This window comes from Mesorhizobium sp. M7A.F.Ca.MR.148.00.0.0 (genome assembly GCF_003997735.1).
Lineage (GTDB): Bacteria > Pseudomonadota > Alphaproteobacteria > Rhizobiales > Rhizobiaceae > Mesorhizobium.
Window position 1 is genome coordinate 1 of record NZ_RZTB01000046.1, and the last position, 45325, is coordinate 45325.

A 45325-nucleotide genomic window follows, 5' to 3' on the forward strand; every position below is an offset into this window, starting at 1 on the left:
CTTCTCCCCGTCACTATACGGGGAGAAGGTGCCGGCAGGCGGATGAGGGGCGGCGCCAACGTTGGCAAGATCAACGAACGACGGGAGAGAGACATGGTCACCGACAGTCTGCTAAAAACCTATGCCGAGTCCGACGCACTCGACCTTGCGGCACTTGTGAAGCGGGGCGACGTTTCACCGGCGGAACTGGTCGAGGCGGCGATCACGCTGGTCGAGCGGCTCAACCCGGCGCTCAATGCGGTCATCCATCGCCTCTACGACATGGCGCGGGCGCAGGCCGAGACGGTCGACACATCAGCGCCCTTCGCCGGCGTGCCGTTCCTGCTCAAGGAGCTGGCCTCGTCCTGGACCGGGGCACCGAACACCAACTCCTCATTCTACCTCAGGGATGTCGTTGCCGATTTCGACACCGAGGTCGTTCGCCGCATGAAGGCGGCCGGGCTGGTGCTGGTCGGCAAGTCGAACGCGCCGGAGAATGGCTGGTCGATCACCACCGAGCCGAAACTCTATGGTGTGACCAAGAACCCATGGAAGGAAGGCATCACCCCCGGCGGCTCGAGCGGCGGCGCTGCCGCGGCCATCGCTTCGCGCATGGTGCCGATCGCCGAGGCCAGCGATGGCGCCGGCTCGATCCGCATCCCGGCCTCCTGCTGCGGTATCGTCGGCCTGAAGCCGTCGCGCGGCCGCGTCAGCCTCGCGCCGTTCGGCGACTATTGGTATGGCGGCGCGTACTTCCTGTGCTGCTCGCGCACCGTGCGCGACACGGCGGCCTATCTCGACGCGGTTGCCGGCGCGCTGCCGGGCGACCCCTATACGCCGCCGGTGCCCGATGGTTCTTGGCTCAGCCTGTCGGCACGGGCGCCAAAGAAGCTGCGCATCGGCTTTTCCGTCACGCCACCCAACGGCACGGCGATCGATGCGGAGGTGAAGGCGGCGGTGCTGGCAACCGTGGCTGCGCTCGAGCGGCTCGGCCACGACGTCGAGGAGCACGATATGCCGCTCGACGCGAACGCTGTGTGGAAGACCTACACCAACATGACCTGCGTGCAGACGGCGGCGACGTTCGACTACCTTGAGACGGTGATCGGCCGGCCGGTGACGCCAGGCGATGTCGAGGCGGTGACTTGGGCAATCATCGAGCGCGGCCGCTCGACCAGCGGCACCAGGCACATCTCCGATGTCGAGCAGCTCAGGCAGGTCGGCCGCGACATCGTCGGCGACCTCGGCGCCTACGATCTCTTCATCACCCCGACCCTGACGCAGCTGCCGCGTCCGTTCGGCTACTACGACATGTCGGAAACCGATATCGACCGCTACAACGCCAAATGGGCGGACTCGGTGTTTGCCTTCCCCTTCAACATCTCCGGCCAGCCGGCGATCTCGCTGCCGCTCGGCTGGTCGAAAGACGGCGTGCCGATCGGCGTGCAACTGGTCGGCCGCTACGGCGACGAGGCAACGGTGCTGGCCGCATCGGCGCAACTGGAGCAGGAGATGCCGTGGAGAGGGAAAAGGCCGGCGGTGAGTGGTTAGGTGCTGGGCACCGCGTGCGGCTTCGAGATTGGCCAAATCGCCCATCGCTTCGTCATCCTCGGGTCTCCGCGACGGAGCTTCGCTCCTGCTCCGCCCGTGGATGACGAAGGTGGGGAGGCTTCGGCCAATCTCCAGCGTGCAGACTCAAAGCCGGCTATCCAATCCTCTCCAGCCGCCTCGGCAGGCGGTTCATCGGCTTGGGCCCGTCCGGTGTGATCAGGAACTGGTCCTCGAGATTGAAGCTGGCGAGGCCGTCTATGTAGAGCGGGATCTCGAAGGCCAGCACCATGCCGGCTTCGATGACGACATCGCTATCGGCGGCGATGAACGGCCATTGCTCCGAGAAGACCGACTGGCCGACGCCATGGCCGAAATGACCGCGGCGGTAGGTGCGCAGCCCTTGCCGCGCTAGGCTGTCGGTGGCGACGCGATGCACGTGGGCGAGCGTGGCTCCCGGAACAAGCGCGGCCAGCCCGTCGTCAAAGGCCCGCTCGGCGATCGCGTGCAGTTCGGCCTGCTCGGCGGATGGCGATCCGAAGGTGAAATTGCGCGACATGTCGGAGGCGTAGCCGCCGACCGTGCAGACCATGTCGCACTTCAGCGGATCGCCAGGCATGGCTTTCGCATCGGTGCTTTTGAGCCGGGCGCCCAGCGTCACATATTCGGCTGTGGCGACCGGATCGGACAGGCCTGACGCGGCCGTGGCGACGCCTTGCCGATAGAGGGCAATGAGATCGCCCTGACGCATGCCGGCCATCGCATCGACCTGCAGCCGCTCCAGCCCAGCTTCCGACAGGATGATGCCTTGCTGGAGCAGATCGATCTCGCGCGGCGACTTGATGGCCCGCAACCTGTCGAGCACGGCCGAGCCGTCGACCATCGTGCAGCCCGGCAGCAGCGCCTGGATGACCGAGAGATCGGCGGCGGGAATAAAATCGAGATCGACGCCGATCCTTGCGCGCTCAAGTCCGAACCCGCTCAGGATCTCCTTCAGTTCGCGGACGGAACGGGCAAGTTCGAATGTTGCCGGCCGGGAAAAGCCAGGCGCCCGGCCAGACGAGGCAAGGCCGGCCTCGACGCGTTGCGCCAGCCCTTGCCCTGCGGTCGAGGCGTCAAGCGTGGCGGTTTCGATCCAGATCGGGTGGCTGCGGATGACGGCATCCGACAGAGCCAGTTGCAGCTGTCCGGCATTGAAATCCGCCACCACGACGCCCATCGGCAGGTCTCGGCCAGCCGGGATGACGACGAAGCCGGCGCCGGCGCGCCGGAACAGTCCCGACGGCCCGATCGAGGCTCCGGTCGAATAGTGGAAGGCCTCAGGCGCGCACAGCACCAGCGCCGCGATGCCGGCGCGGTCCATCAGTTGCGCCGCGCGCTGGCGATCGACAAAGCCTGTCATGGGTTTCTCCACTGTCCGAAGCGGCAACGGAGCATTCCGGGTGCGCACAATCAAGCCGCTGACAGCAGCTACTTGATCGATTCCAGCTTGGCCACGGCGGCGGTGAAGCCGGCCAGCGACACCGGGATGGTGACCGGCTTGCGGGTGACCGATTCCATGCCGATGTTCAGATTGGTCCCGGACTTCATGGCCTTGATGAGATCCGCCGACAGCGGCGTGGCGGCATAGGCGCCGTTCTGGTCGCTGGTCTGGATGGCAATCGTCGTCTTCTGGCCCTGGTCGATCTGGAAGGAGGCGCCGGACGGCAGGAACAGGCCGTGCGGCAGGGCAAGCAGCATGGCGAGGCTGCCATTGCCATTGTCGCGGCGCACGGTCACGGTCAGCACGCGCTGCCCGGTCTTGGCCTCGGTCAGGTTCTGCGACACCTGGCACTGAAGCTCGGTGGTCGCCGAACCGGAGGAGCAGTTCACTGCCCACGGATTGGCATCGGCCGGTTTTGCATTGGTTTCAGCCGGCTTTGGCTGGGCCGGCTTGGCATCTTCGGCAAGGGCTGGGCCGGCGGCCAGACCAAGCCACAGGGCGGCCAGCCCCGCGGCCACGCCAAGTAAATTAGATCGAGCTAAAGTAAGTGCCATGTTGTTTTGCCGGATGCCTTGCATGTTTCCTCGCCGCGCCCGGTATTCTCCCGAGCATGGCTTGATACAACACTCGCGACTGTTCCGAAAGCCGAGCCGGAGGCAAGCAAGCCGGCGAAATTACTGTGACCTTTCGGATACATCGGACAATTTTGCAGGAAGCCCTCAGAAATCGAAGCGCCAGAGACTCGCTATACAATAGAATTCGAGTAAGAGTTTGCACGGGGCGCGTGTAGTCCCCGAAGGACTCGCCAGGGATGGGAACTACCGAGACTTCTCGGCAAGTTGGTGAGATAGCGGCGCGTGGGGAGGATTTCCACGTTCGCGCTGGCTATCGCCGTTCGCAAATCGCCAGGCATCTTTGGAAGACGACGGCGCTGACGACGCTGGCGCTCGGTCTTTCCGGTCTGACCGCCCATGCCGATCCGAACGGCCTGTGGCAGCCGCAGATCCGCGCCATCATTGGCGCCGACAACAATGGCGGCAACGCCGCGCTCGAAGGTTTCATCCCGCTCAAGCAGACGGCTGAATCCGTGCTGTTCCTGGATGTCCGGGCCAAGCACGATTTCAAGGATGGTTCCGGCCAGGATGTCGGCCTCGGCATTCGCCGCATCGTCAACCCTGACCTGATGATCGGCGGCTACGCCTATCTCAACATCGAGAACTACAACTCCACCCAGTTCACCGCCGCCACGCTGGGCGCCGAGGCGATCACGCCACATTTCGATGCGCATGTGAACGTCTATCTGCCGATCAAGGGCGATTCGACGGATCACTCGACCAGTTCGACCCTGTCGATGGTCAGCAACCAGCTGATCGAGCAGATCTCGGTCCTCGACGACCGCGACTACGCGGCGTGGGGCATCGAGGGCGAGATCGGTGCGCAGGTGCCGGTCGCCCTGCCCGACAAGCATTCGCTGCGGCTCGACATCGGCGGCTATCATTTCGAGGATCCGCATGGCGACGACGGCAGCGTCACAGGCGCCAAGGCCGGGTTCGAGTATACGATCGGCGATGTCTTCGGCAGCAACACGGAACTGGTCTTCGCCGGCGAGGTCCGCAACGACAATCGCGACGACACCCAGTTCGCCGGCAGCGTGCGGCTGAACATCCCGTTCAATCCCGGCAGCGGCTCGGCCAATGGGGCCGACAGCGGGCCGGAGCCGGTCTATCCGGTCAGCGAAGGCCTGCGCAAGCGCGTCAACGAACGCGTGCGTGGCGATATCGGGGTCCGCGTCCAGTCGCAGACGCTGACCGGCGGCTCGACGACGCGTGTCGCGATCAACGCCGCCACCAATGCCGCCTTCGGCAAGTTCTATTTCGCCGATGGCGGCCTCGCCGGCGCCGGCACGCTGGCCGACCCGACGACTCTGGACGACGCCGTGACCAAGTCGGGAGCGAACGGCTTTGTCGTCGCGCTTGGCGGCAACGGCAATCTGACGACCGGCGGCGTGACGCTTGCCAATGGACAGACCGTCATCGGCGGCGGCGAAAGCGTCACCGCCAGGCTTTTCGGCGGCGGCACCAGCACCTTCAACCTGGGCGGCAGCGACGGCACGATACACGGCACCAACGTCGCCAACCCGGTCATCACGCTGGGCAACGGCAACACGCTCAACGGCATCACCATCACCGGCGGCGCCGACGGCATTTTCGGCAACAACATCACCGGCGCGACGCTGACCAACGTGACGGTCACCGGTGCGGGCGGCAACGGCGCCGACTTCACCGGCAGCTCGACCGGCATCACCGGCTCCAATTTCACCGCCACCGGCAACGGCCTCGACGGTCTGCATATCGATGGCGACGGCACCTACAATTTCACCGGCACGACGCTGCTGCAGGGTAATCTCGACGACGGTCTCGATATCACCGGCAAGGGCACCTACACCTTCGCTACCGTCGATGCGCAGGACAATACCGACCGCGGCATCACCGTGCAGGGCACGTCGACCGGCGGGACGTTCACAACCACCGGCGGCACCGTATCGGGCAATGGCGGCACCGCCATCTTCATCGATCCGATCACCGCTCATGTGGTGCTGGACTCGATCAGCCAGAGCGGCGGCACGTCGGGTGTCGTGCTCGAGAATGTCGCGGGCAGCTTCACCGTCAACGGTGCGACGACGATCTCCGACACGACCGGACCGGCGATCGCCATTTCGGCTTCGCCGGCGGCGATCCGCTTCGGCGACATCAACATCACCAATCCCGGCGCCGACGGCATCTCGTTTGCCGGCGTCAATGCGGCGGTGGTCGCCGGCAACATCGTCATCTCCGGACTGGGTGTCGGCACCGGCCTCGACTTCTCCGGATCCAAGACCAGTTTCACCGCCCAGTCGCTCAACATAACCGGCACCGGTGCTGCCGGCCCGATCGGCATCGACCTGACCTCGCCGAGCGTCGGCGGCGCGGTGATCACCATCACCGATGGCGGCGTTATCACCAATGTCGATACCGGCGTGCGGCTGGGCATTGCCGGCACGCCGGGCGCCACGGCCAACGCCGAGTTTACCTTCGGCGGCGGTTCCAGCTCCATCTCCGGCATCACCGCCTCGCTCGATGCGCGCGGGCTCAATGAGGGCAGCGGCCACTACGCCTTCGGCACGACGCAGTTTACCGGCCCGCAACTCTACGACCTGCGCAATTACATCTTCGTCGCGGCCGGGGCTTCGGGCGGCGGCACGTCCATCACCGATCTCGCCTCGATCGATTATGCCGACAGCATTACCGCCAGCGACGCCATCATTGTCCTGGTCAACCGTGGGACGATCGACGACGCCACCGGCTTCTCGCTGAGCGACGGACAGGAACTTGCGTCGTTCGGCAACGGCCGTGAGTTTTCGCTCGGCGGGGTGCCGTTGAATGTCACCGGCACCAACGTCCATCATGACGAATCCATCTCGGATTCCGCGGGCGCGGCAACGCTGACCAGTTCCGGCGGCGGCGATGTCGTGACGCTGGGCAACGGCAACACATTGCTCGATTTCAATATTTCCGGGGGCGGCGCCGCCGGCATCCACGGCCTGGGCATCAATGGCCTGACCGTCCAGGGCGTGACGGTCAGCAATGTCGCAACCGGCCTCTTACTCGATGGAGTGACCGGTACGGTCTCGGTCGACGACCTGACCATCCAGACCGCATCTGAAATCGGCATCGTGCTTGTCGGTTCGAGCGCGACCGTCAATTTCACCGGCAACACCAAGATCACCAACGCCACCAGTGCGGCGCTGTCCGCCAACAATTTCGACGGCATCGCCACCTTCGACGATCTCGACATCACCGGCGGCGGCGTAGGCATAGGCATCGTCGGCAGCTCCAGCGGAACCTTGACCTTCGGGGTCGGGAGTTCCATCGCCAACACGAGCAGCAACGCCTTCTCCATCAGCAACTCGACGCCCAACGTCACCTACAACGGCACCATCAACCAGACAGCTGCTACCAGCGCGGTGTCGATCTCCGGCATGAGCGGCGGCAGCGCCACGTTCGGTGGAGCGATCACCGCCAGCACCGCCACCGCCTTTGCGATTAACCTGAGCGGCAACACCGGCGGCACAATCAAATTCACCGGCGGGCTGGATCTGACCACGACGACCGGCACCGGCTTCAGCGCCACCGGGGGCGGCACGATCACGGTCGCGGCCGCAGGCACGGAGCAGATCACCACCGGCACCGGCCACGCGATCAATCTCGACGGCGTCACCATCGGCACTGGCGGCATGGCGTTCGACAGCATCACGACAGGCGTTGCGCAAGCCACGGCGCTCAATTTCAATGCCGTCTCGGGCGGCCAGTTCCTGGGTGGCAATGTCACCATCGGCGGCACCGGTGGCGGCATCGACGGCCTTGCAATCAACGCTTCGTCATCGACCTTCACCATCACCAATCTGGTGACGACCAATGTCGCGGGCACCGATGTCAGCCTGACCAACAACACGGGCTCGATCACGATCCTCGGTGGCACCATCGCCAATTCGGGCGCTGGCGACGGTGTCGTCGTTTCCGGCGGCAGCGCGACAATCGGTGTGGCGGCCAACATCTCCAGCTCGGCAACCGTGCCAGGCATAGCGGTCAAGGTCGACGGCACCACCGGCGGCTCGGTGACCTTCAGCGGCAGCGTCACCTCGACCGGCACCGGCAATCTTTTCGCGATCGGCTCGACGCTGCCCCCGGTCGGCGGCGCGATCAGCTTCATCGGCTCGACGCTGTCTGCGACGGGCGGCGGTGGCGCCGTCGTCACCGGCCTTGCCGGAACCGCGACGCTGAACGTCACAGCTCCGCTGTCGATCACCGGCGCCACTGCCACCGGCCTGGCCGTCGCCAATGTCGCCAGCACCGCATCGGCGACCTTCGGGGCGGTGACCGTGTCGGGCGCCACGGGCAATGGCATCGACATCACCAACAATGCCGGCGCCGTCACCTTCGGCACCACCAGCGTGACGATGGGTTCGACCGTCGGTCCAGCCGGCATCAACTTCGCCCTGACCAATGCCGATGTCACATTTGGAACAACCAATGTGACGATGGGCTCCGGCGCCAACCAGACCGGCATCGACTTCAGCGGTTCATCGACCACGGCCGATTTCGGCGTGACGACGATCACCGGCACCGGCGACCTCACCTCGCGCGGCATCGACCTGTCATCGACGACGGGCAACAAGACCATCACCTTCCTGCGCGGCTCCAGCATTTCCAATGCTGGTGTCGGCGTCGAACTGTCGTCGGGCGGCACGACGGCGACGTCGGCCAACGCCAACTTCACCTTCGGCGACGGCGACGCGACTGTGCTGCAATCCTCGATCACAGCGGCCAGTGGCGGCTACACGGTCAACACGGGCGGGCTCGATCCGACGCTCGGCAATTATGATTTCGACGATGTCGCCTTCACCGGCAGCGCCAATCTGGCCAGCGCGGTCGGCGGGGTCGTCATGATTTCCCAGGACGGTGGCATCGTCCACGCCAACACCGACGGGCTCAGCGCCGACGTGACCACGGTCACGGCTGCCGAAGCCGATGCCATGACCGGCACACTGACCTTCGCCTTTGTCGGCACGGTCGATCTGAGCGCCACGCCGTTCACGCTCGATTCGGGCCAGTCGATCACCGGCTTCGGCAACGGCAGTTCGATCATCACCTCCGGCACCATCCAGCCGATCAATGTCCAGGGCAATCTCGGCGCCACCGGCGGCAACGTCACCGGCAATGAGGGCGTGGTCAAGAGCACGGGCGGCGATACGTTGCAGCTGCTCGGCAGCAACCAGGTGCGCGACACCGCGTTCGACTTCACCGGCGGCAGCGGTTCGGTCTTCACCATCGACCAGAATGCCGGCGGCTTCAGCAATGTCGGCGGCATCGTCATCCAGGGCGTCACGGTCAGCAATGTCGCCACCGGCCAGACGGCGTTCAAGGTCGCCGGCCTCGACAGCAATTTGTCGATCACGGACAACAACGTCAACGTCGCCGGCACGCTGCTCGACGTCGATGGCGGCGCCGGCAACATCACGGTCACGCGCGGCACCTTGCCCAACAGCGGACCGGCGGGCACGCTGACCGGCGGCGGCATCTCGATCGCCAACCGCACCGGCGGCACGATCAACTTCACCGACAAGGTGACAGTCAACGGCAATGGTGCCTCGCTTACCGGCAATGCCGGCTCAACTGTCACCTTCGCCGATCTGGACATCACCACATCGGGCGCGACGGCGTTCAGCGCCAGCGGCGGCGGCACGGTCAATGTCGTGACCGGCACGATCAACGCCACCAACGCGCAGGCGGTGGCGCTCGACGGCATCACGGCCGGTATCAACTTCGCCTCGACAAGTGCGACTTTCGCTTCCGGCAGCGGCATCGACCTGCAGAACCTGGCCGGCACGGCAAGCTTCGGCACCGGTACGCTGACCAACACCGGTTCGGGCACGTCGTTCAATGTCGGCTCGGCGATCGCCGGCAGCGGTGGCAACGCGACGATTTCCTATGGCGGCACGATTGCCAGCAACGGAACGGGCGCTGCGGCGTCGATCCAGAGCATGACCGGTGGCTCGGTGACGCTGTCGGGTAATCTGACCGATACCAATGCGGCCGCCGGCGGCAACATCGTCGTTGCCGGTAACGACGCAGCCGCGATCACGTTCTCGGGCGCGACCAAGCAGATCAATTCGGGCGCGACGGACGGCGTGAGCTTGGGCATCATTGGCAATTACGGCTCAGGCGCCCCGGCACTCAATACCAACAGCACGATCGACTTCACCCATGGCGGCCTTGATATATCGACAATGGCCGGGGCGGGCTTCGTCGCAATTGGCGATTTAGGCCCGGCTGGCGCAACCTCCACCATTATTACCGTCACCGGCGCGGGCAACAAGATCAATGCCGGCAGCGACGGGCTTGCTGTGTATGGTGCCAATGTCGGCAGCGTCGGCATTACCTTCGACAGCATCTCGGCGGACTCCACGATTCCCCTTCCCGGCGACCCCGGCGGTGCCGGCGTGACGCTGTTGGGCGCCAATCTCGTCGGGGATGTCAACATCGGCGGCCTGAGGGATACTGGATACACCGGCGCCTGGCTGTACGCCCTGAGTGGCACCGGAGAGGTCAATTTCACCGGGACGATCGATCTCGACGTCCAGTATGCCGGGTTCAATATCGGCGGTCCCGAGGTTGGTACCGTCAACATCGCCAATGTCGCCGGATCCACCCTGACCATCGATGGCGGCCAGTTCGGCATCATACAGAGCTCGCAGGGCGGGACCGTCAACGTCGGCATCAACGGCAGCGCCAGCATCACGAACACCACCCTCTCGGCTATCAGCCTCGGCGGCGGCAATGACCTGGCCTTCACCACGCTGACCTACAAAGGTTCGATCACGGTCGGTGTGGGCGCGGTGTTAAGCGCCACGGGCGATGCGACCCGTCTGAACATGAGCGGTTCCGTCGTTTCCACCACGTCATCGACGGCCTTCGACTTCTTTGGCCATGCCGAAGGCATATACGATATTTCGAGCACCATCGATCACAGCGGTGGCGTGGGTGTCGCCATCGGCGGCTCGGCCAACGGCACGGTCACCTTCTCTGGTACGTCGAAGATATTCAACACCGGCGCCAACGATGCCATCGTCAAGGCACCGTCGTACGTGATGGACCCGCAGACCAAGGGCACTCTCGCCTTCACCAATGGCGGCCTTGTCATCACCACCAGCAGCGGCGCCGGCTTCACCGCCAGCACCTTCGGTTCGGGAACAGTCAGCGTCACCGGCGCCGGCAACACCATCACGACCACGAACGGCGGCACGGCGCTGAAGCTTGGCGACGCGACGGCGGTCGTCGCCGGGGCGAAAGGCGCGACGGTCGGCGCCGGTGGTATCAAGTTCGATACGATTTCGGTCAATGGCGCGGCGACCGGCATATCGCTCAACAATGTCAGCGGCGGCATAATCGATCTCGGCACGGTCAACCTGCTAGGCATCACCGGTGCCAATGCGCGCGGTGTCGACATTTCCGACACGCTCGGCTCGACGTTGAATTTCGCCAGCCTGAACATCGGGCTTGGCGCGGCGAACACGATCGGTCTCGACCTCAACGGCGCGTCGCTCGGCGCGAGCAACATCACCGCTGGCGATTTCGACGTCGACGGCGGCGGTTTTGCCGGCACGATCGGCATCGACATGGCCGACACGACCGGCACCGGCACGATCCAGCTCGGCGACACGGTCAACAACAATCCGGCGGGACAGACCTCCAAGATCGAAAATGTAGGCTATGGGGTCCAGTTCTCCAGCGCCACCAACGCCCAGCTCGTGTTCGGCGACGGCGCCGGCCCGGCCGAATCGTCGATCAAGACCACAGGCGGCCAGGTCATCCACGCCACCGACACTTTGCCGACCAACGGCGACTACAATTTCAGCGACGTCAATTTCGATGGCGACATTTCGAACCTGTCCTCCTACAAGGTCTACTATGTCACGGCCGATGCCACCGCCCTTGGCGACGGCAGTCTGCTCAATCCAGGCACCTACGCCAACGCCCAGACGTCTTCGGCCAATGTCATTGTGCTGATCGACAAGACCGTCGACGGCGGCCAGGCGACGATCGACCTCGGCGCGACGTCGTTCCAACTCGATGACGGACAGGTGCTGCTCGCCTTCAAGAGCAACGACGCGGCGATCGATGTCTCGCAGCTCGGGGTCGACACCAGCGCCGGCGCGTCGCCGGCGTTCCACTTCACCACGGTGCAGAATTCGCCCATCATCGCGGCGCCGGCGGGCATCGACACGCTGCGGCCGGTCCTGCAGAGCAACAACGCCACGCAGGTCATCAATCTGGCGACATCAGGCAGCGGCATCTTCACGGGCGGCATCCAGAACCTGATCGTCAGCAATCTCGGTTCCGGTGCGGGCGTTGCCGCCAACGCGACCGGCGCCTCCAGTTTCTTCGTCAGGAACAACACCATCACCGCCGGCGGCAACGCGCTCGATTTCTCCACCACGGGAGCTCCGGCCAATACGCTTCTGCTTTCGATCGACGGCAACACGCTCAGGTCGACCGCGTCCGGCTTGGCTGCGTCGTTCACCGGCCAGAACATCGATGCCGACCTGAACTCGATCGCGATCAGGTCGTTTGCCGGCAATGCGGTGACCGGGGGCGCCGGCAGTGGCGGCATCGCCTTCAGCGATGTCCGCTTCGATTCCGACGGCGCCGGCGGCACCGTCAGCGCCGGCACGCTCGGCATCGGTAACCCAGGCGCTCGCGTCCAGGGCAATGGCCTCAGTTTCACCAACACCAGCGGTACCCTTAATCTAGGCACGCTCAGCCTTGCCAACAATGGCGGCACCGGTGTCATCGCCAACACCAAAACCACCACCTTCACGCTGAACAACACCGGTGGCGTGGTCACCACCACCAACGGCGCGGCGTTCGATCTCGATCCGCTGACCGTCAACATGACGTTTGCCACCGTAAACGCCGGTGGCGGCGCGAGCGGCATCATCTTCGACGGCGTCGCCGGCACCTTCACCGTCACCGGCGCGACGACCATCGGCAACACGACTGGCTTTGGCATCGATGCCGTCAATACCAACACCGGCACCTTCAACTTCAACACGGTGACGGTGAACAATGCCACCGTCCCCAACACAGGCGGCGGCATCCGAGTCCAGACCGGCACGCTCAACGTCACCGGCCTCGCCAACATCGACACGACCAGCGGCGTTGGCCTCTCGCAGGCCGGCGGCACAACCAGCTTCACCAACGGCGTCACCATCGACACCACCGCCGGCACCGGCATTCTCGCCACCGGCGGCACGATGGGCATCACCGCTACGGCTGCCGCCCAGACGGTGAACGCAACCGGCGGCACAGCGATCAATCTCTCCGGTGTCGCCGCCACCATCGCGCTCGATTCGACCTCGTCGGCCGGTGGCATCAACAATGTCAGCCTGACCGATGTCACGGGCATTGTTGGACTTGGAACTGGTGCGCTGAGCGGCGCAACGGGCGCGTCGTTCAATGTCGTCGGCGGCACGGCTGCCGTGAGCTATTCGGGCACGGTCAACAATTCGGGCGCATTCAGTCCGGCGCTGAATGTCCAGAGCCGGCTTGCCGGCGCCGGCCTCGTCGCCCTGAGTGGTAATCTGACGGCCAGCGGGCTGGGCGTATCGCTGAATAACAATGCAGGCGGCACGGTGACGGTGTCCGGCGCCTCGAACAGCTTTACCGGCGGGGGCACCGGCATATCGATCACCGCCAACACCGGCGGCACCTACAACATCAGCGGCGCCAGCTATGCCATCGGCATGAGCGGCGGCGGGCTTGGCGTCAACATTGCCGGCAACAGCGCCCCGGTGACGGTCAATTTCAACGGCGGCGGGCTGGCGATCGTGACCTCGGCGGGCGCCGGCTTCAATGCCACGGGCTCCGGCACGGTCAGCGTCACCGGCGTGGGCAACTCCATCGCCACGGGCACCGGTGTGGCGATGAACCTGAGCGGCGTCACCGTCGCGGCCACCGGCATGAATTTTTCCTCGACCAGCAACGGCGCCGGCGGCAACAGCGCCGTCGTCCTCACCAACGTGATCGGGTTGGGGACGATCAATCTCGGCGCCGGCACGCTGGTCGGCGGCAGCGCGGCAACCATCGCTGTCAGCGGCGGCACCGCCAACCTCAATTATACCGGCAATGTCAGCCAGTCGAACAATGCCACCCTGGTCAGCGTCACGGGCGGGCACAGCGGCTCGCTCAACTTCGCTACCGGTACGCTGTCGGCGACGAACGGTACCGGCCTGCAGTTCGACAATGCGGACGGCATCTACAGTTTCGTCGGCACGACGACGCTGAATGGCGGCAATGCCAGCGTCGACATCCTCAACGGCTCGGGCGGCACGTTCAATTTCGGCACCGGCACCTCGATCATCAGCCCCAGCGGCACGGCGTTCAACGTCAATGGCGGCACCGCCACCGTCACCTATGCCGGCACGATCACGCAAGCCGCCGCCGGCGAGCGCATGATCGTCGTCGCCGACACCGCCGGCGGTTCGGTGAATTTCACCACTGCCGTGGCGAACGGGCTCAATGACACCGGCGGCACCGGCATTGTGATCGACGGCGCGGCGGGCAGCGTCACCGTCAACAACGCCAGCCTGACGGGCACGGCCGGCATCACCATTCTCGGCGATTCGACCAACAATGCGACCGGCACCTATACCTTCAACAATGTCGCCATCCAGACCGACGCGGGGGCTGCGAACAATGCCTTCGTCGTCGATGGCGACCAGGGCACGCCAGGCAATGACGACGTCAGCGCGGTCGTCAACCTGAACAATGTCGACATCACCAACCCTGGCGGCAATGTCGCCAACATCCGCGGCATGGCCGGCGGCTCGGTCAATTTCGACAGCGCCAGCACGATCACTCGCAACGACGGCGGGCTGGGCATTGCCGTGCTCAGCAACGCCGGCGGCATCATCAACTTCGGCGGCGCGATCAAGACGCTCTCGACCGGCGTCAACGCCGCCGTCATCCTGACCAGCAACCCCGGCGCGACCATCAACTTCACCAATGGCGGGCTGGTTATCAACACAACGAGCGGCGGCGGCTTCAGCGCCACGGGCGGCGGCACGGTGACGGTGCAGGGCACCGGCAACACGATCACCTCCGGCACAGGCACGGCGCTCAACGTCGTCAACACGACGATCGGCGCCAGCGGGCTGAATTTCCAGAGCATTACGTCCACAGGATCGAGCGGCAACGCAGGCATCGTCCTCGACAACACCGGCTCAGGCGGCGGGCTGACCGTCACAGGAACGGGCTCGGCAGGCTCCGGCGGCACGATCGCGAACAAGACCGGCGGCGATATCCTCAACGGCAACACCGCAGTCGGGAACACCACGTCCGGCACAGGCGGCACCGGCATCTTCCTGCGCAGCACGGCGAACGTGTCGCTGACCAACATGCAGCTCAACGACTTCTCCAACTTCGCTATCTACGGCAAGACGGTTACCGGCTTCACGATGACCGGCACGACCATCAGCGGCGTGAACGGCTCCAACAACGCCGGCAATATCGAAGAAAGTGCCATTCGCTTCGACAATCTGCTCGGCAGCGCCTCGATCACCGGTTCCAGCATCAGCGGCGGCGCTTACGGCAACCTCGCCGTCTGGAACACCAGCGGCACGCTGAATCGGCTGACCATGAGCGGCAACACGTTCGGCCTGATCAGTTCGACCCTCGGCAACGATAATGTCAGCTTCACCGTCTACAACGGCGCAACCGCGAATGTGACGTTGGATAGCAACACGTTCTCCGGCACGCGCTCCGACTTCTTCGAGGCGGTCGCCAACAACAATGCGACCATGGATGTGGTCGCTACCAGCAATATTTTTCACAATGGCCAGACGATCATACCGGGCGGCGGCACCGCAATTTCGGTGCGCAGCGGCTCTGCCGGCAACACGTCCGCCGCGACGACGACCTTCAACATCTCGAACAACGTCAACAGCGATGGTGGGGCCAACGCCTTCGACACGGTCGGCATCTTCGTCGCCAAGGGCCAGGACCTCGGCACGATGACCGGCAAAATCGTCGGCAACACGCTGGTTGCCAAAACGGGCTCGAATTCCGATGGCATCTTCGTCCGTGCGGCAGGCGCGTCCGGTTCACTGACCACGCTTATCCAGAACAACACCATCACCGGCTGGGGCTTTGCCGGTATCCACCTGCAGAACAATGATGGTGGCGCGACGATGAACGCGTCTGTATTCGGCAACAGCGTGACGGCAACGGGTAGTGCATTCCCATTTGCCGCGTTGTTTGCCGACAATGGCGCCACTGCGACGGATACAAGTACGATGAACCTCGTGCTTGGCGGTGCTGGTACGCAGCAAAACACCTTCGTCGGCGGGCCAAATGCAGTGGTGGACGTCAGCTTAAGCAACTTCAATGCCAGCACCGACTTTAACCTGTCTCGCAATGGCTCGGCTGCAGGTGCAGCTGCAGGCGTCGTACAGGACGACAATGTCGGTACACCGACAGTCGACACGTCGGGCGGCGCGGGGGTAATCGATCTTGTTGGCACGCTGCCGCCGACCCCACCCTGATCAAAGTCGCCGTCTATTCAACCTATGAAATCGGGCTTCTCAGCGGAACGCCGTCCATAATGGCGCCGGGAAATGCGGCGCCAATCAACGGTAGCGACGCAATTGCGTAAGGAAGCGCGAACTTTAATAAAACCAAAGTCCAAAAATTTTATTTTATTTATGTCTGACTGACGTTGCGCAATATCACTGTGGTGCGTTAGTATATGGAAACAGTGAGGAGCGGAGATGTCGGAACCATTTCTTTCCGAAATCAGAATCATGTCTTTCGTATTCGCGCCCAAGGGCTGGGCGCTCTGCAATGGGCAGTTGCTGCCTATCAATCAGAACCAGGCGCTGTTTTCGCTGCTGGGCACCACCTTCGGCGGCGATGGCCGGGTGAATTTCGCACTGCCAGACTATCGCGGGCGCGTGCCGATCCATGTCGGCGGCAGCCATACACTCGGCGAGCGCGGCGGCGAAACGGCGCACACGCTTTCGGTCGCGGAATTGCCGTTTCATAGCCATGTCGAGCAGGCCACCACCGCCAATGCCGACACGCCAGTGGCCACCGGCAATTTGCTCGCAACCGTCGCCAACACCTATACGCCGCCCGGGAACGTCACGGCGATGGATCCCAGTACGCTGGCCCCTGTCGGCAACAACCAGGCGCATTTGAACATGCAGCCATTTCTGACGCTGAGCTTCTGCATCGCCCTGCAGGGCATTTTTCCGTCGCCGAATTAAGGGAGCGCAGCCATGGGACAACCCTTCGTTGGCGAAATTCGCATGTTTGCCGGCAATTTTGCGATAGCCGGCTGGATGTTCTGCGAAGGGCAGCTGCTGCCCATCTCGGAGAACGAGACGCTTTTCCAGCTGATCGGCACCACCTATGGCGGCGATGGCCAGAGCACATTCGCGCTGCCTGATCTGCGCGGCCGTTTGCCGATCCATCAGAGCACTGATTTCATTCTTTCTCAGAACGGTGGCGTGGAAGAAGTCACGCTTACGCCCCAGCAGATCCCTTCGCACACGCATCAGTTCCTTGCTTCGCTAAACAATGCCGGGGCAAGCACCCCAACCGGCAACATGACCGGCCAGGTCGGCGCGTCGCAAATCTATCGTGAGGTGCCTGCGGCCGCGCCGATGTCCCCGCAGACCGCCGGGCAGACCGGCGGCAGCCAGCCGCATACGAACTTCCAGCCGTATCTCTGCGTCAATTTTATCATTTCGCTTTTCGGCATCTTTCCGTCGCCGACCTGAGAGGACATCATGGCTGACCCATTCGTCGCCGAAATCCGAATCTTTCCCTTTAATTTCGCGCCCAAGGGCTGGGCATGGTGCGATGGGCAATTGCTGCCGCTGTCGCAGAACACCGCGCTGTTTTCGTTGCTCGGCACCACTTATGGCGGCAACGGCAAATCCAACTTTGCCCTGCCCGATCTGCAAGGCCGCGCTCCGATGCACCCGGGACAAGGACCGGGGCTTTCGCTGCACGATCTCGGCGAGCCGGGGGGTTCGGAGACAGTGTCGTTGCTGATATCGGAGATGCCGCAGCACGGGCACAATTTGATGGCCAACGTCAATCCCGCCAATCTGGCGGCGCCAAGTCCCGCACGATCCTTCGCGCGGACGGCTCCCGGGCAGTCCTACTCTGCGACGGCCACTTTGACGCCGCTCAGCGATCAGGCGGTACGGCCGATCGGCGGCGACCAACCCCACAACAATATGCAGCCCTATCTCACGTGCTATTTCTGCATCGCGCTGCAAGGCGTTTTCCCTCCAAGAGGCTGATACCGCGTCAACAGGGCAGGACCAACACGATGGCCAAGACAGCAGCACCAAAATCGCCCGCGCCAGGCGGCGAAACCGAGAAGGCCGCCGCGAGCGCCACGGCCACTTCGCCGACAGCGCCCGCTTTCCAGAGCATGCCGGGCGGCGCGCCCTTCTTCGAACTGTCGCGGCTGATGGTCGTGGCCATCGATACGTCGGCCGGGCGCCTGATCCAGAAGGCGCAGACCGCGCCGAACGGGCCATGGCCCGCAGCCTGGTCGATCATCGCTCCAGGCACCTTCGTGCAGATGACGGCCGGCATCACCAAGGATGGAAGGGTGGCTGTCGTTGCCCAACTGACGGGCAGCCCCAACCTGTTCTTCATCACCGAGGACGCCAACCAGGTCGGCCCGATCGACAAATGGACCGCTCCCATGAACATCGGTGCGCCGGCCGGCGCAGTCAGCTACTCCGGTTTTTCGATGGCGCGCGATGTCGATGGCCGCATCGAACTCTTCGTCCTCGACAACCAGGCGCGCATCTGGTGGATCTACCAGAACCCGGACCAGATCGTGCAAGTGCAGAAAACCATCACGCCGCCGGGCACCACGACGCCGATCGTCGTCACCGTCGAGGAACGCGTTCCGCCTGCCCAGATGTGGAGCGACTGGCTGCAGATTCCGGGCGGACTGGTGTCGATCTCGGCGATACGCCAGGCCGACGGGACCATCGCGCTGTTCGGCATCAATTCGGGAGCCAACCTCTACCGCTGCCAGCAGAAGACGGCACAGGCGCTGAAGGTTACCGATTGGACGGGCTGGACGCAGATCGACACTTCAGGCACCGGCGGGTTCACCGCAATGGCGCCGATTGTCGGTCCGCTGGGTGCCACCAATCTGTTCGCCTTGACGAAGAGCGGCCAGGCCCTGCACACGCGCCAGAAGCCGGCCGGAACCGCCACATGGACGCCCTGGGCGACGACCGGTTACAGCCGGGTCGGCAAATATACGCTGGCTTCCGGCATCGAAGGCAATGGCGACATAATGCTTGTCGCATCTGACGTACAGCATGTGCACGCGTTCAACACCCAGTACGACGCTGCCACGCAGAACTGGTCGGGATGGCGCGACTTCAACGCTTCCAGCTCCAACACGCGGCTGATGCTCGATTACAATGCCGATGGCCGCCTCGCCGTGTTCAGCCTTTCGAGCGGTGCAGCCGGCAACAGCAACTCGCTGTGGACGCTGTCGCAGATGAGCATCGACAGCACCGAGTGGGAGTATTCCTGGGTGTCGCTTGCCGACAGCAACGTCAGCCAGGCCATCGTCGTGCGCGATCTGACGCCGCCGGTCTGACGGTTGATTTCCGGCAGCGTGGCGGAAGGCAAGCAGGCCCGTCCGGTCTGGCCCCGGTCTGACACGGCCGGGCTCCGCTTTCGTGCGGCAGTGGAGGCGGACTTGCCGTTCCTGTCGCGACTCTATGCCTCGACCCGCTTCGAAGAACTCGCGGTGACGTCGTGGAGCGAGGCGCAGAAGGCCGAATTCCTCGGCATGCAGTTCCAGGCCCAGCACGCGCATTACCGAAAACACTATCCCGAGGCCGATTGGCTGGTGGTGGAACGCGATAGCGACGACATCGGCCGCCTCTATATCGAGCGCTGGCCAAGCCAGCACCGCATCATCGACATCGCCTTCCTGCCGCATCATCGCCGCAAGGGTTACGGCACCGCGCTGCTCTGCGACCTCATCGGCGAGGCATGGTTAGCCGGCAAATCAGCGTCGATCCATGTCGAGAAGCACAATCCGGCGAGACGGCTTTATGTCGCGCTCGGCTTCGCGGTCGTCGAGGACAAGGGCGTTTATGACCTGATGGCGTGTGCGCCGCCGGGGGGCGACGATCTATGATCGTCGGAACCGATTTGTTGGCAGATGCGATCATTGTCTATGGTCATCGTTTGCGCTGCCTCTCACCTGCCTGCCGGCATCCTCTCCCCGTATAGTGACGGGGAGAGGGACGCTTTCATCGCGGATTTCGCCAATCTCCAGCGTTGCAAGAAAGGCGCCGGCGTCGCAGCCAGCCACTCTCGCCCCGTTTACGGGGCGAGATGTCCGGCAGGACAGTGAGGGGCGGCGCCGGCGGCAAGGGTTGTCGCATCAGGCCCTGTCACGATGCGATAGGCCTGCATGCAGCCCAAAACTGAGTCCTAATTGAACACCGCCTCGTACAGCCGCCCCGTCGCATCGGCGGCAACCGGCACGATGAAGATCTCGTGGCTGCCGCTTTCCCCGGTGAAAAGATAGGTCGCCTGCGGCAGTGCGATGTCGCGCGGGCCTTTGAACAGCAGCGAGAAACCGCCACCCGGGCGCGGGCTGGCGGCGATGGGCTTGACCGCGCTCAGTTCGAGCGGGATCTGCTGGCCGCCGGCTTCGACGGTGAAGGTTTGGTTCTGCTCGAAATCCGACACCGACGCCATTCCGTTTGCCTCAATCTGTCCGCCGGAGCGGTTCAGCGTTCGGATCGCTGATCCGATCCGGCTTTTGTTTCTTCGCAATCGCCAGGGGAAAACCGCTCCACACTTTTCCTGAAATTGCTCCAACGGAGGCACTGTCGCCGCTTCGCCGCAAGCTGTCCAGAGGCGGGCAGGCTGGCGGTCGTGTTCCCCAAAAACAATCGACCGCCGCAATCCCAAAATACAGCACCGCCTGTCCTTTTATGCGCGCGAGAGACGCTGTAGTACTTCGTTCCTGCGCGGGATTCCTTTCGACCCAAGATCAGCGCAAACAAGCATAGATCCCGGCTTCGGGACCATTGGCAGCCTGATGGGCGTGCGGGAGACGGATGATGGCTGATGCAAAGACGGAAGTGACGGGCGACGCGATGCCGCTGTTCTATTCGAGGCCCGAGGCGCTCAACCCGGCGCGGCACGGCTCGCTGGGCCTGACTGCACGTAGCGATTTCGGCTTCGCCCGCTCAGCGCACGCCATTCCGGTGGTGGCGTCGGAAATGCCGGCGGCGATGCGCTCCTACCCGATCGTCTTCATCGGCCCGGCCAAGGCGCCGGTGATCATCACCGGCGTGCGCCAGAACGAGAATCTGTTCGTCGATGCCGAAGGCAAATGGACCGCGCCGCACTACATCCCCGCCTATGTCCGCCGCTATCCCTTCATCCTGGCCGAAGACCCGACATCGGCCGGCCGGCTGACGCTGTGCGTCGAACGGGCCAGCGACCGCATCGTCGACCAGTTGCTGGCGCCGTCCCGCGATGACAAGATCCTGCCGTTCTTCACCGGCAACGAGCCAACCGAAGCGACCAAACAGGCGCTCGCCTTCTGCAATCAGTTCCAGATCGACTTCCGAGCCACCCGCGAGATGGTCGAAAAGATCGATGCGCACGGCCTGTTTTCGCCACGCCAGAGCAAGGTGACACTGGAAGGCGGCGAGGTGCTCAACCTCACCGATTTCCAGGTGATTGACGAGCCGGCCTTCAACAAATTGAGCGACGAGGCGTTTCTCGACCTGCGAAAATCAGGCGCGCTCGGCCTGCTCTATTGCCACCTCGCCTCGACCAACAGCTGGACCTCGCTGGTGCATCAGGCGTCGCTGCGGAAGGCGGGGCGGCCATCGACCTGATTTCACCCTGGCTCGCACTAGATTGATCGTGACAACAGCGCAAGTGATCAACTTGAGGAAACAGTGATAGTTCCGTCTTCAGGGCCGCTTACGATGGTCTCCTCGAAGTAATTATTTGTGATCCGAACATAGTATTCTCCGGTCAGAGCGCCGGATTCCGCTTTAAGCTTAAAGTTAATTGTTGTTGTGTCTTCAATGTTAGTGTCGTTGCCGTTGATCAATAAACATGAGGCTATGTCTGAAGTGTCAGCATAAATAAAGTCGATTACCAAGTACTCTGTGTCGTTAAACCAGCCACGGTCTGGGGAGACCGTCACGCTCACAGTAATCGGCTCTCCGGCTCTTACAGCATTCCCTTCAGGTGTATCGACGCGCACTATATCTACTCTTGCCATGATCCATCTCCCTTTGGCATTCTCAAATGACAATCGGGAACGCTAGTCGAGATCGCCGCGCCCGTTGCGGTTCATGGCGCCACCGGACCGCCCCATCGCACCGCCAGACCTGCCCATGGCGCCGCCCGATCGCCCCATCGCACCACCAGATCTTCCCATTGCTCCACCCGACCGACCATACGAATGCGGGTCCAGCTCTGCACCCAACAGAACATCTTCGAGCGTTCCCGTGTCGAGCTCCAGCCGCATTGTCAGGTCACTCTTGTCGTACACCCAGACCTGCATTCCGCGCGCAAACGAGCCTATCTGCGATGACAGTCCGGTATAGGCAGGGTCGCTTGGACCGCGGCTCATGACCTTCAGATCGGTGTCCGCCGGAGCTGGATAATCAACCGCGGTGCCAGGCCCATGAACAAGAAGTATGGTCGGTCTGGCCAGCTCGTAGAACTGCGCCTCGAAGGTGAACGCATAGATCCTTGCCAGCAGGCTGCCCGAGGCGTCGATCTGGTTCTGCAGGAATCTGTTATTGCCAGGTCTTGGAGGCCGTCCCCCATCGATCCTCTTCTTCAGCTTCAAATCTTCAAGAACTCTACCGAACAAGTGTATGGCCGAGGTATTTAAAATGGTTTCAGTTATCATGGATCACCCCATCCTCTGCAATGTCGATCAAAGCTCGGCGCCACTTCTGGACATCCAATATTTCTCGAAATAGCTCATATCCGGGAGACGCACCTGATCCCGTGGACGAGCGGTTCGACCCTCATGAACATGGCTCTTTCGGTCTGGCTTCGTCAGGCGAGGCCCGGCACGGTAGCGAAAAATCCCTCTTCGGTCGAAATCCCGGAAGATGATGCTTGATAGTTCTCCTCCGGTCACACGGTCGTCGACCGCGAGCATCGTTCTCGCCACGTCACGATAGTCCAGGAAATCCGGGGCGAGAGCCCACAGCGTCTCGGCGAGATAGGTACCCACGATATCGCGCGCGTCGAGCAGCGCTTCGACGAAACCGTCTGGATTGCGCGTGAAATCGCGGTCAAAGACTTTCTGGAGCGGCGCCTCGGCGGTTGGGTAGATCTCGGCGAGGTCGGCAAGATCTTCGGCCTCCGGCGAAATCAGTCCTCGATCCACCAAGCTCTCGTGAAAGACATCGACCAGAATGTCGAATACGGCACCCGTTAGAGGTTGCGACAAGGCATGCTCGTCGGTCCAGCCGTCCGCGAAATCGGCCATTGTCAGCTTGTTGTTGGCCTCGCGTATCTGGCGGTGCGGTGAAAATTCCGAAAAGCGAGAGAGTTGATTGGCGATGTAGAGGTTCCCACGCGTCACCGTCAGAACGTTTTCGATCACGGATGGAAAATGCATGGCCGCGATCAACGAAACGCAGTCGGAAAAGGCTTCCTGAAAGCCCAGATATTCGGGGAACTCAGCTCCCGGCTTGGGTATGCCGAGGACGCTGTAGACGAACGCATGGCCAACCTCATGCGCGATAATATCGAAGTCGAGGCTGAAGGGGAGCGCGCGTCCGTCTTTCGTGAATTGGCTGCCGAGCTCGAGGAAGCCATAGCCGTATTGAGCGTTGTCCCAATCCGGCAGGATCGAGATTTCCAGACGGTCGTGGTGATCGTGGAAATGCCAGACGAGCGGTTGGCCGATGTAACGCTCCCAAACGTCGAGCGTGAAGCGCACGCATCCGAACGCGTGCGCTGCTTCGAAGCCGGGCGTCGAGGGCTGATAGTGATCGAAGTTGCCTTCCTCGTCGGGAATGGCCGGATCGAGGATAGCTCGCGTCCAGGGCGGCAGGGAGATGAAGGGCGTGCCCAACGGACCGTGGTTGACGCCATAGGGCCGCATCTTGTCGGCCGGCTCGACGACATACATGCGATCGTCGGATGGGCCAGGTCCGACACTGCCTCGCGGGGACGAAACCGTAATGATCTCGGGACTTGACGTAGGGTCTTCGAACGGAGGCTGAACGAACAACCTGAACCGGGTACCCATTCCCCACCTCTCGGTTATATTAGTAGCATAACATAATATCCGCGGGATGGCGAGGGCGTTGGTTTGTCGGGTAAATCTTCCTGAAGGCCGATTCTTGATTATCGGCGACAATTTGACTCAAGAACAATGCGTATCGCTACTGCAGCAGCTGGAGCAACTTCTGGTAGCGAGGATGACTACGAACAGAGGCGAAATCGGAATCGTTCTTGAACCAGAGTCTCATCTCGGCGCCAGCCTGCGGCAGCCACGCTTCCAAAAGGTCGATCGAACGTTCGAACTCCCCCAGCAACGCATAGGTACAAGCTGCGTTGTATTGGACGTTGATATCGTTAGGGTCGATCGCCAGAGACCGGTCAAGCCACTTGGCCGCCCTATCGCGTTCACCAAGGAAGGCCAGCACGATAGCCCCTAGGCAGGCACAATTGGCGTTCTCGGGATGCAAACGGAGTTCCTCTTCAGCTCTCTCCAATGCGATTCGTGCATAAAGCTCCGCGTCGTTCTGTTGGCCGAGAGTACGAAAGACGTTCACCAGCATGACCGGTGCGCCGTAATCGGACGGTTTGATTTCCATCGCGCGCATGAAGTACGTGGCGGCGAACTCGAACTGGCCGCCGGTTACGCAAAACTCGGCATAGTAACGATTGGCCTCGTGGCAATTGGCGTCGAGCGTAAGAGCCTGTTCGAACGCCGCCGCAGCCTCGGAACGGCGATCGGCGAGGGACAGGGCAAAGCCCCTGGCTGAATGCGCTTCGGCCAAATTCGCGTCCAGGGCTAGGGCCTTGTCCGCGGTCGCGAGAATGTCGTCCACATGGATCGGTGAGCCGTAGTTCGACTGAAGGCGTACGTCGCAGACCGCCAGACCTGCATAGGCACGGGCATATCCCGGATCGAGCTCAATGGCCCTGATATAGCTTTGTCTGGCCATCAGGTGGTTGGCTCTGGTCGCGATGTGGCTGTAATCGCGCCCTCGAAGGTAATGCGTATAGGCTTCCACATTGTCTGTCGGCGCCTGCTCGATAGCTTTCCTCTCCTCAGGCAGGAGCTTGACCCTGAGCTGCGCCACGACCGCTTTGGCGATTTCGTCCTGCACGGCGAAGATGTCGGTGAGGTCGCGGTCGTAGCGGGCAGCCCAAACGTGTCCGTCCGTGGCGCCCTCGATCAACTCGGCATTGATCCTGACCCGGTTTACCGCCTTGCGGACGCTGCCCTCGACAATGTAGCCGACGCCAAGCTCCCTGGCGATGCGTTCCATCTTGTCGGTCCTGCCCTTGAACGCGAAGACTGTATTGCGGCTGAGCACGAACAGGCCGGAGACGTTCGAGAGGTCGGTTATGATGTCTTCAGTGATGCCATCGCTGAAATACTGCTGGTCGGGATCAGCGCTAAGATTGGCGAATGGCAGGATCGCCACCGACGGCTTGTCGGACCGCACCAGCGTCTGGACGGTTCTGGCCGCAACATGCGTCTCGACATAAGACACGCCCTGGTCCCAGTTGGCGAAGTAGACATGCACCTGCTGGGCAATGTTCTTGACGGTCCTGGTGCCCTGATCGGCGAAGTCGACGCCCAGCTTGTTGCCGACCGCATGGCGCACCGCTTCCGAGCAGGCAATGCCGCCGGGCATCGCGAGGCCCTGCAGCCGCACCGCAAGATTGACACCGTCGCCCTGGAAATCATCACCGTCGACGATGATGTCGCCAAGGTTGATGCCCATGCGAAACTTGAAATGCCGGTCCTCGGGGATGCCGGCATTCCGCTCGGGCATGCCGCGCTGGATCTCGACCGCGCAGCGCGCCGCATTGATTACGCTGCCGAACTCGACCAGAAAGCCGTCACCCATCACTTTGAAGATGCGCCCACCGTGCTTGGTGACGGTCGGATCGAAGAACTCCCGTCGATGCTGCCGAAGGAGATTGAGCGTGTGCTCTTCGTCGACCTCCATAAGACGGCTATAGCCGACCACATCCGCGGCCAGGATCGCCGCCAGCCGACGCTCAACATGCTCCTCGGACATGTCGTCTCCTGAAATCGCAGACAATTGTTCCGCCTGAGTTAGTTCTAGCTGATTTACCTGCTCGGCGCCAACGCCGCTGGAGGTCGCTCGCGCCCGATTCGCGGTCTCGGCCGTCATGGTCGCGAAATGGAAGCGAAAGCCGTTGGCCGATTATCCATGGCATATCGATCGCCCTAGACGCAAATTCCGGAGCCGCCTCGCTCTACCCGCTGACAACCTGTTGAGGCTCAACACCCAGGTCGGATGGGCAGCCCTACGTTCCCGGCTTCGGCTGGAAACGTCGTCCCCCCCGCTCCCCGGCGCCAGACAGCAAAAAGGCCCGGTTACCCGGGCCCTTTATGCTTTTCAAATCTTAAGAAGATTTGGAGCGGGTGAAGCGATTCGAACGCTCGACCCCAACCTTGGCAAGGTTGTGCTCTACCCCTGAGCTACACCCGCTCGCACGGCGCTTGGCCGCAAGCCGGGCCTATATGGCTGAAGAGCGCGGCGATTGCAACAGGGAAATCGCAGGCTTTTTGCGACACGCCGCGCGGGACCGGCAAGCCACCGGCGTGCGCGTGAGTGGCGGGCGGCGGGGCGACCCACGAAGGGCGGTGCCGCTCGCCGTGATGTCGCATGACGGTCTTGTGTCGGCCGCCCTATTGGCCGTAAACGGCTGCCTAGAGAAACGGGACGAAGACGAAACCGATGCCGAAGACCGAAGCCGATTTGATGGCCTTTCTTGCCGAACTCGGCATTGCCACGTCGACGAAGCGCCACCCGCCGCTCTATACCGTCGCCGATTCGCAGGCACTGCGCGGCGAGATCGCCGGCGGGCACACGAAAAACCTGTTCCTGAAGGACAAGAAGGACAATTTCTTCCTGGTCACCGTCGGCGAGGACGCGGTCGTCGACCTGAAGCAGATCCACCAGGTGATCGGCGCCGCCAGCCGGGTTTCCTTCGGCAAGCCGGAGATGCTGATGGAGCTGCTCGGCGTCACACCGGGCGCCGTCACGGTCTTTGGCGTCATCAACGACACGGCAAACAGGGTCAAGCTCGTGCTCGACAAGGATTTGATGGAGCATGCGGTCATCAATGGGCATCCGCTGACCAATGAGGCGACGACATCGATCGCGGCGCGCGACCTGATCAGATTCCTCGAGGCAACCGGGCACGATGCTGCTATCTTGAAAGTCTCCATGTGATCGCCACATGGATGGCTTGAGTCAGATGGTCTGAAGCATAGGGCGCCTGGCCGCCGGCCGGCGGCCAGCACGGAAGGGTAGAGAGATGAGCGACAACAATCCGTTCGGCGGCTCCTTTGGCGGCAATGGCGGCCAGTACACCACCTCGGTACAGTATGGTGGAGCCGCGCCGGCGCCGGCGAAAGTCGCGCTTGGCGATGCGCCCGCCGCTCCCGCCGATGTGATCAAGGACACGACGACGGCTGCCTTTGCCGCCGATGTCATCCAGGAATCGCGCCGCCAGCCGGTGCTGGTCGATTTCTGGGCGCCCTGGTGCGGGCCTTGCAAGCAACTGACGCCGCAGTTGGAGAAGGCGGTCAAGGCCGCCGGCGGCAGGGTCAAGCTGGTCAAGATGAACATCGACGACCATCCCTCGATCGCCGGCCAGCTCGGCATCCAGTCTATCCCGGCGGTCATCGCCTTCAAGGACGGCCAGCCGGTCGATGGCTTCATGGGCGCCATCCCGGAGAGCCAGATCAACGAATTCATCACCAAGGTCGGCGGCAAGGACAATGGCGCGCCGCCAGTGGCTGAAGCCCTGGCCGCGGCCATTGAGGCGCGCGCCGCCGGCGACATGCAGACCGCGGCCGACATTTATGACGCCATCCTGGCGCAGGCGCCGGAGACGATCGAGGCGATCGCCGGACTGGGCGAACTGTTGTTCGACGCCGGCGACACGGAAGGCGCCGAGGCGCTTTTGGCAACAGCCCCGGAGGCCAAGAAGGATGCGCCGCCGCTGGCAGCCCTGCGCGCCAGGATGGCGGTTGCGGCGCAGGCGGCGGCTCTCGGCAATCCAGCCGAGTTCGAGCGCCGGCTGGCGGAAAATCCTGGGGATCACCAGGCGCGCTTCGATCTGGCCATGATCCAGAACGCCAACGGCGACCGTACGGCCGCGGCCGACAATCTGCTGGCCATCATCAAGGCCGACCGGGCCTGGAACGAGGACGGCGCCAGGACGCAATTGCTGCAGCTGTTCGAGGCCTGGGGCATGACCGACGAGGCGACGCTGGCGGCGCGCCGCAAATTGTCGGCGCTGCTGTTCTCCTGAGCCGGCTGCCGGTTGTTTTGCCGCACGGGCTTGGCGTCGGCGACGACTGCGCCAGATTAGCTGGTATGACGCGCTTCTGGTGAAGCGATCGGAGGAATATGGTGCAAGCGGGAAACGCGCATTACCGGCTCGCCAAGGATTTGCCGTCGACGATCCCGATCTTTCCGCTCGAGGGTGCGCTTTTGCTGCCGGGAGGCCGCATGCCGCTCAACATCTTCGAGCCGCGCTATCTGCAGATGGTGGACGAGGCGATTGCCGGCTCGCGGCTCATCGGCGTCATCCAGCCCAGTCTCGATGGCGCCTTGCGCGGCGATGGCGAGCCGGAGCTCTGCAATGTCGGTTGCGCCGGGCGCATCATCGCCTTCTCCGAAAGTGGCGACGGCCGCTACCTGATTTCGCTGCAGGGCGTGTGCCGGTTCCGCATCGCTCACGAATTGACGGTCAAGACGCCGTTTCGCCAGTGCAAGCCCGCGCCTTTCCTTGCCGATCTCGACGAGGATCAGGCGGACAACGAGATCGACCGGCCATCGCTGCTCAAGGCATTTCGCGCCTATCTGCAGGCCAACGATTTGGAGGCCGACTGGGAAAGCGTCAGCCGCGCCGAAAATGCCATGCTGGTCAATGCGCTGTCGATGATGGCGCCCTACGGGCCGGCCGAGAAACAGGCGCTGCTCGAAGCAGCCGACCTGAAGACCCGGGCGGAGACGCTGATCGCCATCACCGAAATGGCGCTGGCGCGCGAGAATGAGGATTTTGGCTCGAGTTTGCAGTAAGAGGGCGCGATGGCGGACGGACGTGACGGGAAGAAGGTCGACCCCAAGCTGCTGGAACTCTTGGCCTGCCCGCTGACCAAGGGGCCGCTGGCCTGGGATCCAGAGCGCGGCGAACTGATTTCCAGGGTCGCCAAGATTGCCTATCCGGTGCGTGATGGCATCCCGATCATGCTGCCCTCCGAGGCGCGGACGCTTTCGGTGGAGGATGTGCTGGCCCCGCCGCCGCGCTTGGGTGGGTCGGGCTGAGGGGCACGTTTCTTATACCCGCCAATTTGCCGAAGGCTGGCGGGACAGAGGGGGGCGCGAAGGATCGCCGACGTCCGCTTTTCGTTCCGCCCTTGGCATGGCCTTCCCTACTGAAAATTGCGCCCCTTGGGCATGACCCTTTCTGCTTCTTCCGACAGCGTTGCGAGATCCTGCCGGATCGGCGCGCTTTGTTTGGCGGGGCTGGAGCGATCCGAACCGTCCTTGGCGAGGTCTCCCGGAGGAACCGCTGGTTCGGCCCCGCTGACCTTCTCCAGAAGCACGGTCAGCCAGGGCGTCAGATCCTCGATCCTCTCGGCGACGATGTGGACCACGCCCGATTCCGACTGCAATTTTCCGGTGACCTTGACGAACCGGGCGCCCATGACGATCGGCCGGTAACGGTCGAAGGTTCTTTGCCAGAAAATGACATTGGCCACCGCCTTGTCGTCCTCCAGTGTCAGGAAGATCGCATTGCCCTTGCCGGGGCGCTGCCGCACCAGCACGAGGCCGGCGACGGAGACGCGCCTGCCGTCACGCACGGAAGGCAGATTCACATTGGGGATGACGCTGGCGCGATCGAGCCGCTCGCGCAGGAAGGCGACCGGATGCGCCTTCAGCGACAGGCCGAGCGCGCGGTAATCATGGATGACATGCTCGCCTAGCGGCATTTTCGGCAGCTTCGTCTCGGGCTCCAGCTCGCGCAGGCGAAGCGCCGGCTGGTCGAACAGCGGCAGCCTTTCGGCGGCGCTCTTGCCGTCGAGTGCGCGCACCGCCCACAAGGCTTCGCGACGATCAAGGCCGAGCGAACGGAAGGCGTCGGCCTGCGCCAACCGCTCGATCTCGCCGACATCGAGGCCGGAGCGCAGCCAGACATCCCTGACGGACACGTAGCCTGAGCCGCGCTGTTCGACGAAAGCCGCCATGCGCTCCTTCGACAGGCCCTTGATCTGGCGGAAGCCGAGCCGGACGGCATGCTTCGTCTCGATGACGCCGCGCATCTCGGCATGGCGTGGGAGGATGCGGGCCGGATCGAACGGCGCCTTTTCCAGCGTGCAATCCCACACCGAAAAATTGACGTCGACATCGCGAATGTCGACGCCATGGTCGCTTGCGTCGCGCACGAGCTGGGCCGGCTGGTAAAACCCCATCGGCTGCGAATTCAGGATCGCGGCGCAGAACACGTCGGGATAGAAGGTCTTGAACCAGCAGGAGGCATAGACGAGCAGGGCGAAGGAAGCGGCATGGCTTTCGGGAAAGCCATATTCGCCAAAGCCCTCGATCTGCTTGAAACAGCGCTCGGCGAAGTCCTTCGTGTAGCCCTTGCCGACCATGCCATTGATCATACGGTCGCGGTAATTGCCGATGGTGCCGGTGCGCTTGAAGGTGGCCATGGCGCGGCGCAGTTCATCGGCCTCGCCCGGTTTGAAACCACCGGCAACGATGGCGATATTCATCGCCTGCTCCTGGAACAGCGGCACGCCTAGTGTCTTGCTGAGGATCGCCTCCAGCTCCGGCTTTTGATACTCGGGTTTTTCCTTGCCTTGCCGGCGGCGCAGATAGGGGTGGACCATGTCGCCCTGGATCGGGCCCGGCCGCACGATCGCCACCTCGATGACAAGGTCATAAAAGGTTTTCGGCTCAAGGCGCGGCAGCATCGACATCTGCGCCCGCGATTCAATCTGAAAGACGCCCAATGTGTCGGCACGGCAGATCATATCGTAGACCCGGGCGTCTTCTGCCGGCAGGGTGGCCAGCACATAAGGTCGGCCGTATTTGTCTCGCGCCTTTGGATAGTGGTCAGTAAGCAAGGTGAAGGCGCGCTGGAGGCAGGTCAGCATGCCGAGCGCCAGCACGTCGACTTTCAGGATCTTCACCGCGTCGAGATCGTCCTTGTCCCATTCGACCATCTTGCGCTCGTCCATCGCCGTCTTGACGATGGGCACGATCTCGTCGAGCCGGTCCCTGGTTATGACGAAGCCGCCGACATGCTGCGACAGATGGCGGGGGAAGCCCATGATCTCATTGGCACGCTCCATCACGTGCCTCGACACCGGATCGGTGCGGTCGAGGCCGCCGGCGCGGGCTTCCTTCTCGCCAAGCTCCGATGTCGACCAACCCCAGATCGAGCCGGAAAGCGATGCCCTGACATCCTCGGACAGGCCCATCGCCTTCGACACTTCGCGCAGCGCCGAACGGCCGCGATAGCTGATGACGGCGGCCGCAAGTGCCGTGCGCTTGCCGCTGTATTTCTCGTAGATGTACTGGATTACGGTTTCGCGCTTTTCGTGCTCGAAATCGACGTCGATATCCGGCGGCTCGTTTCTCTCCTCGGAAATGAAGCGCTCGAAGAGCGAATCGATTTTTTCCGGTCCTACTTCGGTGATGCCGATGCAGAAGCAGACGACCGAATTGGCGGCCGATCCACGTCCCTGGCAGAGAATATCCTTGCTGCGCGCGAACTTGACGATGTCGTAGACAGTCAGGAAATAGCGGGCATAGTTGAGGCGTTCGATCAAAGCGAGCTCTTCCTCGATGCGCCTGGTCACCGAATCCGGCACACCCGCCGGATAGCGGTTGGCCGCTCCCTCCCGCGCCAGCCGCTCCAGTTCAGCCTGTGGGCCAAGACCCGATTCCGTCGGCTCGTCCGGATAATTGTACTGAAGGTCGCTCAACGAAAAGGTCAGTTCTTCCGCAAACCGCAGCGTCTCGGCCAGCGCTTGCGGATGCCTGCGGAACAGGCGGGCCATCTCCATTGGCGGCTTCAGATGACGCTCGGCATTGGCGCTGAGTTGCAGCCCGACCTCGGCGACGGGCGTGTTGAGGCGGATCGCGGTCAGCACGTCCTGCAGCGGGCGCCGTTCGGCCGTGTGGTAGAGAACGTCGTTGGTCGCCATCAGCGGAATACCGACGCTCTCGGCAAGCGCCGCGGCCTGCTCGATGCGGAAACGGTCATTGCCGGCGTAGTCGGGCGAAACGCCAAGCCGCAGGTTCCTGCCGAAGCGGCCTTTGAGGTCTCCAAGCAGGGGAAGACTATCTTCCGCGCCCGCCGACAGACCGGGCAGGACCGCCAGCGACATCAGGTCACCCCATTCGAGGAGGTCGCCGCGCTGGAGAAGGGTGGCGCCTTTTTCGTTCTCGTCGCGCAGATTGGCTTGGGTAAGCATGCGGCACAGATGTCCCCAGCCCTTGCGGTCCTGGGGATAGGCGAGGATGTCCGGCGTGCCGTCGCCGAAAACCAGCCGGCAGCCGGGGTGATAGGAGAGCTTTTCGACCTTGGCCTGCTGCCAGGCGCGCACCACGCCGGCCACCGTGTTGCGGTCGGCAAGCCCGATCGCCGAGAAGCCCAGGAGCTTGGCCGCGACCACCAGCTCCTCCGGCTTGGAGGCGCCGCGCAGGAAGGAGAAATTCGACTGGATGCCGAACTCGGCATAGGGGATGACGGTCAGCGCGTTCATGCGAAGACACCATGCATGAACCAGCGCGGCGGGACCTGCGTGTTGCCGTAAAGACCTTGCCGGTAGAGCCAATAGCGGCGACCATCGGCGTCCTCGATACGGAAATAGTCGCGCGTCGATGCCGCCTCGTCGCTTGGCGCTTCCCGCCACCATTCGGCGGCGATGCGTTCCGGCCCTTCGGCACGCGTGACCCGGTAGAGCGCGCGGCGCCAGCGGAAGTTCAACGGTGGTCCTTCCGGCATTTCAGTGGCCGGCACATCGATGGGTTCGGGCGAGCGGAACAGCCGGATTGGCCGTTCCGGCGGAAAAATGGTTTGTGGTGCCTGCAGCCTGCCGGGCTTTTTCGGCGGCGTGGTCCGGCGTGGCGCGTCGGTGAAGGGGATGGTGGCTACGGCACGCTCCGGCAGATGGCTTTCGACCGCGATCGGTTGCAGAACCGCGCCCTCGCCGAGCCTGGCGCGGATGCGGTCGGCGAACAGCGCGATATCGGCGCCATCGTCGATCGTTTCGCCAGTCAGATCGGCCTGCTGCATGTCGAAGGTGGCTGCCGCCAGCACCGAGAGCCGCACCAGATCGAAACCATAGCCGGCATCGATATCCTGCTCGAGCGCGGCCAGCCTTTCGTGGAACAGTTTCTGGATCAGCATGGGTTCGCGCATCGGCCGCGAGGTGCCGATGGCGATGCGGCTGACGGCGCCGTCGACGCGGAAGAGCAGCAGCGCCAGTGTCCTGGCACCCTCGCCGCGGCGTTCGAGATCGGTTTTCAAGGTCGCCGCCAGCATGCCCACCAGCCGTTCGATGTCCTCGGTCAGGGTGACGGGTTCGGCGAGGTGGCGTTCGACCGAAAGCGGCGCGACGGGAAGGCGCGGCGACACCGCTTCGTCGAGACGGCCAAGCGCCTGGTCGAGGCGCAGGAGCAGCAAGGCGCCAAAGCGGCGGGCGAGCGGCGCGCGCGGTGCCGCCATGACGGCGCCCGCCGTGCGCAGGCCGACGCTTTCCAGGCTGGTGCGGGTCGCCGGCTCGATGCGCAGCGCGGCCAGCGGCAGGGGTGCCAGCAGCGCTTCCTCCTCGCCTGACACAATGATGCGGTCACTGCAAAAGCGTGCCGCCGCCCAGGCCGCGCCCGGCGTCGCGGCAAGCCCGGCGCGGACATCGAAACCCTGATGGAAGAAGCGCGACAGGATGTCGTCCAGCATGGCGCGCTCGCCGCCGAACAGATGGGTGCAGCCGGTGACGTCGAGAAACAGGCCGTCTGTCCCGTCCAGCGCCACCAGCGGGGTGTAGCGGTCGCACCAGTCGGCAAGGCCTTCGAGCAGTCGGCGGTCGGCTTCCGGATCCGCCTCGACGATGTCGATCGACGGATGCATGGCGCGCGCATCGGCGATGCCCATGTCGCGCTTCAGGTGCAGCGCCTCAGCCCGCTCGTCGAGGGCCGAGATGCGCTGCGCGTTGCGGTCGCGATGGCTGATCACGAGCGGCGGGTGAGAGAGGTGATCCGACGGCCGGGAACGCCAGGACCGCCCCAGACGCTGGCGCAGGATCCTTTCCGCCGCCAGATAGGGAAACCACAGGGACAGGATTCTTTGTCCGGTCTCTTCCCTCGCTCCTTTTTTCGTCGCCCCATCTTTCGTCGAATGCGCGTTCATCGGGGTTCCACTCCAGTGTGAATTGTCCAGGCAGGGCTGTGCGGCTCTTGCCGATGGTGAGGGCGAAGGCCGGGCGGCCGATCGAGCCGGCCAGCGGCCCGGCGATGGTGTCGCGCGGCACCGCCGGCGCCGAGGCGACGATGAGGCGGACAGGGGCGGCCGTCGGTTCGGGTTCGGCCGCCTGCCGCAGCAGGAACACCGGGCGGCCGGCCGCTTGCGCCCTGGCATGCAGCCGGCGTGTCGCGGTCAGGTCCAGCCGCTGCGGATTGCCGCGGATTTCCAGGATGACCGCGGCGAGCGCCGTCATCCGGGCCGCCTCCTCGGCGACCCACAGCGCATCGACAAGCCTTGGCGCCTCGGAAAACAGCAATTGCTCCGGCTCGATGCCGAATGAGGCGTGAAGCCCCCTTGCATAGGGAAAGCCGGCCTCGCGAAAAATCTCCGATGTGCCGATCCACAGCACCGGCAGCCCCGGCGTTTGCTTGAGGATCAGGCTGGTGAGCGACAAAGCGAAGCCGGCGACGGCCCCGGCATCGCGGGTTTCCAGCCCATGGATTTCACTCAGGGCGGCCTTCGGCAGGCCGCCGCTCAGGGCGGCGTCGAGGCGCTCGACACCAATAGGCAGGAACGCATCCGGCAACGCCGCGGCAATGCCACGCCGGACGATTGTGAGATCGGTGTTGGCGTCGGCATTAAAGGGCGCGGCGGCCGGCGCAGCCAAGCGCTCGGGCAGCGTTCCCTCGATTTTCGCGATCTGGCGGCGCAGGGCAAAAACAGTCTCCCGCGCCACGGCGGTCATCGCCATGACGGTCAGCTTCCACTCACAATTGTTCCTGTTATGTTCCCTATAGATTCCAGAGGGTGACCCAGGAGTCAAGCAGAGTCATGGGGAATTTATTCCTCTCGGCAGGGATGGCGCAGGCGCATCGGTCCGTTCATTTGCCGATTCCGGTGCGAAAGCCTATATGCCGGGATCAAAGGACAAAGCATGGCCCGCATCTACAAGACCCGCACCTGGCACGACGAACTCTCGCCCTCGATGGACGAAATGGAGTTCCTGGCGCTGGAGGCGTACGCGCATCTGCCGGAGGATTTTCGCAAGCTGACCGGCGAGATCGTCATCCAGATCGCCGAGTTCCCGACCGACGAGATCATGGACGACCTGTCGCTGGAGACGCCCTTCGACCTGCTCGGCCTGTTCGAGGGACGCGGCATCGCCGAACGCTGGAACCCGCAGACCGGCGAAGGCCCGAACCGCATCACGCTCTACCGCCGCGCCATCCTCGACTACTGGTCCGAGAACGAAGAAACGCTTGGCGACATCGTCACCCACGTGCTGATCCACGAGATCGGCCACCATTTCGGCCTGTCGGACGATGATATGGAGAAGATCGAAGAGGCGGCGGAATAGCCCCACATCTTCGTCATCCTAGGGCGGAGCAAGGAGCGAAGCGACGCAGCGCAGACCCTAGGATCCATGCCGTGATCTTGGCACAGTGCTCCGTCGGTGCAGGACTGAAAGCTTACCATCCGGTTTCGGCGAAAACAGGCCCTAATCCTGATCTGCTATGCCCCTCGGCGAAGGTCACGGCATGGATCCTAGGGTCTCCGCAGTCGCTTTGCGACTGCTGCGCCCTAGGATGACGAAGGGAGTCGTGACAATGGAACGTCAGAGCTTTGAAATGTCTGGGATGCGCTGGAAGACACTCCGGCCGAGGCTGCCAATATGGCCATGCGCTCCAATTTGCTGATCGCGATTGAACAGCGGGTGCGGAGCTGGAAAATTACCCAGGCCGAAGCAGCCGAGCGGCTCGGAATCACGCAGCCGCGCCTTAGCGACCTCTTGCGGGGCAGGATCGCGAATTTCAGCCTGGACACGTTGATCAACCTTGCCACACAGGCCGGACTTACAGTGCGCCTTGATATTGCCGAGGCTGCCTAATCCGCATGCAAGGCGCTGTCCCCTACCAGTCGCTGAGCTTGGTATCGGGCCCGTATTCCTGGCCGTCGATATCCTTGACCACGGCCTGGCCGCAACGCATCGTTTTGGCCTTCTTGTCGTAGGCATAGGTCGGCGAGCCGAACAGGTGCCAGCCCTTGTTCAGCGCCGCCGTCACCTTGTGGCAGAAGCTGGCATCGTCCGGAGCGGACAGAAAGCGGTAGAGTTTCATTGTTCAATTCCTGTCGTGAGTAGCCATAGCTAGCTCGCACCCATCGAGCATTTATGACCCGATGGCGGCTGCCTTCGCCAGCAGTTTTTCGGCCTGCGTCAAGTGCAGCCGCTCGACCATCCTGCCGTTCAGCGCGATCACGCCCTTGCCGGCATTCTCGGCGAGCGCGAAGGCTTCCTTCACCGAGCGCGCCTCGGCCACGGCTTCCGCGGACGGTGCGAAGGCACGGTTGGCGGCTTCGATCTGGGCCGGGTGGATGAGGCTCTTGCCGTCGAACCCCATGGCCGCGGCTTCCGCGCATTCATGGGTGAAAGCGTCGAGGTCACGAAAATCGTTGGAGACACCGTCGAGCATGTCGATGCCGCCGGCGCGCGCGGCCAGCACCATCTGCATCAGCCATGGCACGAGGTAGCGTCGGTCAGGCGTTGCCAGAATGCCGGTCTCCTTGACCAGGTCATTCGTTCCGGCAACGAAACAACTGAGCCGCGAGGCCGGGTCGCGGCCAAGTTCGGCGATGGCGCCGATGTTGAGCAGCGCCTTGGGTGTTTCGATCATCGCCCATAGTTTCACGCTGTCGGGGACAAAATTGTCGTCGAGCACATCGCCGGCCTCGAGCAGGTCGCGCGGCGTGTCGACCTTGGGCAACAGGATGCCGTCGGGCTCGCAGCCTGCGGCAGCCAGCAAGTCGTCGGCGCCCCATTCGGTTCCCAGAGCATTGATGCGCACGACCATCTCGCAGCGGCGGCCAATATGGTTGGCGAAAATGCCGGCCAGTTTTTCGCGAGCGCCGATCTTGTCGGCCGGGGCGACGGCATCCTCCAGGTCGATGATGACTGCATCGCAGGCAAGCTGCGCGATCTTGGCCAGCGCCTTGTCGTTGGAAGCCGGAATGTAGAGCACGGAGCGGCGCGGGCGATAGGTTTCCATGGGTGATCTATGCCGCTTGTGGGTGGGTGAGGCAAGCGGAAGGCCGGTACCTGATACGAGCCAATCGCGAAAGCTGGTGCTGCCCCTCACTGTCCTGCCGGACATCTCTCCCCGTAAACGGGGCGAGAGGAGCTGGCGGCAACGCCGGCGCCTTTCTTGCGACGCTGGAGATTGGCGAAACCGGCGACAAGAGCGTCCCTCGCCCCGTTTACGGGGAGAGGATGCCGGCAGGCAGGTGAGGGGCAGCGCCGACGTTAGAAAGATGGCGAATTCGACCTCAACAATTGCCTGCACGAAAACTGCACACGCTTGCGGAAAACCTCCTCCGATCCGCCGTGCTGCCTCCCCGCCTGCCTGACAAACAGGCGGCATGCACAAGCGAGCCAAACTCCGTCTGCCTTGCCGGCTGCGCCGCGAAGATTGGTGGCTGGTCGATGCGCCGCGCGTGTGTCCCGTCGCAACCCTCATTCCCTTTGTTCGCAAGAGCCCGCCGGCAACCCGGCGGGACGCCATCAGGAGAGCCCGATCATGACAGCGTTGCTCTCCGCCGCGCCGAGCTATTGCAGCCGCTTCGGTGTCGCCATCCTGCTGGCGGCACTTGCGGATTTCCTGTTCTACGGCCAGCCCGCCGGGATCACGGGTTTCCTGTTCGCCCTGCTGATTGCCGCCGCGGTTGTCGCCGTGCATCCGGCGGCTTTCAGCGACGGTCGGGTGTGGCTCAAGCCCATCGCCTTGCTTGTCGCGCTGCTGCCGCTGGCTGAAAACGTCAGCACCCTGTCGGTTTCGATCGCGCTGGCGGCGCTGACCGTCTTTGCGCTTTCGCTGAGCGGGCGGCTGCGGCACAGCATCGCCCGCATTGCCGGGCAGATCGTGCTGTTCGGGCTGGCGGCGCCGTTCCGCTTCGCCAATGATTTCATCCGCTGGCGCAGGACGGCGCGGCGGTTCGGCCGGCGGCGCATCCGGCTGGCGGCGATCGCTGTCTGGGTGATGCCGCTGACGCTGGGCGCGGTCTTCCTGGCGCTGTTCGGCGCCGCCAATCCGGTGATCGACTACTGGCTGTCGCTGATCGACCTCGTGAGGCTGCTCGATCTTATCCAGCTGGCGCGGATTGCCTTCTGGCTGTTCGTGCTCGCTGCTGTCTGGGCTTTTCTGCGGCCGCGCCTGCCGCGCCTGGTTCGCCGCATCCCGCGCGCGGCGCCGGCGGTCAGCGCTCAAGCCGACAAAACCGCCACCACCATCGAAGACATCCTGTTCGGCAAGGCCGCCATCCTGCGCGCCCTGATCGTCTTCAACATCCTGTTTGCGCTGCAGACGGCGCTCGACGCCACCTATCTGTGGGGCGGGGCGGCCCTTCCCGACGGGCTGAGCTACGCGGCCTACGCGCATCGCGGCGCCTATCCCCTGATCGTCACCGCGCTGCTTGCCGCCGGCTTCGTGCTGGCAGCGCTGCGACCAGGCAGCGAGACATCGGCCGATCCTTTCATCCGCCGGCTGGTCTATGCCTGGGTGGCGCAGAACATCATGCTGGTCGTCTCGTCGATCCTGCGGCTCGACCTCTATGTCGGCATCTATGCGCTGACCTACTGGCGCGTCGCCGCCTTTGTCTGGATGGGGCTGGTGGGAGCAGGCCTTGCCCTGATCATTGCCCGCATCGCGCTGGGAAAATCCAATGAATGGCTGCTGTCCGCCAATCTTCTGACGTTATCTCTGACGCTTTATGCCGGCTGTTTCATCAATTTTGCAGCGACGATCGCCAACTACAATGTCGACCATTCCCTCGAAATGACCGGCCAGGGCATTCCCCTAGACGCCTGGTATCTTCACTCGCTCGGTCCGGGCGCGTTTTCCGCGCTCGATCGCTTCCTCGAGCAGCAGGGCAAGACGGCGGCCGCCGGCACTGTCCGCGAACTGGCTGGCGTGCGCGGCAGCGATGAAATCTGGTATCGGACTATCCAGCAGAACTGGCGGGCCTGGAGCTTTCGTGACTGGCGGCTGCTTCGATATCTCGACACCAAGGGGCCGTTCGTGATTCCCTCCGCTATCGAACCTTCCATGCCGGGCCGCTGATCCATGCCGCATCACATCCTCGTCGCCGACGATGACCCGCACATCCGCGAGGTGATCTGCTTTGCGCTGGAAAAGGCCGGCATGAAAACGACAGGCGTGGCCGACGGTGCCGCCGCCCTGCAGGCGATCGGCCGCCGGGCGCCGGATCTTGTCGTGCTCGACATCGGCATGCCGGAGATGGACGGGCTGGAGGTCTGCCGGCGACTGCGGCACACATCCGATGTGCCGGTGCTGTTCCTGTCCGCGCGCGACGAGGAGATCGACCGCATCCTCGGGCTCGAAATGGGCGGCGACGACTATGTGACGAAACCATTCAGCCCGCGCGAACTGGTCGCCCGCGTCAACGTCATCCTGCGGCGCGCCCGCCCGGCGGCGGCCGAACCGGTCGACAACAGGCAGTTTTCGCATGGCAAATTGGCTCTGGCGCCGGCCAGTCACGCTGCCAGCTTCGACGGCAAGGCGCTTGCCCTGACGGGGATCGAATTCTCGATCCTGAAGGGATTCCTGGCGCGGCCCGCGCATGTGCTCGACCGCGACGCGGTGATGGCCAGCGCCTATGCCACAAATATCCATGTCGCCGGCCGCACCGTCGACAGCCATATCCGCAACATCCGCGCCAAGCTGGCAGCAGTGGGTTGCCTGGATGCCATCGAGACCGTGCATGGCGTCGGCTTCCGGCTTGGCCGATGCGGCTGACGACTTCCGGCAAATGGATCGGCCGCAAGTGGCGGCCACGGCTTGCCACGGTCGTCGTCGCCATCCTGATCATGGTGATGGCCCTGCCATTGGTCGGCTTGTTCTTCTTCCGCCTCTACGAGAACCAGCTGATCCGCCAGACCGAAGCGGAGCTGATCGCGCAAGGGGCGGCCATCGCCGCCATCTATGCGCAGGATGTGCGCGACGCCGGCATTGCTGCGGACAAGCTCGGCGCGCCGATGCCGGGGCCAGGCGGGGATTCAAGCCGAAGCGTCAATCCGGGCCCGCTCTACAGGCCAATCGAACCGCAACTCGATCTTGCCTCGGATTATGTGCTGCCGACCCGCCCGGCGGCGATGCCAGCCACCCCGGATCCGGCCTTCGCGGCGATCGGCGCGCGCCTGTCCGGCATTCTCGACGCCACCCAGAAAACCACGCTGGCCGGCTTCCGGCTGCTCGACCCCCGGGGCGTCGTCATTGCCGGGCGCGGCGAGGTCGGCCAGTCGCTCAGTGCGGCCGAAGAGGTGCGCACAGCACTTGCCGGCCGCTATGCCAGCGCGCTCAGGCTGCGCATTCCCGACCAGCCGACGCCACCGCTCTATTCGGTCAGCCGCGGCACCAAGGTGCGTGTCTTCGCCGCTTTGCCGGTCGCCGTCGATGGCAAGGTCGCCGGCGTGGTCTATGTGTCGCGAACGCCCAACAACATCATCAAACATCTCTATGGCGAACGCGGCAAGGTGACGTTGGCGGCGATCGCCATTCTCGGCGGCACGCTGCTCATCGGCCTGGTTTTCCTGCGCACCGTCAGCCGGCCGATCTATGCGCTGATCGACCGAACCGAGCGCATCGCCGCCGGCGACCGCACGGCGATCCGGCCGCTCGACCATCACGGCACGCGAGAGATGGCGGAGCTGTCCGCGGCCTTCCTCGATATGGCCGAGAAGCTTCAGGCGCGGTCGGACTCAATCCAGACTTTCGCCACCCATGTGTCGCACGAGCTCAAATCGCCGCTGACGGCGATCCAGGGCGCGGCCGAATTGCTGCGCGATTCCGGTGGCGCGATGGACGATACTGAGCGGCGGCGTTTCTCCAACAATATCGTCACCGATGCCGGACGGCTCAATCTGCTGGTTCGCCGCCTCCTTGACATGGCGCGCGCCGAAAACCTGGCGCCGAGCGGCGAAAGCACATCGATCGGTGCGGCGCTGGCGCTGCTTCCCGTCGATAACAGGCTGGCGGTTCGCGTCGGAGCCGGCAGCGAAATCGGCTTGCGCATATCGGCCGAGAACGCGGCTATCGTGCTGGCCAATCTCATCGACAATTCGGCCAGGCACGGCGCGACGGCGGTTTCTGTCTCGGCTACGAGCGCCGGCGGCAAGGCGAGCATCCTGGTCAGCGACGACGGCGCCGGCATTTCGCCGAGCAACCGGGCGCGCATTTTCGAGCCGTTTTTCACCACGCGGCGCGAACAGGGCGGCACCGGCATGGGCCTTGGCATCGTGCTGGCCCTCCTGAAAGCGCATGATGGTATGATCGCGCTGGTTGACAGCGAACGCGGCACGCGCTTCGAGATCATTCTGCCGGTGGCGTGAAGGACACCATCGGCCGGATCGGAGAGAACATGCGCTACGACATCGTCATCATCGGCGGAGCCATCGTCGGCTCCTCGGTCGCCTACTATCTGCGCGAGCAAGGGTTTTCCGGCACGATCGCGCTGGTCGAGCGTGATCCGCAATTCGCGCATGCGGCAACGACGCTGTCCATGGCCTCGATCCGCCAGCAATTCTCGATCCCGGAAAACATCCGCCTGTCGCAGTTCACGCTAAAGCTGTTCCGGCGGCTGAAGGAAGAGTTCGGGGATGACGCCGATATTGGCTTTCGCGAGGGCGGCTACCTAATCCTTGCCGGCGAGGACGGCTTGCCGATCCTCAAGAGCAATCACGAGGCGCAGATGGCCGAGGGCGCCGACATCGTGCTCGAGGATGCCGACCAGCTTACGCGCCGGTTCCCGTGGCTGTCGACCGAGGGCATTTCAGCCGGCGCCTATGGCCGCACCGGCGAAGGCTGGTTCGACGCGCATGCGATGCTGACGCTGTTCCGCAAGGCGCTGCGGCAGAAGAAAGTCGATTTCATCACCGCCGATGTCACCGCCATCGCGCGCGATGGCAATCGCGTCACCGGGGTGAGCCTCGGCAATGGCGAGACGCTGGAGGCCGGCATCGTCGTCAACGCCGCCGGCCCGAACGCCGGCAAGGTGGCTGCCATGGCCGGGCTTGAACTGCCGGTCGAGCCGCGCAAGCGCAATGTCTTCGTCTTCGAGGCGCGCGAGAAATATGCCGACATGCCGCTGCTGGTCGATCCCTCCGGCATCTATGTCCGTCCGGAAGGCTCGGTCTACCTCACCGGCGGCGCCGAACCGGAGGAAGGCGACTGCGCACCCGATCCCGGTGACTTCGAGGTAAACTGGCCGCTGTTCGAAGAGGTGATCTGGCCGGTGCTGGCGACCCGCATTCCCGCCTTCGAGGCAATCAAGCCGACTCGCGCCTGGGCCGGCCACTACGACTACAACACGCTCGACCAGAACGCGGTGATCGGCCCGCATCCCGAAGTCGGCAATTTCCTGTTCGCCAACGGATTCTCCGGCCATGGCCTGCAGCAGGCGCCGGCGGTGGGCAAGGCGCTGGCCGAGCTGATCGTCCATGGCGGCTACCGCACGGTGGATTGCTCGGCGTTTAGGTATGAGCGGGTGGCGGAGGGAAGGGCGTTCCGGGAATTGAACGTGATTTGAGCGTTGGCAGGGCAGAGAGGGGTGTGCGCCTCCAACGTCAAAGGCCTGCGCCGACCTCAGCCCTTGCGGTCGAACCAGAAGGCGTCGGCCATGCGCTTCATGCCGATACGTTCGTAGAAGCCGACGGCGTCGGGCATGGAGATCAGGCTGATGGCGACCGACGGTCCAAGCTGCCGGCGCGCCTCGTCCATCAGGCCCTTGCCGATGCCGAGCCCCTGTGCCGATCGGGAAACGGCGAGTTCGGAGATGTAGCAGACCCAGGAGAAGTCGGTGATGCCTCTGATTACGCCGACCAGCGGCTTGCCTTCGACGTCAAGACGCGCGGTCAGCACCAGATTGGCGCCCGACAGCATCGCCCGCAGGCGTGCTTCATCATCGACCGGCCGTGTCTCGCCGAGGCCGGATTCGACCAGCACACGCCGGAACTCGGCGATGTCGAGCGCGGGTTCACGCGCATAGAGGACGTGTGCGTTTTCTGCCATGGCCGCCAGACTGCACCATCGGGCTGGCTTGTGCCACCGTGCACGAACAGTTGCCTTTTATTTGCTGCCGGCTTTGTGTAAACCGTGCCTCAGCAATCCCCCCGCAACGAAAACACGGGCAAAAGCCATGGAAAAGTTCACCAAGCTCACCGGCGTCGCCGCTCCGATGCCGATCGTCAATGTCGACACCGACATGATCATCCCGAAGGATTACCTCAAGACGATCAAGCGCACCGGGCTCGGCACCGGCCTGTTCGCCGAAATGCGCTACAAGGATGACGGCTCGGAAAACCCGGATTTCGTACTCAACAAGCCGGCCTACCGCAAGGCGCAGATCCTGGTCGCCGGCGATAATTTCGGCTGCGGTTCCAGCCGCGAGCACGCACCATGGGCGCTGCTCGACTTCGGCATTCGCTGCGTCATCTCGACCTCGTTCGCCGACATTTTCTACAACAACTGCTTCAAGAACGGCATCCTGCCGATCACCGTCAGCCCCGAGGATCTCGAGAAGCTGATGGACGACGCCTCGCGCGGTTCCAATGCCACAGTGTCGGTCGACCTCGAAGCCAAGGAAATCCGCGGTCCCGACGGCGGTGTCGTCACCTTCGACCTCGACGACTTCAAGCGGCACTGCCTGCTCAACGGGCTCGACGACATCGGCCTGACCATGGAGAAGGCCGGCGCCATCGCGTCGTTCGAAAAGCGCAACGCCGAACAGCGCCCCTGGGCCTGAGCGGTACACACTCCAGGCGGAGGCCCGGCCGCTTTCAGGCCGGATTCGTTGCGCCGGGCTCGTTGCGCTGAACGGAGGGACAGTCATGACACGTTCGCTTCTTGCCGGCGTCTGTGCGCTGGCGTGGATGCTGATGCCGCTGGCTGGCGCGCATGCACAGACCGACAGGGTGCTCGTGCCGGCTGACGATGCGTCCGGCGGGGCCGCCGGCCAGAGCGCGCCGAGCACCAACAACAATGTGGCCTTAGCCGACGATGACGACAGCCAGGCGCCTGTACCCTTCGAGGGCGGCACGCTGACCATCACCCAACCGGAACAGGACGGTGAGAAGGTGCTTGCTTATGACGGCAAGCAGCTGGCCACCAACTATGACGTCTTCTTCGACAAAATAGTCGAGGTCGGCGGCGTCAAGGTGGCGCTGTTCGATGTCGGCGACGGCGGCAATCAATGCGGGCCTGCGACGGTGATCGTCTGGAAACCGGAAGGCGGCACCATCCAGAGCACCACGGTCGAGCAGGACCAGTGCGGCGCGCCGCCCTCGGCCGTGTCCGACAACGCCATCTATTTCGTGCCCTATCTGTTGCCGGGGGATGAGAAGCCGGCTTTGCAATGGTCGCCGACCGATGGGCTGACGATTTCGGGCAATCTGACCTACATGCCGGAACCCGGCACGGACTGGAAAGACATCGATCCGGAAAAATACCAGAACATCATCGACGCCTTCCACAACGAGGCTGTCTACAAGGAAGCCGAAAAGCTTCTCGGCAAGGACATGCCCGACATGGCGACCAGCCTGCTGGTCGGCGGCGGCACGGAAAAGACCGCTTCGGGCGCCTTCTTCGCCAGCGGCTGCGTGCCGCATGACTGCGGCGGCAATGACGGCTTCATGGCGGTCGACCCGGCCCAGCACAGGCTCTATTTTGCGCGCCGCGGCGACAATGGCAAGCCGAACGCCTGGCCTGATGTGGCGACATGGCCGGCGGATGTGAAGGCGGCGCTGGACAAGGAGCTGGGGGCGGCGAACTAAGTATTTTGCGCGATGGCAGCCGCACCGTCGTCGTGCTGCGGAAAAGAATTGTCCGCCGCGATCCTTCACACCCCCCTCTGCCCTGCCGGGCATCTCCCCCGCAAG

32 protein-coding genes, 1 tRNA gene and 1 pseudogene are annotated in these 45325 nt (G+C 63.6%); 20 read left to right on the top strand and 14 right to left on the bottom strand.

Annotated features, from left to right (window positions below; translation table 11 throughout):
- Positions 1 to 93 precede the first annotated feature (93 nt).
- Positions 94 to 1530 (top strand): amidase, encoded by a 1437-nt coding sequence (locus EOB49_RS18065; RefSeq protein WP_127381777.1) that lies wholly within the window; start codon positions 94 to 96, stop codon positions 1528 to 1530.
- A 154-nt stretch (positions 1531 to 1684) separates the two neighbouring features.
- Here EOB49_RS18065 and EOB49_RS18070 read toward each other — a convergent pair whose 3' ends face one another.
- Together EOB49_RS18070 and EOB49_RS18075 are read right to left on the bottom strand one after the other, a co-directional pair.
- Complete coding sequence (locus EOB49_RS18070; RefSeq protein ID WP_127381778.1) at positions 1685 to 2929, bottom strand: Xaa-Pro peptidase family protein; 1245 nt, start codon at positions 2927 to 2929, stop codon at positions 1685 to 1687.
- A 68-nt stretch (positions 2930 to 2997) separates the two neighbouring features.
- A complete protein-coding gene (locus EOB49_RS18075; RefSeq protein ID WP_245472744.1) occupies positions 2998 to 3564 on the bottom strand; it encodes an invasion associated locus B family protein in 567 nt (188 codons plus the stop codon).
- Positions 3565 to 3821: 257 nt separating this feature from the next.
- Here EOB49_RS18075 and EOB49_RS18080 point away from each other — a divergent pair, with 257 nt between their 5' ends.
- From EOB49_RS18080 to EOB49_RS18105, 6 genes are all read left to right on the top strand, one after another.
- Entirely contained in the window at positions 3822 to 16151 is a 12330-nt protein-coding gene (locus EOB49_RS18080) for an inverse autotransporter beta domain-containing protein (protein WP_206526118.1), read from the top strand.
- Between the two features lie 225 nt (positions 16152 to 16376).
- Complete coding sequence (locus EOB49_RS18085; RefSeq protein ID WP_127321637.1) at positions 16377 to 16874, top strand: tail fiber protein; 498 nt, start codon at positions 16377 to 16379, stop codon at positions 16872 to 16874.
- A gap of 42 nt (positions 16875 to 16916) precedes the next feature.
- Complete coding sequence (locus EOB49_RS18090; protein ID WP_245463805.1) at positions 16917 to 17390, top strand: tail fiber protein; 474 nt, start codon at positions 16917 to 16919, stop codon at positions 17388 to 17390.
- A gap of 9 nt (positions 17391 to 17399) precedes the next feature.
- On the top strand, positions 17400 to 17921 hold the full coding sequence (locus EOB49_RS18095) for a tail fiber protein (RefSeq protein WP_127321639.1): 522 nt from the start codon (positions 17400 to 17402) through the stop codon (positions 17919 to 17921).
- Between the two features lie 29 nt (positions 17922 to 17950).
- The gene (locus tag EOB49_RS18100) at positions 17951 to 19255 is read left to right on the top strand and encodes a hypothetical protein (protein ID WP_127381780.1); all 1305 of its coding nucleotides are present in this window, start codon (positions 17951 to 17953) and stop codon (positions 19253 to 19255) included.
- Positions 19256 to 19273: 18 nt separating this feature from the next.
- Positions 19274 to 19804, top strand: a complete 531-nt coding sequence (locus tag EOB49_RS18105) for a GNAT family N-acetyltransferase (RefSeq protein WP_281060561.1) — start codon at positions 19274 to 19276, stop codon at positions 19802 to 19804.
- Positions 19805 to 20103: 299 nt separating this feature from the next.
- On the opposite strand, the gene EOB49_RS18115 is transcribed toward EOB49_RS18105, so the two are convergent.
- A complete protein-coding gene (locus EOB49_RS18115) occupies positions 20104 to 20373 on the bottom strand; it encodes a hypothetical protein (RefSeq protein ID WP_127381797.1) in 270 nt (89 codons plus the stop codon).
- A gap of 368 nt (positions 20374 to 20741) precedes the next feature.
- Here EOB49_RS18115 and EOB49_RS18120 point away from each other — a divergent pair, with 368 nt between their 5' ends.
- Positions 20742 to 21530, top strand: coding sequence for a SapC family protein (locus EOB49_RS18120; RefSeq protein WP_127381782.1), 789 nt, complete (start codon positions 20742 to 20744; stop codon positions 21528 to 21530).
- A 47-nt stretch (positions 21531 to 21577) separates the two neighbouring features.
- On the opposite strand, the gene EOB49_RS18125 is transcribed toward EOB49_RS18120, so the two are convergent.
- The 5 genes from EOB49_RS18125 to EOB49_RS18145 all read right to left on the bottom strand — a co-directional run bounded on the left by EOB49_RS18125 (position 21578) and on the right by EOB49_RS18145 (position 26375).
- On the bottom strand, positions 21578 to 21925 hold the full coding sequence (locus tag EOB49_RS18125; protein ID WP_127381783.1) for a hypothetical protein: 348 nt from the start codon (positions 21923 to 21925) through the stop codon (positions 21578 to 21580).
- 42 nt (positions 21926 to 21967) lie between these two features.
- Positions 21968 to 22564: a hypothetical protein gene (locus tag EOB49_RS18130; protein ID WP_127381784.1), complete on the bottom strand. Its 597-nt coding sequence runs from the start codon at positions 22562 to 22564 to the stop codon at positions 21968 to 21970.
- Positions 22565 to 22591: 27 nt separating this feature from the next.
- The gene (locus tag EOB49_RS18135; protein WP_127320981.1) at positions 22592 to 23923 is read right to left on the bottom strand and encodes a hypothetical protein; all 1332 of its coding nucleotides are present in this window, start codon (positions 23921 to 23923) and stop codon (positions 22592 to 22594) included.
- 136 nt (positions 23924 to 24059) lie between these two features.
- Complete coding sequence (locus tag EOB49_RS18140) at positions 24060 to 25937, bottom strand: adenylate/guanylate cyclase domain-containing protein (protein ID WP_127381798.1); 1878 nt, start codon at positions 25935 to 25937, stop codon at positions 24060 to 24062.
- Positions 25938 to 26300: 363 nt separating this feature from the next.
- A tRNA-Gly gene (locus tag EOB49_RS18145) sits at positions 26301 to 26375 on the bottom strand.
- Between the two features lie 249 nt (positions 26376 to 26624).
- Between EOB49_RS18145 and EOB49_RS18150 the strand changes: the two genes are divergently transcribed.
- The 4 genes from EOB49_RS18150 (at position 26625) to EOB49_RS18165 (ending at position 29228) form a co-directional block, all read left to right on the top strand.
- Positions 26625 to 27122: a prolyl-tRNA synthetase associated domain-containing protein gene (locus tag EOB49_RS18150; RefSeq protein WP_127381785.1), complete on the top strand. Its 498-nt coding sequence runs from the start codon at positions 26625 to 26627 to the stop codon at positions 27120 to 27122.
- 85 nt (positions 27123 to 27207) lie between these two features.
- Positions 27208 to 28209: a thioredoxin gene (trxA, locus tag EOB49_RS18155; protein WP_127381786.1), complete on the top strand. Its 1002-nt coding sequence runs from the start codon at positions 27208 to 27210 to the stop codon at positions 28207 to 28209.
- A gap of 101 nt (positions 28210 to 28310) precedes the next feature.
- The gene (locus tag EOB49_RS18160; protein WP_023810888.1) at positions 28311 to 28982 is read left to right on the top strand and encodes an LON peptidase substrate-binding domain-containing protein; all 672 of its coding nucleotides are present in this window, start codon (positions 28311 to 28313) and stop codon (positions 28980 to 28982) included.
- A gap of 9 nt (positions 28983 to 28991) precedes the next feature.
- A complete protein-coding gene (locus tag EOB49_RS18165) occupies positions 28992 to 29228 on the top strand; it encodes a Trm112 family protein (RefSeq protein WP_127381787.1) in 237 nt (78 codons plus the stop codon).
- Between the two features lie 107 nt (positions 29229 to 29335).
- Here EOB49_RS18165 and EOB49_RS18170 read toward each other — a convergent pair whose 3' ends face one another.
- The 3 genes from EOB49_RS18170 to EOB49_RS37710 are packed head-to-tail and all read right to left on the bottom strand — an operon-like array spanning position 29336 to position 35134.
- Entirely contained in the window at positions 29336 to 32683 is a 3348-nt protein-coding gene (locus EOB49_RS18170) for an error-prone DNA polymerase (RefSeq protein WP_127381788.1), read from the bottom strand.
- Entirely contained in the window at positions 32680 to 34155 is a 1476-nt protein-coding gene (locus EOB49_RS18175; protein ID WP_245472746.1) for a DNA polymerase Y family protein, read from the bottom strand. The genes EOB49_RS18170 and EOB49_RS18175 overlap by 4 nt, the downstream gene beginning before the upstream one ends.
- Positions 34097 to 35134: a hypothetical protein gene (locus EOB49_RS37710; RefSeq protein ID WP_127381789.1), complete on the bottom strand. Its 1038-nt coding sequence runs from the start codon at positions 35132 to 35134 to the stop codon at positions 34097 to 34099. Before EOB49_RS37710 ends, EOB49_RS18175 begins: the two co-directional genes overlap by 59 nt.
- 183 nt (positions 35135 to 35317) lie before the next feature.
- On the opposite strand from EOB49_RS37710, the gene EOB49_RS18185 reads away from it, so the two are divergent.
- On the top strand, positions 35318 to 35740 hold the full coding sequence (locus EOB49_RS18185; RefSeq protein WP_023763026.1) for a metallopeptidase family protein: 423 nt from the start codon (positions 35318 to 35320) through the stop codon (positions 35738 to 35740).
- 250 nt (positions 35741 to 35990) lie between these two features.
- Positions 35991 to 36271 (top strand): annotated as a pseudogene (locus tag EOB49_RS18190) (XRE family transcriptional regulator).
- A 22-nt stretch (positions 36272 to 36293) separates the two neighbouring features.
- Here the strand turns inward: EOB49_RS18190 and EOB49_RS18195 are convergent.
- Together EOB49_RS18195 and EOB49_RS18200 are read right to left on the bottom strand one after the other, a co-directional pair.
- On the bottom strand, positions 36294 to 36500 hold the full coding sequence (locus tag EOB49_RS18195; RefSeq protein WP_127261267.1) for a DUF1737 domain-containing protein: 207 nt from the start codon (positions 36498 to 36500) through the stop codon (positions 36294 to 36296).
- Positions 36501 to 36551: 51 nt separating this feature from the next.
- Positions 36552 to 37427 (bottom strand): CoA ester lyase, encoded by an 876-nt coding sequence (locus EOB49_RS18200; protein ID WP_127381791.1) that lies wholly within the window; start codon positions 37425 to 37427, stop codon positions 36552 to 36554.
- Positions 37428 to 37955: 528 nt separating this feature from the next.
- On the opposite strand from EOB49_RS18200, the gene EOB49_RS18205 reads away from it, so the two are divergent.
- The 4 genes from EOB49_RS18205 to EOB49_RS18220 are packed head-to-tail and all read left to right on the top strand — an operon-like array spanning position 37956 to position 42978.
- A complete protein-coding gene (locus EOB49_RS18205) occupies positions 37956 to 39494 on the top strand; it encodes a DUF4173 domain-containing protein (protein WP_127381792.1) in 1539 nt (512 codons plus the stop codon).
- Positions 39495 to 39497: 3 nt separating this feature from the next.
- Positions 39498 to 40190 (top strand): response regulator transcription factor, encoded by a 693-nt coding sequence (locus EOB49_RS18210; RefSeq protein WP_127381793.1) that lies wholly within the window; start codon positions 39498 to 39500, stop codon positions 40188 to 40190.
- Positions 40181 to 41782 (top strand): ATP-binding protein, encoded by a 1602-nt coding sequence (locus tag EOB49_RS18215; RefSeq protein ID WP_127381794.1) that lies wholly within the window; start codon positions 40181 to 40183, stop codon positions 41780 to 41782. Before EOB49_RS18210 ends, EOB49_RS18215 begins: the two co-directional genes overlap by 10 nt.
- Before the next feature lie 29 nt (positions 41783 to 41811).
- Positions 41812 to 42978, top strand: a complete 1167-nt coding sequence (locus tag EOB49_RS18220) for an FAD-binding oxidoreductase (RefSeq protein ID WP_127381795.1) — start codon at positions 41812 to 41814, stop codon at positions 42976 to 42978.
- A gap of 56 nt (positions 42979 to 43034) precedes the next feature.
- Here the strand turns inward: EOB49_RS18220 and EOB49_RS18225 are convergent, their stop codons facing one another.
- The gene (locus tag EOB49_RS18225; RefSeq protein WP_127271072.1) at positions 43035 to 43460 is read right to left on the bottom strand and encodes a GNAT family N-acetyltransferase; all 426 of its coding nucleotides are present in this window, start codon (positions 43458 to 43460) and stop codon (positions 43035 to 43037) included.
- Between the two features lie 127 nt (positions 43461 to 43587).
- On the opposite strand from EOB49_RS18225, the gene leuD reads away from it, so the two are divergent.
- Both leuD and EOB49_RS18235 read left to right on the top strand, forming a co-directional pair.
- Entirely contained in the window at positions 43588 to 44193 is a 606-nt protein-coding gene (gene leuD, locus EOB49_RS18230; protein WP_023810900.1) for a 3-isopropylmalate dehydratase small subunit, read from the top strand.
- An 85-nt stretch (positions 44194 to 44278) separates the two neighbouring features.
- Entirely contained in the window at positions 44279 to 45220 is a 942-nt protein-coding gene (locus EOB49_RS18235; protein WP_127381796.1) for a hypothetical protein, read from the top strand.
- The last annotated feature ends 105 nt before the right edge of the window (positions 45221 to 45325 follow it).

Excerpts from the sequence above, each read along its gene's own strand:
- EOB49_RS18065 (WP_127381777.1), top strand. The coding sequence starts at position 94 with ATGGTCACCGACAGTCTGCTAAAAACCTATGCCGAGTCCGACGCACTC.
- EOB49_RS18070 (WP_127381778.1), bottom strand. The coding sequence starts at position 2,929 with ATGACAGGCTTTGTCGATCGCCAGCGCGCGGCGCAACTGATGGACCGC.
- EOB49_RS18075 (WP_245472744.1), bottom strand. The coding sequence starts at position 3,564 with ATGGCACTTACTTTAGCTCGATCTAATTTACTTGGCGTGGCCGCGGGG.
- EOB49_RS18080 (WP_206526118.1), top strand. The coding sequence starts at position 3,822 with ATGGGAACTACCGAGACTTCTCGGCAAGTTGGTGAGATAGCGGCGCGT.
- EOB49_RS18085 (WP_127321637.1), top strand. The coding sequence starts at position 16,377 with ATGTCGGAACCATTTCTTTCCGAAATCAGAATCATGTCTTTCGTATTC.
- EOB49_RS18090 (WP_245463805.1), top strand. The coding sequence starts at position 16,917 with ATGTTTGCCGGCAATTTTGCGATAGCCGGCTGGATGTTCTGCGAAGGG.
- EOB49_RS18095 (WP_127321639.1), top strand. The coding sequence starts at position 17,400 with ATGGCTGACCCATTCGTCGCCGAAATCCGAATCTTTCCCTTTAATTTC.
- EOB49_RS18100 (WP_127381780.1), top strand. The coding sequence starts at position 17,951 with ATGGCCAAGACAGCAGCACCAAAATCGCCCGCGCCAGGCGGCGAAACC.
- EOB49_RS18115 (WP_127381797.1), bottom strand. The coding sequence starts at position 20,373 with ATGGCGTCGGTGTCGGATTTCGAGCAGAACCAAACCTTCACCGTCGAA.
- EOB49_RS18120 (WP_127381782.1), top strand. The coding sequence starts at position 20,742 with ATGGCTGATGCAAAGACGGAAGTGACGGGCGACGCGATGCCGCTGTTC.
- EOB49_RS18125 (WP_127381783.1), bottom strand. The coding sequence starts at position 21,925 with ATGGCAAGAGTAGATATAGTGCGCGTCGATACACCTGAAGGGAATGCT.
- EOB49_RS18130 (WP_127381784.1), bottom strand. The coding sequence starts at position 22,564 with ATGATAACTGAAACCATTTTAAATACCTCGGCCATACACTTGTTCGGT.
- EOB49_RS18135 (WP_127320981.1), bottom strand. The coding sequence starts at position 23,923 with ATGGGTACCCGGTTCAGGTTGTTCGTTCAGCCTCCGTTCGAAGACCCT.
- EOB49_RS18140 (WP_127381798.1), bottom strand. The coding sequence starts at position 25,937 with ATGTCCGAGGAGCATGTTGAGCGTCGGCTGGCGGCGATCCTGGCCGCG.
- EOB49_RS18150 (WP_127381785.1), top strand. The coding sequence starts at position 26,625 with ATGCCGAAGACCGAAGCCGATTTGATGGCCTTTCTTGCCGAACTCGGC.
- trxA (WP_127381786.1), top strand. The coding sequence starts at position 27,208 with ATGAGCGACAACAATCCGTTCGGCGGCTCCTTTGGCGGCAATGGCGGC.
- EOB49_RS18165 (WP_127381787.1), top strand. The coding sequence starts at position 28,992 with ATGGCGGACGGACGTGACGGGAAGAAGGTCGACCCCAAGCTGCTGGAA.
- EOB49_RS18170 (WP_127381788.1), bottom strand. The coding sequence starts at position 32,683 with ATGAACGCGCTGACCGTCATCCCCTATGCCGAGTTCGGCATCCAGTCG.
- EOB49_RS37710 (WP_127381789.1), bottom strand. The coding sequence starts at position 35,134 with ATGGCGATGACCGCCGTGGCGCGGGAGACTGTTTTTGCCCTGCGCCGC.
- EOB49_RS18185 (WP_023763026.1), top strand. The coding sequence starts at position 35,318 with ATGGCCCGCATCTACAAGACCCGCACCTGGCACGACGAACTCTCGCCC.
- EOB49_RS18195 (WP_127261267.1), bottom strand. The coding sequence starts at position 36,500 with ATGAAACTCTACCGCTTTCTGTCCGCTCCGGACGATGCCAGCTTCTGC.
- EOB49_RS18200 (WP_127381791.1), bottom strand. The coding sequence starts at position 37,427 with ATGGAAACCTATCGCCCGCGCCGCTCCGTGCTCTACATTCCGGCTTCC.
- EOB49_RS18205 (WP_127381792.1), top strand. The coding sequence starts at position 37,956 with ATGACAGCGTTGCTCTCCGCCGCGCCGAGCTATTGCAGCCGCTTCGGT.
- EOB49_RS18210 (WP_127381793.1), top strand. The coding sequence starts at position 39,498 with ATGCCGCATCACATCCTCGTCGCCGACGATGACCCGCACATCCGCGAG.
- EOB49_RS18215 (WP_127381794.1), top strand. The coding sequence starts at position 40,181 with ATGCGGCTGACGACTTCCGGCAAATGGATCGGCCGCAAGTGGCGGCCA.
- EOB49_RS18220 (WP_127381795.1), top strand. The coding sequence starts at position 41,812 with ATGCGCTACGACATCGTCATCATCGGCGGAGCCATCGTCGGCTCCTCG.
- EOB49_RS18225 (WP_127271072.1), bottom strand. The coding sequence starts at position 43,460 with ATGGCAGAAAACGCACACGTCCTCTATGCGCGTGAACCCGCGCTCGAC.
- leuD (WP_023810900.1), top strand. The coding sequence starts at position 43,588 with ATGGAAAAGTTCACCAAGCTCACCGGCGTCGCCGCTCCGATGCCGATC.
- EOB49_RS18235 (WP_127381796.1), top strand. The coding sequence starts at position 44,279 with ATGACACGTTCGCTTCTTGCCGGCGTCTGTGCGCTGGCGTGGATGCTG.